The sequence below is a fragment of the Lautropia mirabilis genome (genome assembly GCF_900637555.1).
GTDB lineage: Bacteria > Pseudomonadota > Gammaproteobacteria > Burkholderiales > Burkholderiaceae_E > Lautropia > Lautropia mirabilis.
The window spans coordinates 1622104-1678874 of the sequence record NZ_LR134378.1 but is presented as its reverse complement, the minus strand read 5'-3'; the positions used below and the strand labels follow the sequence as shown (position 1 = coordinate 1678874).

The window sequence follows — 56771 nt, the reverse complement described above, 5'->3', positions numbered from 1 at the left end:
GGCCAGCCAGCCGGAGTTCAGTCCGACCTGTCAGTGGATTGCACCCGCCTTGCGTGCCTTGCCCGCACGGGCCGGCGGCTCACACAATCCGCATACGAAGCGGTCTTCCAGCTCATAAGGATGGTTGATGAACTGGCCCTTGCAGCGCCGACACTGCATGGCCGTCACCAGGCCGCTGTCGATGAAGCGCACCAGTCGCCAGGCGCGGGTGAGACTGAGCATGGGTTCCACCCCATAGCTCTTCACTTCAGCGGTATACAGCTCATACGCCTTGACGATCGCGTCCGAGTCATCGATGGGCGCGCTTTTCATCAGATACGTGTGAATGTTGTAGAACAGGGATGCGTGGATGTTGGGCTGCCACGTCATGAACCAGTCGGTCGAGAACGGCAACTGCCCCTTGGAAGGCGACTTGCCCGCCACTTCCTTGTACAGCTTCAGAAGCCGCTCATAAGGCAGGTTCGTTTCCGACTGCAGCATCTGCAGCCGTGCCCCCAGCTCGATCATCCGGATCGCCTTGACGATCTGGCGACTGTCTTCCAGAAGGCTACGCGCGCTCATCGAGCGTCTCCTCGAATCGACCCGAACGCAGGATGGCAGCATGCAGGCGCGACGCACTGCGCTCGCCCCCCTCTTCCTGCACACCTTCACCGTGGTCAGCCAGCAGCGACCACAGCATGGCGTCATCGAAGCGGAAGCGGCACAGCAGCATGTTGCCCTGGGCAATGCGCATCATCTGCGCCGGCGACAACTGGTCAAGCAGATCGGCCACCTCTTCGGACAACCCCAGACGGTAAAGCGCCTGAACCCGATCCGTCCGGATCAGCGATTGTGCAAGGATCAGATAGGAAAGGTTCGTCTCTCTGATCTCTGCAAGGATTCGATCTTCGTTCATACCTGCTCTTTCCTGAATGTCGGCGTTTCAGAAGTGGCTGGGTGGCTGCGCACCCGGCATGGAGCAGACTATGAACCCGGGCCCGGGCCATCGCCCACCGCAGGCCGACCAGCGGAACGAGCGGCTCCCGACCCGTTCGGGCCACATCCGGACAGACAAAAACGCCACCAAGCGCACTCATCGGGCGCGGCTGTCCGTTGGCCCCGGCTGCCCGATGCAAGCCTGCCACAGCCCAGGACGATCGGCACGAGTCGTCGCATGAATGGCTGCCCGGCCACCCACGGAGCAAGAGTGTCCGGCAAGCAACAGGGCGTTGCAGCCTGCCGACAGCCACAGAAAGAAGGAGACACGGTCATTCTGACCAGCCCTCACCCCACCCGAAGCACCGAAAAGCGGGACTTCATGCCGGACACAACACCCAAAGCGACACACGCGAGCACACGGACCGGCGTGCAAAAACGCACACGGCTCTCCCGGCTGCGGATCGACGGTTTCCTTCGGGGTTCGAACGGCCTGTTTTGGTCTTAAAGCAACACTTTTCGGGGTCGATATTCATGGCAACGGGAACGCTTCCCGCCGTCCAAACCGAATGCGGGAAAAGGACAAACCCTCTCCTCACCTCATGGAGTCTGAATCATGGCAGTCATCAACACCAACATCATGTCGCTCAACGCTCAGCGCAACCTGAGCGCCACGCAAAGCGCCTTGGCCACCTCGGTCCAGCGCCTGTCCACTGGCCTGCGCGTCAACAGCGCCAAGGATGACGCCGCCGGCCTGGCCATCGCCGAGCGCATGAACACCCAGGTGCGCGGCATGAACGTCGCCATCCGCAACGCCAACGACGCCATCTCCCTGTCCCAGACCGCCGAAGGCGCCCTGTCCAAGATCAACGACATGGGTCAGCGCATGCGTGAGCTGGCTGTGCAGTCGGCCAACGCCACCAACAGCGACTCCGACCGCAAGAACCTGGACGCCGAGTACCAGGCGCTGGCCGAAGAGATCAAGCGCAACCTGGCCGGCGCCGCCTTCAACGGCACCAAGCTGTTTGCTGCGGCCGCTGCCCTGACCTTCCAGGTGGGTGCCAACGCTGCCAGCACCGACCAGATCACGATCAATACCGAGAACCTGGTTGGCGAAAACAAGATTACCGCCGTGATCGGCAACAATGCCAAACCCGAAGGCATCGCCACCGCAACCACGGCCAGCGCGGCCCTGGGCAAACTGGACGAGATGCTGTCGCTGGTCAACTCCAAGCGCGCCGAGTTCGGTGCCACGCAGAACCGCTTCGAGGCCGTCATCCAGACCCTGCAGGTCAGCGCCGAGAACCAGACTGCTGCCCGCAGCCGGATCATGGACGCCGACTTCGCCTCCGAGACCGCCAGCCTGACCCGCTCGCAGGTTCTGCAGCAGGCCGGTACCGCGATGCTGTCGCAGGCCAACTCCCTGCCCAACAACGTGCTGTCGCTGCTGCGCTGATCGACAAGGCACCCAGGCGGCTCCGGCCGCCTGCCCTTCCCCGGCCGGGAAGCCCTTCATCGGGTTTCCCGGCCGGTTTCAGTTTCACGGTCGGTTTCATCATGACGCTGCATCGGCATCCATCACGCACCGATGCCCCAGCGTGATCAAACCGGTATGGCTGGCCCCCGCCTGGCATCCAGTCCGCCCTTGAGTCCCTCCCACCACAGGCCATGCCCGATCAGAGGCGGTCCTGAAAGCATGACCGGCTGCCTCTCCTCTTAAAGCGCTGCCAGCGACGGTCGATATTCATGGCAACGGGAACGTTTCCCGCCGTCCGAGCCGAAACAGAGCGGGAACAGGACAACCAACCCACTGCATACACAAGGGAGCAGCACCATGGCACAGATCATCAACACCAACATCATGTCGCTCAATGCTCAGCGCAACCTGAGCGCCACCCAAAGCGCCCTGGCCACCTCGGTCCAGCGTCTGTCCACCGGCCTGCGTGTCAACAGCGCCAAGGATGACGCGGCTGGCCTGGCCATCGCCGAGCGGATGAACACCCAGGTGCGCGGCATGAACGTCGCCATCCGCAACGCCAACGACGCCATCTCCCTGTCGCAGACCGCCGAAGGCTCGCTGTCCAAGATCAACGACATGGGCCAGCGCATGCGTGAACTGGCCGTGCAGTCGGCCAACGCCACCAACAGCGATTCCGACCGCCAGAACCTGGATGCCGAGTACCAGGCCCTGGCCGAAGAGATCAAGCGCAACCTGGCGGGCGCCGCCTTCAACGGCACCAAGCTGTTCGCCACCGCTGCCGCCCTGACCTTCCAGGTGGGTGCCAACGCTGCCACCACCGACCAGATCACGATCAACACCGAAAACCTGGCAGGTGATGCCAAGTTCACCGCCGTCATCGGCAACAACGCGAAGCCGGACGGTATCGCCACCGTCACCGCGGCCAGCGCAGCCCTGGGCAAGCTGGACGACATGCTGGCACTGGTCAACGCCAAGCGTGCCGAGTTCGGTGCCACGCAGAACCGCTTCGAGGCCGTCATCCAGACCCTGCAGGTCAGCGCCGAGAACCAGACCGCTGCCCGCAGCCGGATCATGGACGCCGACTTCGCCTCCGAAACCGCTGCCCTGACCCGTGCGCAGGTCCTGCAGCAGGCCGGCACCTCGATGCTGTCGCAGGCCAACTCCCTGCCCAACAACGTGCTGTCGCTGCTGCGCTGATCGACAAGGCACCCAGGCGGCTCCGGCCGCCTGCCCTTCCCCGGCCGGGAAGCCCTTCATCGGGTTTCCCGGCCGTTTTCAGTTTCACGGTCGGTTTCATCATGACGCTGCACCGGCATCCATCACACGCCAATGTCCAGCATCAGTCATGACGGCATGTTGCCCCCAACCTGGCATCCAGTCCGTCCCGAGCCATACAAACACCCCAGAGGCCAGGCCCGATCGGAGGCGGCCCTGAAAGCATGACCGGCTGTCTCCCTTCTTAAAGCACCCCGTACACAGGTCGATATTCATGGCAACGGGAACGTTTCCCGCCGTCCGAACCTGAACAGAGCGGGAAAAGGACAACCAACCTTCTGCAAACAAGGGAGCAGAACCATGGCACAGATCATCAACACCAACATCATGTCGCTCAACGCTCAGCGCAACCTGAGCGCCACCCAAAGCGCCCTGGCCACCTCGGTCCAGCGTCTGTCCACCGGCCTGCGTGTCAACAGCGCCAAGGATGACGCGGCTGGCCTGGCCATCGCCGAGCGGATGAACACCCAGGTGCGCGGCATGAACGTCGCCATCCGCAACGCCAACGACGCCATCTCCCTGTCGCAGACCGCCGAAGGCTCGCTGTCCAAGATCAACGACATGGGCCAGCGCATGCGTGAACTGGCCGTGCAGTCGGCCAACGCCACCAACAGCGACTCCGACCGCAAGAACCTGGATGCCGAGTACCAGGCCCTGGCTCAGGAAATCAAGCGTAACCTGGCGGGCGCCGCCTTCAACGGCACCAAGCTGTTCGCCACCGCTGCCGCCCTGACCTTCCAGGTGGGTGCCAACGCTGCCACCACCGACCAGATCACGATCAACACCGAAAACCTGACGGGCGAGAACAGCATCGTCGAAGTGATCGGTGCCGCCAACGCCAACGCGGCCAGTATCGGTACCGCAGCCGGCGCCAGCGCCGCTCTGGGCAAGCTGGACACGATGCTGGCTACGGTCAACGCCAAGCGTGCCGAGTTCGGCGCAATCCAGAACCGCTTCGAGGCCGTCATCCAGACCCTGCAGGTCAGCGCCGAGAACCAGACCGCTGCCCGCAGCCGGATCATGGACGCCGACTTCGCCTCCGAAACCGCTGCCCTGACCCGTGCGCAGGTCCTGCAGCAGGCCGGCACTTCGATGCTGTCGCAGGCCAACTCCCTGCCCAACAACGTGCTGTCGCTGCTGCGCTGATCGACAAGACCCTCAGGCGGCTTCGGCCGCCTTCCCTTCCCCGGCCGGGAAGCCCCTCATCGGGCTTTCCGGCCGGCGGCGTTTTAGCCCGGGTTTTACCCAGCTTTTCCAAAAGCCGCTCCGACCGACGGGCATGGCCCCTGCCCCGCCGGTCGGCATGGGGCTTATGAAGGCTGTTCCGGCGCCGATATGATGAGCATCGAAAACCGTCAATGACCTACTGGAGGTCCCTATGGCTGGAAAGATCACGGCAATGGGCGGCTCCCTCGATGTCAACAGCATCGTTTCGCAGCTGATGAACGTCGAGCGTGCGCCGCTGGCCAAGCTGCAGAAGGAACAGGCCGGCATCAACACCAAGCTCTCGGCCTGGGGCACGGTGAAGTCTGCGCTTTCCGAGCTGCAGACGGCCGCAGAAAAGCTGATCAAGCAGGACACTTGGAACGCCACCACGGCCAGCAGCAGCAACGAGGACCAGGTTCAGGCAACGGGCGGCAACAGCAAGGGTGGCGCCACGGGCAACCATTCGCTGGTGGTGAAGCAGCTGGCGCAGAGCCAGACGGTGACAACCCGCAGCTTTGCCAACGCCGATGCTGTGGTGGGCGGTGGCACGCTGCGCATCCAGATGGGCACCGTGAACGAGGACGGCACGAGCTTCACGGCTGACGGCGAGCGCAAGGCACTGGAGATCACGATTCCCGAGAACGCGACCGTCAAGGACATCCGCGACATCATCAACCGCAGCAACAGCGGCGTGAGCGCCAACCTGATCAACGACGGCAACGGCGTGCGTCTGATGCTGACCGGCTCGCAGAGCGGTGCAAAGAACGCCTTCGAGATCTCGGCCGCGGGCAACGGGCTGGATGCCCTGAACGTCTCGGCCACCGCCCAGGCCGGTGCCAACGGCAGCCAGCGCACCCAGGTGGCGCACGATGCGAAGATGCAGCTCAATGGTCTGGACGTGAGCTCGGCATCCAACAAGGTCACCGACATGATCGAGGGGGTGACCTTCAACCTGAAGAAGGCCGACAACGCGCCGGTGAACATCACGGTGGAGACCAACAAGGAAAGCCTGAAGGAAGATGTCGAGAACTTCGTGAAGGCCTACAACAAGGTCAACAGCCTGATTGCCGAGCAGACGAAGTATGACCCTGCCACCAAGAAGGCCGGTACCCTGCAGGGCAATGGCACGCTGGTCCGGATCCAGCAGCAGGTTCGCAGCCTGGTTCGTGCCCAGGATGACGGCAGCGGCCTGGCCAGCGCCGGCTTCGAGCTGGATCGCAACGGCGCTCTCAGCATCAAGGACGCCAAGCTGAAGGACCTGCTGAACAACCCCGAGAAGATGCGCACCGTGTTTGCCGGCGCGCAGAAGGCTTCGGGTGCAGCTTCCGCAGGCGGTGCAGGTGCCACGGGTGCTGCAGGTGCAGCGGCTTCGCCGGGCGCAGGCACGGGCACCATGAGCGCTGCCACGGCCGCCCTGCTCTCGGGCTCTGCCGGCAGCGGATCCGGCGTGGCCGGGATGCTCAGCGCCCGTCTGAAGGAGATCCTGGATGACGATGGCAGCCTGAGCGGCACCACCAAGGCCCTGCGTCGAAGCCTGGACGCCAGCACGTCGCGCGCCGACCGCCTCAACGAACAGCTGGAACGCACCGAAGAGCGCCTGCTGAAGCAGTACGCAGCGCTGGACAAGAACATCAGCAACATCACGAACTCGTTCTCGTCGATCGCATCGCTGCTGCGCTGATCATGCGCATCACACGCGGCCGACGCATCGGCCGCGTCACGGAAATGCCCCTGTTCCAGGGCGTCATCACCGGCACCATGCCCGGACGGGAAGGTTTTGATGACGACGCCCTTGCCAGGGGCATTCGTGTTTGCAGCTCTTTCAGGTGGCGGGCAGGAATAGCGGCACCAAAGCCATCCACTTCGGCTGGCATCTAAAGTCCGGCGTCCATGCGTCGATAAGAAGGGGTAGACACCGCCGGACCTGACGACCGGCTATCGCCGACGGATGGCAGCATGATGTCCTCTCGTCACGCGACGCCTCGTCGAAACCTTGACCGGCTTCTGCCCTCTTCCCAGGAAAGCCCATGTTTGCTCGCATGCACCGACCGTCTGCCGCCGCCTACCACGCCGTGGAAATCGAGAGCGCCGTACACCACACTGACCCGCACCGTCTGGTGGAGATGCTGTTCGATGGCGCCGTGACCGCCGTGATGAAGGCCGGCATGGCCTTGAAGCAGGGCAATTTCGCAGCCAAGGGGGAATCCACCTCGAAGGCCATCCGAATCATCGACGAAGGCCTGAAAGCCTCGCTGGACCCTTCGGTGGGCAGCATTTCCACCAATCTGGGCATGCTGTACGACTACATGACGCAGACGCTGCTGCAGGCCAACCTGCACAACGAGCTGGAGAAGTATGAGGAAGTGGAGCGCCTACTGAAGGATCTGCGTGATGCCTGGCAGGCGATCCGCCCGCAGGTGGTGAAATCGCCGCTTTACGCCTGAGCGGGTGACGACATGACGACCGACATCGCATCCGACATTGTGCTGCCCCCCCAGTACGGGCAGGCCCTGCAGCTCGCCGAGGCCATGCTGGGTGCAGCACGGGATGGCGACTGGGACGAGGTCCGGCGGCTTCGCGGCTCGTTGCCCCGGATGGCCCGGGACCTGGAAATCGCCTGGCAGGAACTGCGGTCCGTGTATCCGGACGCCTGTGCCCTGCTGGAGGGGAAGCGGGCGAGAATGATCCGCGAAATCCTGCGCGTGGATGAACAGATCCGCCAGCTGGGCACCCCGGCCTACCGTCGCATGCTGCCCTGGCTGGCTACCCGCCCGATGGTGCGTCCCGCCTCCCCCGAACCCTGCGTGTCCCGAGTGTGATCATGAATACGCCGAACCAACAACCAGGTACCCACCACGGCCTCGTGCCGGGTTTCCTGCCCATGTCCCCGCAGGATGGCCTGGACCAGTTCCGGGTGTCCGGCACCATGGCGGTACGTTCGCTGCTGCGCGAGCTGCAGGGCGCCCGCGAGCATGTGGTGCTCTATGCCCACGCCGATGATGAGCTGCACCTGGTCACGCGCATCGAGGGGCTGGAGGCCAACGACTTCCGGCTGGGCTTCCCGGGTGATGAAGAGTCTCTGGAAGCACTGCTGGAAGCTCGCAGCCTAACCCTGGTGGGTCTGACCAACGCCGTGAAGATCCAGCTGGACATCCCGGCCGTATCGCTGCGCGAGGACGAGGGACGACGGCAGCTGATTGCCGCCATCCCCTCCCATGGGTGGCGCATCCAGCGCCGCGAGGCCTTCCGCGTGGAGCCACCTGCTGCCGACGGTGCCGAAGTGGCCGTACGGGTGGTGGGACACCGCGAGGCGCGCGGTCGGCTGCATGACATCTCGGCGGGTGGACTGTGCTTCCAGTGGCCAGCCGGCCACGACCTGCCTCAGGTGGGGCAGCCGCTGCTGCATTGCCGCATCGAACGCTTCCGGGCCTCTCCCCTGCCCTGCGATCTGAAGGTGATCCGCATCGCCCCTTCCGAACGGGGTGACGGCATGCTGGTGAGCTGCCGGTTCCAGTCCCTGCCCGAAAGCGTGGGCCGTCAGGTCCAGGTGTACGTGATGGATGTGGAGCGCCGGATGCGCAGTGCACGGCTAGATGCCTGAAACAGATCAGCCTGATGGATTCGAAAGGCCCCGGGAGGCATCGCCTCGCCGGGGCCTTGTCGTTTCATCAGACCTGCATGCCCATGATGTCCGAGTAGGCCTGCACCAGGCGGTTGCGCACCGTCACGGCCGACTGGAAGCCGATCTGGGCCTTCTGCATGGCCAGCATCGTGCTCTCCAGTGTTGCACCGGCGTCACCCACCTCGAAGGCGCGCTGCTGTTTGTCTGCAACGTTCTGGGCGCTGCTGACACTGCGCAGCGCATCCATCAGCAGGCTGCCGAACGAGCCGCTGGCTGCACCCTCCACCTGGCCAGCCATCATGCCGGCGCCCAGCCTTTCCATGCCTCCCGGACGGGCGGCAGCCGCAGCCGCATCGGCGGCAGCTTTCAGGGCAGAACCGGGAAATTCCACTTGCATATCCCTTCTCCATCAGTCGGCAAACCATTTGCCGGTTGCCGTCATCGTACCCGCGTGACCCCGGCGTCTTCGGCGAAATAGCAGGTATCCAGCCCGGTATTTGGCGAATTTCCATGGCGTGCACTGCCGAATAATGTGCCGCATGAGCACATCCAATCCTGCCATGGCCACGAACACTCTGCCTGCATCCGTCAGCCCCTTCGCCCAGATGCCTGCCGCCACCAAGATCAAGGCCGGTGCGGGTGTGATTGCCCTGGGCGCCGTTGCCGTCTCGGCATGGCTCTGGTCCCAGCAGCCGGACTGGAAGGTGCTCTACAACAACCTGCCTGACCGGGAAGGTGGTGCAGTCATCGCCCAGCTGGTGCAGATGAACGTGCCCTACAAGTACACCGAAGGGGGCGGTGCCATCATGGTGCCCGCCAACATGGTCAACGACGCCCGGCTTCGTCTGGCTGCCCAGGGACTGCCCGCCAGCGACACCACTGGCTACGAGCTGCTGGAGAAGCAGCGCTTCGGAACGACGCAGTTCCAGGAACGTCTGAACTTCCAGCGGGGTCTGGAAGGCGAACTGGCCCGCTCGATCCAGTCGCTGGCTGCCGTGAAGCAGGCGCGCGTCCATCTGGCCATGCCGGTCCAGAGCGGCTTCCTGCGCGAACAGCAGAAGCCTTCGGCCTCGGTGATGCTGACGCTCTACCCCGGCCGCACGCTGGAGCGTGGACAGGTGCAGGGCATCCTGGCGCTGGTGGCCTCGTCGGTGCCCGACATGAGCCCGAAACAGGTTTCGGTCGTGGACCAGTACGGAAAGCTGCTGTCGGACCTGGACGGTGACGGTAGCGAGATGAACACGGCGCAGATCAATTACCGCAACCGGATCGAGAGCACGCTGACCCGCCGCATCGACGACCTGCTGGCGCCGATCGTGGGTGACGGCAACATCCGGGCCCAGGTGGCCGCCGACATCGACTTCACGCAGAGCGAAGCCACGGCCGAAACCTACGCACCGAACCAGAACCCGGGTGCCGCCGCCATGCGCAGCCAGCAGACGATGGCCAGCCGTGACGGCTCGGGCGCGAGCGATGCCGCCGGCGGCGTTCCGGGCGCCCTGTCCAACCAGCCCCCTGCCACCGTGTCGGCCCCCATCAACGGGGCGGCACAGGCTACGCGGGCGGCTGGCAGCGCATCGTCTGCCGATGGCGGCACCGGCGTTTCCACCCGGCAGGAATCGGTCACCAATTACGAGGTGGACCGCACGGTGAAGGTGACTCGCAACCAGACAGGCACCATCCGTCGCCTGTCGGTGGCCGTGCTGGTGAACCAGAAGCAGACTAAGGGCGACGACGGCAAGGAGGTCTCCACCCCGCTGACCCCGCTGGAGATGCAGAGCATCGAGGCACTGGTGAAGCAGGCCGTGGGCTTCTCGGCCGAGCGTGGCGATTCGGTGCAGGTGGTCAACGCTGCCTTCACCAAGCGTCCCGAAGTGGTCGACCCCGAAGTGCCGCTCTGGAAGGACCCCGAGACCGTTTCGCTTGCCAAGGATCTGGGCAAGCAGTTCGGCTTCGTGCTGCTGGCGCTCATCATCCTGATGATGTTCATCCGCCCTGCCCTGCAGGCGATGAAGAAGCCCGCACCGGCCGCCGGCAACAACCTGGACGCAAAAGTCGACGAGCAGCTGGAACTGCCCAGCCCTGAAGGGAGCACCAAGGGCGGCGTCCAGCGTCTTGAAGTCAATCCCGAACAAGGGATGGGCATGACGATTGCGCAACACAACGCCCTTCAACTGGCCCGCACCGACCCGACGGCAGTCGCCACCGTGGTCCGCAACTGGGTCAATGGCACCAACCCGGACAATCCAGCATGAGTGGTTTCGATGAAGCCGGCACCCGTGATGCCGCCGTACTGCTGCTCGCCCTGGGCGAGGAAACGGCAGCCGAAGTCTTCAAGCACCTGACACCGAAGGAGGTACAGGGACTGGGCGAAGTGATGGCCCGGACCCAGTACACGACCAAGGACCATATCGAGCAGGTTCTGGAACGTTTTCATCAGCAGGCCTCGAAGCAGAGCACGCTGGTGCATGATCCCAACGCCTACGTGCGCGGCGTGCTGAAACGTGCGCTGGGCGACGACAAGGCCGGCATGCTGATCGACCGCATCGTGCAGGGCAGCGACGTCTCGGGCATCGAGAGTCTGCGCTGGATGGATGCGGCCTCGGTGGCCGAGCTGATCCGCCATGAGCACCCGCAGATCATCGCCTCCATCCTGGTGCACCTGGAGCGTGACCATGCTTCCAGCATCCTGCAGCAGCTGTCGGCCGAGACCCGTTCGGACGTGATGCTGCGCATTGCCACGCTGGACAGCATCCAGCCCAGTGCGCTGAAGGAACTCAACGAGGTGCTGTCGCGCGTGCTGACCGGTGGCGACAAGGTCAAGCGCCCTCGCCTGGGTGGCAGCAAGGCAGCCGCCGAGATCCTGAACTTCCTGGGCGGTGGCGAAGAGGCCACGCTGCTGGAGACGCTGCGCGCCGAGAACGCCGAGCTGGCGCAGGAGATCGAGGATCTGATGTTCACCTTCGACGACCTGCTGAGTCTGGACGACCGCGCCGTGCAGACGGTGCTGCGCGAGGTGCAGAACGATCAGCTGATCATCGCGCTGAAGGGTGCCGAGCCCGCACTGCGCGAGAAGATCTTCAAGAACATGAGCTCGCGCGCGGCCGAGTCGCTGAAGGAAGACCTGGAGTCGCGCGGTCCGGTGCGACTGTCCGAGGTGGAGGCCCAGCAGAAGGAGATCCTGAAGACCGTGAAGCGCCTGGCCGACGAAGGCACCATCGTGGTGAGCAGCGGAGGCGCCGATGCGCTGGTCTGATTCCCTGACCCCTGCCTCGCCCCGCCCTGCCCGCATCAGTCGGCAGGATGCCTGGCAGCCAATGGCGGTCATGTCCTTCGACGACCCCGCCACGCACAAGAGCCCGGCGCAACGGGCCGAGGAAGCCGCACGCCAGGCCGAACAGGAACTGACGCGCCAGCTGGAGGCCTCGTGGCAGAGCGGCCATCAGGCCGGTCTGGCCGAAGCCACCGAGCGGCAGCGCCAGGAAGAGGCGCAGCACGGCATGACGGTTCGCGCCCGTGCCGGTTCGCTGCTGGCCGACTTTTCGTCCGGACTGGATGCGCTGAAGGAAGGGCTGGCCCACGAGGTGATGACCCTGGCCATGCAGCTGGCCGAACGCATCGCCTGCGAACAGATCCGGATCTCGAAGGACGCTCTGGCTCCGGTACTGGCCGAATCGATGAAGCATATCAGCGAACGGTACCGCCACCTGGAAGCAAGCGTGCATCCGGACGATGTGGAGACCGCACAACAGTGGTTTGCCGCCAATCACCCGGAAATCGCCGTCAAGGTGCTGGCATCTGGCAAGTTGGCGCGCGGCGGCTGCACACTGGCCGCAGGCAGTACCCGGGTGGACAGTCAGCTGGAAACCCGCGTGGCCCGGACCTTTGCCGCCCTGGGCCTGGATGATGAACGAAACGGTGCGCGCCGGGAAAACGCCCGTGCCGATGACGCATCCCCTGCCCGACCGACGGAACCGTCTCCCATGGACGGAACCGCTTCCGAATCCCTTATGGCCGATGCCGTGGACACTCATGTCGAGGAAGCTGCCCTGCCCGCGCAGGATGCTGCCCCGATCGTGTCCGCGACCGGCTGAACCTTTCTGCCATGCGCCTTGCCGACCAGCTTTCTGCCTTCCTGGGCAATTGCCAGCAACTGGCTGCCCATGTGGACCCGGTGGCCACCGAAGGCCGCCTGGTGAAGGTATCGGGCATGCTGGTCGAAGCCGCCGGCATTGCACTGCCCGTGGGCGCCCTGTGCCTGCTGAAGCAGCCCGACGGCCATGCCGTCGAGGCCGAGGTGGTGGGCTTCGGTCATGGCCACGTCTTCCTGATGCCTTCGGGCGACACGAGCGGGCTTTCTCCCGAGACGCGCGTCTGTCCGCTGGAGCCGGCCGTGGTCACCCCCACCCTGGCCCGCGCCAGCCATCCGTGGCGGCGCCAGTCCGACCGGATGCGTCATCTGCCGATCGGACATGGCCTTCTGGGCCGCGTGGTGGACGCCGATGGCCGGCCGATGGACCGTTTCGGCCCGCTGCGCAACGTGGAAAGCCGCCCCATTCACGGCCGAGCCATCAACGCGATGGACCGCGAGCCGATCCGTGAGGCCCTGGATACCGGGGTACGGGCGATCAACGGCCTTCTGACCATCGGTCGTGGCCAGCGCATCGGCCTGTTTGCCGGCGCCGGTCTGGGCAAGAGCGTGCTGCTGGGCATGATGGCCCGCTATACCAACGCCGACGTGATCGTGGTGGGTCTGGTGGGTGAGCGCGGCCGCGAGATCAAGGAATTCCTGGAAGACATCCTGGGCGAAGAGGATCGCCATCGTGCCGTGATCGTGGCCGCCCCTTCCGATCTGCCGCCGATTGCACGGATGCAGGGGGCGCACTACGCCACCGCCATTGCCGAGTACTTCCGCGACCAGGACATGAACGTTTTGCTGCTGATGGACTCGCTGACCCGCTACGCCATGGCGGCGCGGGAAATTGCACTGTCCATCGGCGAATCCCCGGCCACCAAGGGCTATCCGCCCTCGGTGTTCGCCCGCCTTCCGGCCCTGCTGGAACGCACCGGCATGGGCGCACGCGGCCAGGGCTCGATCACCGCCTTCTACACCGTGCTGGCTGAAGGCGATGATCAGAACGACCCGGTAGCCGATTCAAGCCGTTCCTTCCTGGACGGGCATATCGTGCTTTCCCGGGAGCTGGCCGATGCCGGCCATTACCCGGCCATCGACATCGAGAAATCGATTTCGCGGGTGATGTCGGCCGTGACCCCTGCCGAGCAGCAGCAGCTGGCCCGGCAACTGAAATCCCTGTGGTCGGCCTACCGGCGCAGCCGCGAGCTGATCACCATTGGCGCCTATACCGAGGGCAGTGACGCACGCATTGACCGGGCCATCGAGCTGATGCCCATGATCGAGGCGTTCCTGTGCCAGGAGGTGCACGATCCGAGCAGCCTGCAGGCATCCGTGAACGCGATGCGCGATCTGCTGGCCTCTTCCCCGAACAGAACAACTGAAACCGAATCTGCATGAAACCCGCCCTGGAACTGGCCGTCGAGAACTATCAGCGCCTGCGTGACGAAGCCGCAGCCGCCATGGCACACGCACAGAAGGAACTGTCGTCGCTGCGCAATACGCTGGCCACGCTGGAAAGCTATCGCAGCACGCTGCAGGACCGTCGCCGCGAGACGGACGACAAGAGTCATTCCGCCACGTCGCTGCAACTGGACACGCACCTGGCTGGCCGCATCGACAGTGCCGTCAAGCAGCAGGAACGCTTCATCGAGCAGGCCATGCGGCGTGCCGAACTGAAGCGCCTTGCACTTCTGGATTGCCAGAAGCGCCTGAAGGCCGTGGAAACCATCCTGAAGCAGCGTGCCGAGCAACAGGCCGCTGCCGCGTCGCGCCGTGAACGTCTGGAAGCCGACGAACAGGCCGCCATCCGTTATCTGAACCAGTCCAGCCTTCCGGACATCGGTACGACCCGGATTCCGGTTCCGCTGGATCAGGAAGAGCTCTACATCGCATGAAGACCGAATCCTCTCTGGGCACCCGCTCGCCGGTTTCCTCCGGAAAGTCGGTGCTGGAACAACTGAGCGCATCCAGGACGCCCGCCAAGGCGGGCCGGGATGCCGCATCGTCGCTGTCCTTCCGGACGCTGATGGCCGATATCCGGCCTGGCGGATTCGAGGAGATGACGCAGCGCATGGCCGAACGACGTGCCGAGCAGCAGCGCCTGGAGAAGGAACGCCAGCGCGAGCGGCCGCGTGCCGAGGATCTGCACGGCAGCGCCCAGGTCATGCAACGCCCTGCTGCCGAGCCCCAGCGTTCTCGCCAGGCCGACGAGATGCGCCAGGCCGAGCGCGTGACCAAGGCTTCGCGCCAGGCGGAACGTGCCACGACGACCCGCAGCCGTGATGCTGACAATGCATCGGCACGCGACGCATCGACCACGGAGGCACGTCCGGCATCTGCCCGTGCAGAGGAAGCCCGTCCTGCCGACCCTTCGGCCACACAGGCAGCCCCCCGGACGGCAGCTTCGGAATCCGGGTCGACCAGCGCCCCGGGTGATAAGGTGGATGCCGACAGCACGGCTGCCACAGCCACGGCCAACCAGACGACTGCCGCATCCGATGCTACAGCAGCGGGTTCTGCTTCTGCACAGGCGGCGAAAACCGTTGACCGCCAGACATCCTCGGGCAGCAGCAAGCCTGCAGAGCTGGCTGCCGCTGATGTACCTGCAAAATCGTCGAGCGCAGCATCCCCGGATGATGCACTGGCTGATCAGGTACGCCAGGGTGCCCAGGTACAGATGGAGGCCTCTCCAGTCAGCGAGACCGAACTGCAGCAGCTGGCCCGCCAGATGGGACTGGATGAATCCGCCACCCAGGACGCGAACGCACCGACCGACGCACAGGGCACATCTGCCGACACAGCCGCGGTCGCGAAGGAGATCACGGCCGATACCAACGAGAACCCGCTCGCAGGCGGCGAAGGAACAGCCACAGTGCACCCCACCATGGCCATGGCTCCCTCGCGGCGTGCACAGGCAGCATCGGCCAGTGCGACTCAACCCGCACAGGATGGACGCGTGGCGGCCGCAGGACGCCCGAGCACGCCTGCCCTGCCCCAGACCAGCTCGGCATCCGATGCTGCGTCTGCGTCTCGTCCGGCCACCACGGACACAAGTCCCACGCCGCTGCCGACGGCGGCTGTGGCGACGGGACGAGCAGAAGGTGGTTCGTTCAGCCTGGGCATGGCAATGCCCACGTCGGGCGCCCATTCTCCGGTTCGCACGGACGGCAGCCCGCTGCTGTCCAGCCGCATCGAGAGTCCGATACACAGTGCCGAGTTCAAGGAACAGTTCGCCCGCCAGGTGGCCGGCGTGGTCGTGCAGGGACAGGACCGCGCCGAGATCCGTCTGACGCCGGCCGAGCTGGGACCGATCCGGATCCGGGTGTCGCTGAACGCCGAAGATGCAGCGCTGGACATCTCTGCTGCACACGCTGCCACACGTGCCGCTATCGAATCGTCGATGTCGACGCTGAAGCAGATGCTGGCCGATCACGGCCTGCGTCTGTCCGACTACCGGATGGATCAGGGCAACAATGCGGCCTTCCTGTCGCAGCAGCGCCAGTCCGGCCAGGAGAACGGGGCAGGAATGCAACAGTCCGGCACCGCCTTCGGTCAGAACGGGGGTCAATCCGGCGGCCAGCAGGCCGATGGCGGCTCCGACACGGGGCGGGTCGGCCGCACGATGGGCAGTCGCCCGACGGCGGTTTCCGGCAGCACCAGTGGTGGCGCCCGTGTGGGCAATACCCCATCGAACGGCCGTCTCGACCTGTTTGCATGAAGCACCTGGGCCGACACACGACGGCGGTGATCCCGCCGTCGGTCGGCCCATGAGTACAAAGGGGGTTCAACGCCCCTTCTTGGCCGATCGGAACGCCCCGCAGACATGGAGAATATCGGCATCTCTCCTGAATCAACTGGATTTATCTCATGTCAGGCAATACGAGCGAGAAAGCCGAAGAAGGCAAGAAGAAAGGTGGCAAGGGCCTGTTGATCGGCATCCTGGCCGTGGTGCTGGCGGGCGGCGGTGGTGCGGGATGGTTCTTCCTGAAGCCCCCGCATGATCCCGATGCCGAGAAACTGGCGCTGTACAAGCCCTCGCCCGAGCCGGTGTTCGTGACACTGGAGCCATTCACGGTGAACCTGGCCGATGAAGGCGGTGACCGCATGGCTCAGGTGGCCGTGGTCCTTCAGATGCAGAACGCCTACGCCGAGAGTGAACTGAAGAAGGTGATGCCGGTGGTACGCAGCAAGCTTCTGAAGCTGCTGTCATCGCAGAAATCCGAGCAGCTGCTGACCGAGAAGGGCAAGGAAGCCTTGGCCGAGGCCATCAAGCAGCGCACCATCGAGGCCATTCATTGGGACAAGTCCTCTGCCCCTGCCCAGGGTGCAGAGCACAAGGATGCTGCTGCGGCAGCACCGGCAGGCAAGCCGCTGATCATGGTTCCTGACTCGGTGGTTGCCGTGCATTTCAACCAGATGCTGGTGCAGTGACATGAGCGAGCAGTACCTGTCGCAGGACGAGATCGACGCGCTGCTGGATGCGCCCGAAGGCAGCGCCACGGATGCGCCTGCCGACGCAGCGCCCGGGGCGGAGGCCGTCGGCGACAGCGGGGCAGACACCGCCGCAGCCAAGGTGGCGGCCGACGATCGTTCTGCCCCTCAGCCCTACGACCTGGCCCGCCAGGAGCGGATCATCCGGGGGCGGATGCCGGCGCTGGAACTGATCCACGAGCGCTTTGCGCGCAGTCTGGGGCTGGCGATGTTCACCTTCATGCAGCGCAACCCGGAAATCACCCACTCTGATCCGGTCGTGGGTCGCTACAGCGACTTTCTGGGCACGATCCAGCTGCCAGCCAGCATCAACATCATGCAGACCCGGCCGCTGGCCGGCTCTGCCCTGCTGGTTCTGGACGGACAGCTGGTGAGCACGATCGTGGACCTGATGTTCGGGGGCACGGGCCGTCCGATGCGCAAGAGCGAGGGGCGCGAGTTCTCGATGACGGAACAGCGTCTGATCAAGAAGCTGATCGATCTGAGCAGCAGCGAGTACGGGCGCGCATGGGAAAGCATCCACCCGATGGAGCTGGTGTTCACGCGGTCTGAAAGCCAGCCGCAGTTTGCCAACATTGCCATTCCGGCCGAGATGGTGGTGAGCACCACGTTCACGCTGGATTTCAACGGCCAGTCGGGCACGATCCAGATCTGCATTCCCTATTCCGTTCTGGAGCCGATCCGCGACACGCTGTCATCGTCGCTGAACACGAACAGTGGCGAGGAAAAGCGCAGCTGGCTGGGCCAGATGTCGAAGGAGATCAAGCCTGCCGGGGTGGAGCTTGTGGCCGAGCTGACGACGGCGACACTGACGCTGGGCGAGCTTATGAAGCTGCGCACCGGCGACGTGATCGAGATCGAGACCGGCCCGGGCGCCATGCTGAAGATTGGCCAGGTTCCGATTTTCAATGGTCGTTATGGCGAGCACAACGGCCGTTATGCGGTGCGCATCGACACCGTGCATTCCTATACCGATTCCCACCAGGATTGATCCATGTCTGAACAGAATACCGTGAACCCGGAAAGCGGGGAGATCGTGCAATCGGCCGACGCCCCGGCGTCCTCTGCGGTCGATCCATCCGTGACGGGAGCACTGCCTGGCGTGATGGCAAGGCTGGGCCAGGGCACCGAGGGCGGTGCCGACATCGAGCGCATTCTGGACATTCCGGTTCAGCTGTCGGTGGAGATCGGACGAACCCGCACGACCATCAACAACGTGCTTCAGCTGGCGCCGGGTTCGGTGGTGGAGCTGGATGCTCAGGCCGGTGCACCGATGGACGTTCTGATCAACGGCTATCTGATTGCGCAGGGCGAGGTGGTGGTGGTCAACGACCGCTTCGGCATCCGCCTGACGGACATCGTGACGCCTGCCGAGCGCATGCGCCGCCTGAACCGCGGCTGACGGATGTCATCGATGTCTGCCGCACTCACCTCCTTCGGCGTGCTGCTGCTGGTGGTGCTGTCCATTCCGCTGGTGCTGTGGCTGGTGAAACGCCTTTCGCAGCTACCGGCCGGCCGCGCCAACGGCCTGATGTCGATTGCCGCCACGCTGTCGGTGGGTCCCCGCGAACAGATTGCGGTGGTGAGGGTGGGCGAACGGGCCATGCTGGTGGGCATCACCAGCCAGTCCATTCAGCTGCTGACCGAGCTGGATGCCAGGGACCTACCTGCACCATCCGACCTGCCCCAAGCGGCACCCCAGGGATTCGGCTCGCTGCTGGCGGGCCTGCAGAAGAAGAATACCCCATGAAGCCACGAATGCTGTGGGGCGCGCTACTGGCTGGCGCGCCGCTGGACGTATGGGCCCAGGCCACGTTGAGTCTGCAGAGCACGGCTGCTGCCGATGGCGGCACCACGTGGTCGGTTCCGGTACAGACGCTGCTGTTCTTCTCGGCACTGTCGTTCATTCCGGCCGTGCTGCTGCTGATGACGAGCTTCACGCGGATCATCATCGTGCTGTCGCTGCTTCGCCAGGCGCTGGGTCTTCAGGCTTCGCCGCCCAATCAGGTGCTGGTGGGCATCTCGCTGTTCCTGACGGCATTCATCATGTCGCCGACGCTGGACCGCATCTACACGGAAGCGTATCAACCCCTGGCCGAGAAGCGCATCGATTTCGAGACGGCCCTGCAGAAGGGTAGCGTGCCGCTGCGCGACTTCATGCTGAAGCAGACGCGTGCCTCGGACCTGGAGCTTTTTGCTCGTCTTGCGCGGGTGAAGGCTCCGGACGACAAGCCGCTGTCGGCGCAGGACATGCCGTTCAAGGCCATCGTGCCGGCCTTCGTGATCAGCGAGCTGAAGACGGCCTTCCAGATCGGCTTCATGATCTTCATTCCGTTCATCCTGATCGACCTGATCTGCGCCAGCGTGCTGATGTCGCTGGGCATGATGATGGTGTCGCCCGTGCTGGTGGCCCTGCCCTTCAAGCTGGTGCTGTTCGTGCTGGCTGACGGCTGGAACCTGCTGGTGGGCTCCCTGGTAGCGAGCTTTGCGACATGACCCCCGAGACCGTACTGACCATTGGCCGCCAGGCCCTGGAAACGCTGATGACCACGGCGTCGCCGATCCTGCTGGTGATTCTGGTGACGGGCCTGCTGATCAGCATCCTGCAGGCGCTCACGCAGATCAACGAGGCCACGCTGTCCTTCGTTCCCAAGCTGGTTCTGTCGTCGCTGGTGCTGGTGCTGGCTGGCCCCTGGATGCTGTCCAATCTCACCGATTTCATCTCGCGGATGATCCTGTCGATTCCGGCGGTGATCAATGGGCAGCCCGGGTTCTAGCACCATGCCGGCACACACCATCCGTACAAGCAACGGGTCGGCAAAAGGAGGAGCGTGTGCCCTCCACCCATGATCATCGCGCGGATGTTCTTCCATGATCACCTTTGACGAAGCGCAGATTCTGGGCTGGCTGTCGGCACTGCTGATGCCGCTCTTCCGGCTGCTGGGGCTGTTCAGCTCGGCGCCGCTGCTGTCGTCACGCAACATTCCCGTGCGCTACCGCGTGACGGCTGCGCTGTCACTGGCCGTGCTGGCGGCACCGCTGGTGCATGGCAAGACCCCTTCCTTCGATGATCCAGCCTTCTTCGTGCTGATGGCCAGCGAGGTGATGATCGGGCTGGCCATCGGGCTGGTGTGCCGCATGCTGCTGGCCTCGGTGGAAATGGCTGGCGAGATCATCGGCCTGCAGATGGGTTTCTCGTTTGCGGCCTTCTTCGATCCCAGCACGGGCAGCAACTCCAATGCCATCGGCCGATTGTTCAACACGATGTCGCTGACGAGCTTTGCCGTGATCAACGGCCCCCTGCTGCTGGTGGCTGCCACCATGAACAGCCTGGAACGGATGCCGGCCAACATGGGCACGCAGCAGTTCCTGGGGCGGCTGGACATCGGTGCGGTCATCAGCCAGGTGTTCGAGCTGGGGCTGTTGATGGCCCTGCCCTACATGGCGCTCCTGCTGTTCGTGAACCTGAGCCTGGGCCTGATCTCGCGCGTGGCACCTCAGCTGAACGTGTTTGCCATCGGCTTCCCGATCACGATCGGATCCGGCCTGATGCTGCTGACGCTGGGCATGCCGATGCTGTATGCGCCGCTGGCGCAGATGCACCAGGCCATCTTCTCGCTGCTGGGGTTCTGACGCCGATCAGCGGGGGGCAAGCCCTGGCGTGAAGCGCGCCTTGGCAGGCATGCGTGCCGTGATGCGTTCCCGGTTGAGTGCCAGGGCCTGTTCGGTCGGCTGGTAGTCCCGCCAGAGCGACGGGGTGTCGGGAAGATCCTGCGGCCAGATGTTCTGCACCCTGAAACCGCGCGCCAGGCATTCTTCATGCAGGGCTGCATAACGTCGCTGCAGGAAGGCCAGCTTGTCGAAGAAGAAACGGACGTGCCCTTCTCCCAGCTTGTAGTCGGCAGGTTGGCCGACCAGGTTGAAGCGCCCTCGGGCCACCGCGTTGGGGATGCGGGTCAGCTCACGGTGTTCGGCCAGGAGGTGCTGATCGCAGAGTTCCGAGGGATCGACCAGATTGATGCGGGTCATGGTGCGTGCAGCCGCTTCAGGCCGTGGCCGGCTGCCGTTGCCCGGATGATGTTCCCTTGTAGGCGCAGACGCGATTGCGGCCCGCCAGCTTGGCTTCGTAGAGGGCGTCGTCGGCACGATGCACGACCTCTTCCAGCGGCATGCCGGGCTCGGCCACGGCCACACCGGCCGAGAAGCTGAGGTTGATTTCGCCTTCATTGTAGACGAGCGTGCGCTCGACCACGACACGCTGAAGACGCTTGAGGATGTCCAGCGCCGTCTCGGCGGAAACGCCCGGCAGCAGCAGAACGAACTCGTCGCCGTCATAGCGGCTGCAGCGGTCGCTGGGACGCAGCTGTCCGCGGATGGCGGCGGCGAAGTAGTGAAGCGCTTCGTCTCCTGCATGAGCCCCCTGGGCATCGTTGAGCGAGTGGAAGTGGTCCAGATCCAGCAGCACCACGGCCAGCGGCTTCTGCTTCAGCGTGCATTCGGCCAGCAGCTCCTGGTAGGCCACCCCCAGCCCCCGGCGATTGAGCATGGCCGTCACCTGGTCGGTCATCTCGAGGCCCCGGGTCTCGTTCAGTTCGTTCGACAGTTCGCTGACACTGCGCTCCAGATCGTCGGCACGCCGGCAGGTCTGCTCGAATTCGGTGCGGGTCTGGGCCAGGTGCCCCCGCATGGCCACGGTGCGCCCCACGATGTCCCCCAGCACCTGCGCCAGGTCATCGATGTCGGACACGCCCTCGATGCGCTCAACAAAGCCGTCGAGCGACTCGGAATAGGAAGCGCTGGAATCCATCAGCTCGGACAGATTGCCGACCCACTGTGTGAGCAGCTGTTTCAGTTCGGCCAGTGCCGTCCGGCGCATGGTCAGCAGGTTGCCATGCTCCTTCAGGTTGTGCCGCACGTTCTGTCTCACCTGCTCCAGCTCACCCCGGTCGACACCTTCGGGCTCTGCCCCGATGGCACGACGGATGGCCGAGAACTGCTCGATGATCCAGGCTTCTTCCCCGGCCAGGATGGGTACCACGTCGCAGATGGTGTCCAGCAGCGCAGTCAGCGAGACGATGAGGCGCTGACGGCGTTCGGCCAGACGACGGGCGCTGGCCAGTTCGCTGTCTTCGTAGGATTCGACAATGCCGTCCGGGAAGCGCCGGCCGGGGCGGACCATCGGGATGGTGGCAGGCTCGAACTGCTGCTCGACCTCTTTCCAGGCGATGGCGTAGTTCTCGGGCGTGGGCGACAGGCGCTGCTGCGACAGATGCAGGAGGGTGGCCTTGGCCAGACTGACGTTCCGCCTGCGTTCGCTTTCAGTCTCCAAGATCAGGCTCCCTTCGCTGCTCCGACATGCACCATGCGACACAATGACAACGCCCCGTGCGCGGACGGGGCCTTGGTGAAAAGACGGCAAAAGACGCAGCCGGTCTTTTCTTCAGCCTGTCATTAGAGCCGGGCCGCAGACAAATGAACAGCCCTGGCGCTACCGGTCAGACGGGCGAAGTGCGCTGCCGTCTGCCGGGCTGGCGGAACGGCGCTTCTGTGCGGATGAACGGCAAGCGGCCCCCGGGTAAACCCGGCTTCCACAAGGGGGCGTGTGTTTGCATGAAACAACATGAAACCCCTGCGGAAGCCCTCTGCCCTGCACCGGGCAAGCCGCCATGCAGCCCGCGGCGCGTGCATGGCGGGACACTGGCCTGTCCCGCCCCGGTTCAGCGCCCGTCCCGCTGATCCAGCACCTTGGTGAGTCGCTTGACCGAGACCGGCATGGGCGTTCGCAGGCTCTGGGCAAACAGCGAGACACGCAGCTCTTCGAGCATCCAGCGGAAGGATTCGGCCTCACGGTCGAGCTGCATACCGATGTCGCGCTGCCACTGACGCCAGCGTTGCAGCAGCGGCACCATGGAGGCCTGCAGCGCCTTGTCGCGGGCGGGATCTTCACGCAGCTTGTCCAGCCGCATGACGACGGCCTTCAGGTAGCGCGGATAGTGCTGGAGATGCTCGTAGCCGACCTGATGCAGGAAACCCGGTGGGAACAGCGCGGCCAGCTGCGCCTCGATGTCGTCGAGCGCGGACCGGTCGGCACGCAGGCCGGTGAGCTTGCGGCGGATCTGGCCATGTTCGGTGACGATGGACTGAAGCAGGCGGGCCAGCTCCTGGGCGGTGAGCAGCATGCGGGGCCGGCCGTCAGCCAGCGCCTTCTGGAACTGGGCGTCATCCTGGGGCAGGCCATCCTGCAGGAAGCTACGAATGATGGCGGCCTGCGCCAGCTGCTCGGCCAGCGGGGCGGACTTGCCGCCGCTGCCCGGCAACGCGTTGAAGCCCAGTTCCAGGCTGGCGTTCTTCTTCACGTCGCGCGCCAGCGATTTCAGGGCCTCGTTCATGGCGAGAGCAAAGAGCCGCACTACGCCCTGTCGGTGGTGACGCTCGGCCACGGCCGGATCGTCGTAGACGGTGATCTCGACGGCATCGCCCTTGTCCAGCAGCGCCGGAAAGCCCACCAGCCGCTCGCCACCGGTGGTCTGCAGCTCCAGCAGTTCGGGCAGCGTTCCGAAGTCCCAGCGGGTGTGGCGCTGGCCAGCACGCATGACGGTGTCGGCACCAGCCGCCCTGCTGCCCTCGGCACGGCCGGCCGGTGCCCCCTCGGATGCCTTTCCGGGGGATGCATTGCCTGCCTTCGGGGACGACGCGGGTTCCTTGGCAGCACGCCCGCGCATCTGCGCGGCAATGCGCGAGAACTCGTTCTGGAAGGCGGACTGGGCCTGCGAGCCATAGGCGGCCTGCAGCTCGGACAGGTGGCGCGAGACGGCCAGCACCCGGCCGTGCTCATTGACCAGCCGGAAGTTCATCTGCAGGTGGGCGGGAATGTTCTCCAGCCGGAAATCGGTGGCTGCCAGCCGCCAGCCGCCCTTGACGCGCAGGAATTCCAGAAGCGCATCGATGAGCGGCGTTCCGGACGGGATGACGATGTCGCGGTGGCCGGCTCCGGTTTCCGCCGGCGCGGAATCGGTTTCGCCGGCCGATGCCTTGCCGGTGCTCAGGCTGTCGAGGAATTCGGCGGCCGTGCCATCGAGCGGCAGCAGGTGGCGGCGCCAGCGCTGTGGCAGCGACTTGAAGAGCAGCGAGACCTTCTGGGCCAGCATGCCGGGCACCAGCCATTCGCAGCGATCGGCATCGACCTGGTTGAGCGCATGCAGCGGCACGGTGAGCGTGACGCCATCATCGGCCGCACCGGGCTCGAAGTGATAGGACAGCGTGAAGTCGACACCCCGCATGCGCAGCAGGCGCGGAAAGCGCGCCTCGTCCACACCGTCGGCGTCCTTCTTCAGCAGTGCCTCACGAGAGAGCTTCAGCAGTCCAGGATCAGCCTTGACAGCCTCGCGGTACCACTGCTGCAGGTCCCGGGCATTGCAGATCCCGGCGGGCACCTGGGCGTCGAACCAGGCTGCCAGCGATTCCTCGTCGACCAGCAGGTCGGGACGGCGGATCTTGTGCTCCAGCCGCTCGACATCGGCGATGACCTTGCGGTTGTGGCGGATGAAGTCGGCATCGACGGGCCATTCGCCGGTGACCAGGCCGTCGCGGATCATCAGTCGTCGGGATTCGGCCGGATCGACCTTTTCATAGGGCACGCGCCGGGCGGTGTAGAGCACGAGGCCGTAGAGCACGCCCCGCTCGTGTGCCATGGCCTTGCCACTGTTCTTTTCCCAGTGTGGGTTGCTCCACGAACGCTGGATCAGGTCGCCAGCAGCGGATTCGACCCATTCCGGGCGGATGGCGGCGGCGGTGCGCGCCTGCAGGCGGCCGGTATCGACCAGTTCGGCCGCCATCAACCAGCGGGCGCCCTTGGCATTCTGCGGGGCAGCAGGCTTTCCACCCTCGGCCTTTGGCTGGCGACGGTTGAGGATGGACGACGGATGCAGCACGAATTTCTGCTGGTGCGTGCCCTGCCAGCCCGGCCCTTCGGGCAGGCGGTGGGCGACGTTGCCCAGCAGACCGGTGAGCAGTGCGCGATGGATGACGTCAGGCGCGGCTTCGTCGGTGTTGATCTGCCAATTGAGTCCGCGCACCAGCTCGGTGAGCTGACCGATGACATCGGCCCATTCACGCAGTTTGCGGATGGACAGGAACTCACGCCCGATGCGGTTGGCCAGCGCACGGTGCGATTCGCCGCGCTGCTTGCGGCCGGCCTGCTGCTCCTGCCAGTAGCGCCACAGCCGGATCCAGGACAGGAAGTCGGACTGCGGCACGTTGAAGCGGGCGTGCGCCTGGTCGGCTGCCTGCTGGGCCGTGGGTGGGCGTTCACGCGGGTCCTGCACGGACAGGGCGGCCGTGATGATCAGGACCTCGGCCAGGCAGCCGGTGCGATGGCCGGCCAGCAGCATGCGTGCCAGGCGCGGGTCGACCGGCAGGCGTGCCAGCTGGCGACCGATGGGGGTGAGCCGCTGGCGATCGTCGATGGCGCCCAGTTCGTTGAGCAGGGCATAGCCATCAGCGATGGCCTTGGGCGAGGGCCGGTCCAGGAACGGGAAGGCCGAGACTTCGGACAGGCCCAGCGCGTTCATGCGCAGAATGACCGAGGCCAGCGACGAGCGCAGGATCTCGGGGTCGGTGAAGGCGGGGCGGTTCTGGAAGTCGTCTTCGCCAAACAGGCGGATGCAGACGCCTTCGGCCACCCGGCCGCAGCGTCCGGCACGCTGGTTGGCGGCGGCGCGCGAGACGGGCTCGATGAGGAGCTGGTCGACCTTGCCGCGGATGCGGTAGCGCAGCATGCGCGCCAGGCCCGAATCGATGACGTAGCGGATGCGCGGGACCGTCAGCGAGGTCTCGGCCACGTTGGTGGCCAGCACGATGCGCGGGGCGTTGCCGGGGTTGAAGACGCGCTGCTGGTCGGCAGCAGGCAGACGGGCATAGAGGGACACGATCTCGGCACTGGCCAGCAGCAGATCGGCCCGGCTGCGGCCGCCCTGCCCCCGGCCTGCGCCGCCGCGCGCCACGGCACGCTGCAGGTGCTCGGCCGTCTCGCGGATCTCGCGCTCGCCGGGCAGGAACACCAGCACGTCGCCGGGCTTCTCGTTCCACAGCTCGCGCACGGCGGTCTCGATGGCCGACGGCAGGTCGGTCTCGTCGTCCTCGTCTTCGGCCTGCATGTCTTCCGGCGGCCGATAGCGGACCTCGACCGGATACAGGCGCCCCGAGACCTCGATGACGGGTGCGGGCCGTCCGGGTTCACCGAAGTGCTCGGCAAAGCGGGCGGCGTCGATGGTGGCGGAGGTGATGATGAGCTTGAGGTCATCGCGGCGCGGGCCATCGATGAGCTGCTTGAGGTAGCCCAGCAGGAAGTCGATGTTGAGACTGCGCTCGTGCGCCTCGTCGATGATGAGGGTGTCGTAGGCCGAGAGCAGGCGGTCACGCTGGCTTTCGGCCAGCAGGATGCCGTCGGTCATCAGCTTGATGCGGGTGCCCGGCGAGACCTTCTCGTTGAAGCGTATCTTGTAGCCGACATCGGTGCCCAGCGGCGTGCCCATTTCTTCGGCAATACGGGTGGCGACACTGCTGGCGGCAATGCGGCGCGGCTGGGTATGGCCGATGAGTCCGCCCCGGCGGGTGCGGTCGTTGCGCACGCCCTGGCCGGCCTCCAGGCAGAACTTGGGCAGCTGGGTGGTCTTGCCCGACCCGGTCTCGCCGGAGACGATGACCACGCGGTGGTTGCGGATGGCTTCGACAATGCGGGCCCGGTGCTCGGTGACGGGCAAGGCGTCGATGACGGACCGGATGGCAGCGGGGACCCGGGAATCGGGCATGGACGGGGCTTTGGGGGTATTCACGGCGGGATTATAGAAGGCACGGGACCGGGGCGGCGGAGCGTGCCGCACCCCGGATACGCGGGATTCCGCGGCTTTGCGACCCTGGGTACGATGGGTATGATGGGGCCCCCGACCGGTATTTCGATGGGTGACCCGATGTCCTTTCCACCCCCTTCCCCCCCCAGCCTGCCTGCCCCCGAACGGCTGCCCGAACAGCACCGGCAGTTCGTGGACTGGCTGCGACAGGTAGCCCCCTACATCCACAAGTTCCGGGGACAGACCTTCGTGGTGGGCATTCCAGGCGAGATGGCGGCCACCGGCGGCGCGCTCAATGCGCTGATCCAGGATCTGAGCCTGCTGCACTCGATCGGCATCCACATCGTGATCGTCAATGGCTGCCGGCCACAGATCAACGAGCAGCTGCGGCTGCGCGGGCAGGCACCGCAATACCACAACGGTCTGCGCATCACCGACGCGGTGGCACTGGAATGCGCGAAGGAAGCGGCCGGCGCGATCCGCTACGACATGGAGGCGGGGTTCTCGCAGGGGTTGCCCAACACGCCGATGGCCAATGCCGGGATCCGGGTGGTGTCGGGCAATTTCACGCTGGCACGGCCGGTGGGCATCGTGGACGGGGTGGACCATGTCTACAGCGGGGTGGTTCGCAAGGTGGATGCGGTGTCCATCCAGCGAGCGCTGGACAATCAGCAGATCGTGCTGCTGTCCAACATTGGCCACTCGGCCACGGGCGAGGCCTTCAACCTGGCTATGGAAGAGGTGGCAGCGGCCACGGCCATGGCACTGGATGCCGACAAGCTGGTGTTCCTGGCCGAGGTGCCGGGTGTGCACGGTGACGACGGCCGCATCCAGACAGAGATCTCGGAGGCGCGGGCCCGGGCGCTGCTGGCCCGTGACGACCTGACACTGCCACTGCGCATCTATCTTTCGGCGGCGCTGAAGGCCTGCGAGGGCGGCGTGGCGCGTTCACACATTGTGCCCTTTGCGGTGGACGGGTCGGTGCTGCTGGAGTTCTTCCTGCACGACGGCGTGGGCACGATGGTGGTGGAGGAAACGCTGGAGGCGCTGCGCGAAGCCACCATCGACGACGTGGGCGGCATTCTGGCGCTGATCCAGCCGCTGGAGGCCGACGGCACGCTGGTCAAGCGCGATCGGGCGCTGATCGAGGCCGAGATCGGCAACTTCACGGTGATCGAGCACGATCAGGTGATCTTCGGCTGTGCGGCGATGTATGCGTTTCCCGAGGAGCGGATGGCCGAGATGGCCTGTCTGGCCGTCAACCCGACGGTGCAGAGCCAGGGCGATGGCGAGCGGCTGCTGCAGCGCATCGAGCAGCGGGCCCGCGAGGCCGGCATCACGCGGCTGTTCGTGCTGACCACGCGCACGGCGCACTGGTTCCTGAAGCGGGGCTTCGTGATGGGGTCGGTGGACGACCTGCCGGGCAGCCGTCGCAATCTGTACAACTGGCAGCGGCGTTCCCAGGTGCTGCTGAAGACGCTGTAGGCCGGGTACGACGAACGCGGTACCATTCGGCGGTTCTCAGCCCTTATCTGGAGTCATTGCCATGGCACGTATGGTCAACTGCATCAAGCTGAAGAAGGAAGCCGAAGGCCTGGACCGTCCGCCCTACCCCGGCGAACTGGGCCAGCGCATCTGGGAGAACGTCTCGAAGGAAGCGTGGGCCGGCTGGATCTCGCACCAGACGATGCTGGTGAACGAGAACCGGCTGAACCTGGCCGACATCCGTGCGCGCAAGTACCTGGCGCAGCAGATGGAGAACTATTTCTTCGGGGACGGCGCCGACCGGCCGGCGGGTTACGTACCGCAACAGTGATGCCGGCCTGAATCCGGTCATGCTGGAACTTTCCGGCATGACCGGATGGGCCGCTGGCGGACCACCGGCATGAACCGACCCGCCACTTTGTGGTGCCGTTGCACCGCACGATCCCGTCCAGGGCCGCAACCGCGGCCCTGTGTCGTTTCAGACCGCAGGCCGGCTTCAGGCCGCGGGCTGGCCCAGCACCTGCACGCCGTCCATGGTGGCCAGCAGCACGGTCTCGGGACGACGGCGGGCAAACAGCCCCACCGTGACGACGCCCGGCCACTGGTTGATGGTCTCTTCGAGGGCGACCGGATCGTGGATCTGCAGGCCCGAGACGTCCAGGATGGGGTTGCCGTTGTCGGTGATGTAGCCGTTGCGCTCGCGCACGGTGCCCCCCAGCGCCTCGAGCTGGCGGCCAACGAGATGCAGCGCCATGGGCACCACCTCCACCGGCAGCGGGAACTGGCCCAGAACGGGCACGTACTTGGTCTCGTCGACGATGCAGACGAAGTGGCGCGAAGCCTGAGCAACGATCTTCTCGCGGGTGAGCGCGCCACCGCCCCCCTTGATGAGGGCGAAGCCGGGGTCCACTTCATCGGCGCCATCGACATAGCAGCCGATCTCGTCGATCTGGTTGAGATCCAGCACCTCGATGCCGGCCTCGCGCAGCAGCTCGGTGCTGCGCAGCGAACTGGAGACGGCCTGCGGGAAGTCCTGCCGGTGCCGTCCCAGCGCCTCGATGAAGAAGCCCACGGTGGAGCCGCTGCCGACGCCCACCACCTGGCCCGGCGTGAGCCATTCGAGGGCCTTCTCGGCCGCCGCTTTCTTCAACTCGTCCTGTCGCGCCTTTCTTTCTGCCGCGTCCATGCGTGTACCGCCTCTGTGCGTATTGTGACAGGCGGTATCGTAACGCTTTGCGGTTTCATGCGCGACTTTGACACATCCGGATCAGCCCGGCACGGCGCTGCTCTCGGGAACCCGGCCCAGACCGTGCAGTGACGGGTTCTCCATGAGCCAGCGCTCAAGCTGGGCGGCCGTCATGGGCTTGCTGAAGAGATAGCCCTGCAGGTCTTGGCAACCCAGCTTCTGCAGGGTGGTCATCTCTTCGGTGCGCTCGACGCCCTCGCCGATGATCTGCAGGTCCAGGGCACCGGCCAGCGCGATGATGCTGCGCACGACCTTGAGCTGACCGACGTCGTTTTCCAGCTCGCTGATGAAGACGCGATCGATCTTGAGGGTGTCGACCGGCATGCGGGTCAGGTAAGAGACCGAGGAGAAGCCCGAGCCGAAGTCGTCCAGCGCGATGCGGATGCCGGCCTTCTTCAGTTCCCACAAGGTAGGCAGGACGTTCTCGATGTCGCGCATCACGTCGATTTCGGTCAGCTCCAGCGTGAGCGCCGAAGCGGGTATCTCGGTGGCTTCCAGGGCCTGCTGTGCCGAACGCAGCAGCGTGGGCTGGCGCAGATGGCGGACACTGACGTTGACCGAGACGCCCGGGATGGGCACGCCGGCCAGCTGCCAGCGTCGCAGCTGCTGCAGGGCCTCGGAGATGGCCCATTCGCCCATGCGGAAGTCCAGGCCACTGTCCTCGGCCAGCGGGATGAACTTGCCGGGCGAGAGCATCTGCGAGCCGCGCATCCAGCGCATCAGCGCCTCGACGCCGACGACGCGGTTGTAGCGGGTGTCGATGATGGGCTGGTAGTGGAGCACCAGCTCGTTGCGGTCCAGCACGGTGGCCAGGGCCGACTGCAGCTCGAAGTCGCCGCGCAGCTGTTCGCCATAGGCGTCGTCGTAGACCAGCAGGCGGTTGCCCCCCTGCTGACGCGCCACGCTCATGGCCACGTCGGCCTTGGCCAGCAGCATCTCGAAATTGCGGCCGTGGCGCGGGAACCAGGCGGTGCCGATGGAGGTGCGCAGCATCAGGTCCAGCCCGTCGATCTGGAAGGCGCGACGCAGGTGGGCCTGGATGATCTCGGCGGCCTTGCGGGCGGTATCCTCGTTGGGCAGGTTGGAGAAGACCAGCGCGTATTCATCGCCCGTCAGCCGGCTGATCAGCAGGTCGGGCATGTCCAGGTCGTCGCCAGCCTTGGCAGGGTCGGCCTGGGTGAGGTTGCGGAAGGCATGGCGCAGGCTGTCGGCCACGTGCTGCAGCACGCGGTCGCCGGCACGCTGGCCGAAGGCCTCGTTGATGCGGCGGAACCGGTCGATGTCGAGCATCATGATGGCGGCGACGTGGCCGGCAGGGCGGCGGCGGCGCAGCAACATCTGGCCCTTCTGCATGAAGGCGGCCCGGCTGAACAGGCCGGTGAGCGGATCACGGTTGGCCTGTTCGCGCTGGCTGCGGAAGGCATCGAGCGATTCGGAGAGCGAATCGCGTCCGCCCCCCTCGCCTTCTGCAGCCGGACTGTCGGGACTTGCTGCCTGGGCCTTGGCAAGATTGATACCATGCAGCAGGCGCTCGGCCAGCTGGGTCCACTGTTGGGACTTCTGGCAGTAATCGGTGGCGCCGGCCGCCAGGGCCTTGCCGAAGCCCGTGTCGTTGTCATGGTTGGACAACACGATGATCGGGATCTGGCGGCTGCCGATGGCCTCGCGCAGGTGCCGGACCGAAGCGACGCTATCCGTGTCGGAGAGGGAGTCATCGACCATGACGGCATCGGGCATGATCCGCTCCAGCAGCGGGATGGCCTTGGACAGCTGATCGGTCACCTGGACGTCGATACCCCGCTCGCCCAGCCCTACCGAGATCATGTGCTGCCAGGCAGGATCGTCCTCCACCAGCAGTACACGCAGTTCGCCCAATGCTGTTTTCAACACCATGACATACCCAAAAGCGACTTTGCAGGAAAAATGGCGGCCCCATCGCAGGCGGACCCCGCCTTGCCCGGGTGGCCCGGCTGTCCGGGCTGCTGCGGTGAGCCGTCCGTCTGCCGCAAACGGCGCTTGCACCGAAACGGTTTCAGACTGTGCCGCACCCCTACGCCACCCGCTGGACGCCACCATGACTCTCGCCCCGAAACATAGCCTCAAACCCCTGCCCCTGTCTGGCCGGCTGCTGCTGATCGGTCTGTTATGCGCTACCGCCGGTCCGGCGATGTCGCAAGGACAGCAGACCCCCGCGCAGCAGGCCACCCGGGCGGCAACGCGGGCCGACGACACCATGAGGCGTCCTGGCGAGGACGACGATCGCGTGCACCTGGTCATCGGGCTGGTGAGCAACTATTCGCCCGAGTACAGCGGATCGGACAAGATGGGGCACGCCTTTGCCCCGGCCGCACGGATCGACTGGCGTGGCTATTCGATCAGCCGCTCCAGCGTGACGCGCGCCAGCGTGCGGGGCAACCGGGTCTCGGAAACGGGGCTGGCCGGGCCGCTCTGGCACTTGGACCGCTTCAGCTTCGGCCTGGGGCTGTCGATCAACCGGGGCCGTGACGTGGACGAGGACGATCTGGCCAAGGGCCTCAAGCCGCTACGCGGCACGCTGATCGGGCGGTTGCGGCTGCGATACGACCTGACCCGCTCGATCCAGCTGCAGGCGCGGCTGGTGGGCGACATCCTGGGTCGCCAGGGCGGCTTCGAGATTCCGTTCGGCATCGGCTGGCAGCGCCCGCTGAGCAAGCGGCTTCTGTTGAGTGCCGACGCAGGCGTGACCTGGGCCAACAGCAACTCGCTGCGCAACAGCTACGGCATCGGCGAGCGCGAACATGCCGCCAGCGGCCTGCCGCTGTACGACCCGGGTTCGGGCCTGCGGGAGTTCGGGGTTTCCGTGGGTCTGACGGGCGAGCCCAGCAAGCACTGGATCTGGGTGGCACGTGCCAGTGCCACGCGGCTGACGGGGCCGGCCGCACGCAGCCCGATCGTCAAGCGCCACCTGATGCCTTCCCTGCTGGTGGGCGCTGCGTACCGGTTCTCGCTGTAAGCGCCGGTCAGAGCCAGACAGGTTCGGAAGACGTCTCGGGGGTGCCTTCCGGCGCGGATGGCGAAGGAGGCAGGCTCTTGGGGGTGGGCGTGCTGCGCGATCCGGGTGTGCTGCGCGATCCGGGCGTGCTTCCGCTGCCCTGCCCCGGCGAGGGCATCTCGTCGGCCGGATCGTCCTCCAGGGGTTCGTCATCATCGCCCAGCGTGACGACCAGCGCCCCTTGCTGCACGGTCACGCTGCGCAGTGACAGGCGCGCCATGGCCTGTCGGGGATCGGACTCGTCCAGCACCCAGAGCGGCTGCTCGCTGAAGAATTCGTCGGCCAGCATGCCGGAGATGACATTGGCGACCATGCGGGCCTGATCGGGCGGCACGCCTTCCATGGAGAAATCCAGCAGCTGCGGGCGCTTCAGGTAGAAGGCGCCGGCCTGCGGGTCATAGGCGGGTTGACCGGCCACGCGGGCGCTGCCGCTCTGACTGGCCTGTCCTGGCACGGGCTGAAAGCCCACGTCCACCGAGACGAAGATGCGCGGGTCATTGGCCTGCATGCGGACGACGGGCCGGGTGAGCCGGACGCAGGCCAGCTCACCGAACAGGCAGCGACGCAACGGGAACGATGGCGCCAGCTGACGGGTGATCTGCGGGCCAGTGAAACGCAACTCGCGCCGCTCGGCCTGTGCCGGCGACGGGACCGAGAGCACCCCGATGGCCACACACACGACCAGCGCTGCCAGCCTGGGGGCGAAGGACCGGATGACAGGATTCATGGGGCGCATCATAGCAGCCCGCAGTGGTGATGATCAGCCCAGTGCGCGGATGAGCAACGAAGGCGAGCCCCAGCGATGCTCGACCACATCAACCCGCAGCGGCAGCGTGCTGGAGAGCCAGTGGAAGACACCCTTCACGTCGGCCAGCGAGAAGCGGCCCGAGACCAGCAGATTGGCGACACGGGTGTCATAGCGCAGCCGTTCGGGGCTGTAGCGCTGCAGTTCGTCGATGAAGTCGGCCAGCTTCATGTGGTCGGCCACGATCTGGCCATTGATCCAGGCCACTTCAGCTTCCTGCACGGGTTGCAGCGGGGCCAGGCTGCCCGTGCCGAGCACGACCCGCCGAGCAGCCTGGAGCGAACGCTCGCCACCCGCGTCGAAGACCTGCGCCTGTCCGTTCAGCAGGTTGAGCGTGGTGCTGAGTTCCAGCCGGCGGACGACCAGACGGCCGTCCTGACTGCGGATGCGGCCTTCGGCCGTCTCGACGACCAGGGGGCGTGCCCCCGGAGCCTGTTGCACCAGCAGCTCACCGGAGAGCAGGCGAACATGGCGGCCGTCTTCCCGATCGGCCACGTTGATGGCAGTCCGGGTGTTGAGCAGCAGCCGGGTGTGGGCATCAAGCACCACCTCTCGGCGCTGGCCGATGTCGGTGCGATAGTCGGCGATCCAGCGACGCCATGCCGTGCCATGATCGACCAGCCCTGCCGAAGCCACTGCCACCCCAAGCATGCCCATCTGGCGGACGAAGCGTCGTCGTGAGGCGCTGTCGGCCGAGGCCAGAGGAACGGAGGGGGAAGGCGCGCGACCGATTTCACGGCTGGCAGGCGCGACAGGAAAGGATGCTGATCTGAACTTGATCATGGGAATGAAAAGCGGCTGCCCGCAGGGCAGTACCCGAGTCTTGCGTACCACGTTCCCGGCAAGGAGATGGTGCGCAACCCCGGTGTTTTCCGGGAAATGAAAGCAGGGATAAGAGGAAGCGCCGGGCCATGGGCATCCGCCTCAGGGCCATTCATCATCTGAATCTGGCGACATTATCCGGCAGTCACGTGTGATTTTGCCTGTCAATGCCAATGACTCGTCAATGATTTACCTGACTGTTACGCAGGATCGCAACAGCCCGTGTTGCGTGATCAATTGTTTCAAGAACGTAATTCGCGGAATCGCCACGCTCCGGCAGGATTGCTGCCCCTCGCGTCTTTCAGGTCACCATGGATGGGAGGCCGAGCAAGTCCGACGTGCAACCCGATCGAGGCCAACATGACCTCCGACCCCCCCCATGAACATTCCCCTGGACTGGCCCGATGTGTCGGCCATTCACGGGATTCCGGAATCTGGCGCATGATGCGATGTTGTATCATCGCTGCCGGCGGCCCGTGCCTGGGTCGGCCAGACCATGAGACCCGAGGATGTCGCGGCCTGCGGGCCCGCTTCCGGCATCCGATCGTTCCGGTAGACTCTCGGAAACCCATGGCACGACCCTGGAAGCCAGGAGGAAGACTCATGAACGACACCCTATCTGTCCTGAACCTTCGGCGTCCCACGCCTCACCCGGAACTGTCCTACTGGAGCGTCTGTCGGGTGGAGGCCCTGTTCGAGCGTCCCTTTCTGGATCTGGTCTTCGAGGCGGCGTCGGTTCACCGCCAGCATTTCGATGCGCAGCGCATCCAGCTCTCCACCCTGCTGTCGGTGAAGACGGGCGGATGCCCGGAGGACTGCGCGTACTGTCCGCAGTCGGCCCGCTATGACACGGGCGTGAAGGCCCAGAAGCTGCTGGATGTGGAGACGGTACTGGCCAGTGCCCGGGTGGCCAAGTCACGCGGGGCCAGCCGCTTCTGCATGGGTGCTGCCTGGCGCGGTCCCAAGCCACGCGACATCGAGAAGCTGCAGGAGCTGATCCGCGCCGTGAAGGATCTGGGGCTGGAGACCTGCGGCACCTTCGGTCTGCTGGAAGAAGGCATGGCCGAAGATCTGAAGGAAGCGGGCCTGGACTATTACAACCACAACCTGGATACGGCGCCCGAGCACTACGGCGACGTGATCGGCACGCGCCAGTTCGACGACCGGCTGAACACGCTGGGCAAGGTGCGCGCCGCGGGGCTGAAGATATGCTGCGGCGGCATCGTGGGGATGAACGAGACCCGCAAGGATCGGGCGGGGCTGATTGCCAGCCTGGCCAACCTGGACCCGCAGCCCGAGTCGGTGCCGATCAACCAGCTGGTGCGGCTGCCCGGCACCCCGCTGGCCGATGCAGAGCCGCTGGACTGGACCGAGTTCGTGCGCACCATTGCGGTGGCGCGCATCACGATGCCCACGAGCCTGGTGCGCCTGTCGGCCGGCCGGCAGGAAATGCCGGAGAGCATGCAGGCGCTGTGCTTCATGGCCGGCGCCAATTCGATCTTCTATGGCGACAAGCTGCTGACCACGGAAAACCCGGAAGAGGACACCGACCGGCAGCTGATGCAGAAGCTGGACCTGCTGCCGATGCAGTCAGAACAGGATGGCGAGCAGCCCGGTGAGCAGCAGCAGGACGTTGGCGACCATGGCAATGATGAAGCCCGGTCCGCGTGACGCAGGATCCCGCACGTAGGCACGGCCGTACAGCATGCGTCCCACCAGGTAGGCAACGCCCAGCGCCGAGACCCAGAGGCCCGGGACGTAGTGGCCGGCGATGAGCAGGGCGGGCAGGAAGATGATGAGCTGTTCCAGGGTGTTCATCTGCACCCGGTAGGCGCGCTCGAAGTTCTCGTCGCCGGTGACGGCTGGCGCCTTGACGTGGTAGCGCAGGCGGGCGCGCCCCACCAGGACGCCAAAATACAGGTACTGCAGCACCGCCAGCAGAGCGAGAAAATGGATGAAAGCCATGGCTGTAGCGTTCTCCGACGATCGGTGAGGAACAATTGCCTCCAGGGGGTGGCAACATCTCCCGAATGTTGCAAGGGAGACTAATTATCGTCAACAATCGCGGCCAGCGCATCCGGTGCTGCATCCGCAGTGCCACGTGCCGGCTGCGCCCCCCTTCCTGTCTTACCGCTATCTGATCAATCCATCGATCCCTTCCGGATCCCTCTGGAGAGTCCCGCCGTGTCCCCTACCCGACGCAATTGCCTGGCCGGGATGGCCGCCCTGTGCCTGGGAGCCTGTCTGGCGACGCCTGGTACCGCACGGGCCGTCGCCATCCATGACGACCAGGGCGAGCTGACGATCGAGACGCCGCCCGCCCGCATCGTGGCACTGGAGTATTCCTTCGTCGATGCACTGGCCAATGTGGGCATCTCGCCGGTGGGCATTGCCGATGACGGACAGCCCGACCGGATCCAGGAGCCGATGCGCAGCCTGATCAAGCCATGGACCTCGGTGGGCACGCGCTCGCAGCCCAGCATGGAGGTCATCGCCGGGCTGAAGCCCGACCTGATCATCGCCGACACCAGCCGGCATCGCGCGGTCTACGGCCAGCTGCGCAAGATTGCCCCCGTGCTGCTGCTGAACTCGCGCTACGGCACCTACGCCGAGCTGCTGGCCCAGGCGCAGACCATCGCTGACGCGGTGGGCCGGTCGCAGCCGATGAAGGAACGGATCGGCCAGCTGCAGGCCGAGATGAAAGCCATTGCCCGGATCGTCCCCCAGGGACAGAGCGCCATGTTCGGCACCTCGCGCGAGAATGCGCTCAACGTGCATTCCCAGGCTTCCTTTGCCGGCAGCCTGCTGATGGAACTGGGCTTTCGGGTGCCTCCCTCCCAGAACGGCAAGGAGATCTACGACATCAGCCTGGAGAGCCTGCTGGCCATGAATCCGGACTGGATGTTCATTGCCCACTACCGACAGGAAAGCGTGCTGCGCAAGTGGGAGAAGCAGCCCCTGTGGCAGGCACTGGCGGCACCGCGCAAGCAGCAGGTCACGGCGGTCGATTCACAGCTGTGGGCCCGGTCGCGCGGGCTGTTTGCTGCCCAGCGAATGGCCGAGCAGGTGAAGGCGGCTGTCGAGAAGCATCGCTGAGGCCCGCCCGGATCGCCGACCACGGCACGACATCCGCCTTCGACCGGCGCCATGGGCATGGTCGACGATGGATCCGCGGGCTGGACTGGCACGACATGCAACAGGAATACCCCTGCGACGCATTATTGTCATTCTTGCCACACACACGGAACATCATCGACAATCCGCTACTGTCATGCCGGTGGTGCCTGACGGCAGGCACATGACGACACCGCCCTTCCTCTTCTGCCCGACCTTTCATGGGGCGGGCCACCACAGGAAAACCACACGATGTCCCTCAATCGACGCAAATACCTGACTGGAATGCTCGCTCTCGGTCTTGGTCTGAGCCTGGCTTCGGCAGCACACGCCATCACGGTCAAGGACGACCAGGGCGAGCTGACGCTCGACAAGGTGCCGACCCGCATCGTGGCGCTGGAATTCTCCTTCGTCGATGCGCTGGCCAACGTGGGCGTCTCGCCGGTGGGCGTGGCCGACGACAACCAGCCCAGCCGCGTCATCCAGCCGGTACGTGACCTGATCAGGCCGTGGACCTCGGTCGGCACACGATCGCAGCCCAACATGGAATCCATCGCCGCGCTAAAGCCGGACCTGATCATCGCCGATTCCAGCCGTCACCGCGCCGCCTATGGTCAGCTGAGCAAGATCGCGCCGGTGTTGCTCCTGAATTCGCGTTATGGAAGCTATAACGACATCCTGAAGCAGGACCAGACCATTGGCGACGTGGTGGGCAAGTCCACGGAAATGCAGGCCCGGATCAGCCAGCTGCAGGCCAAGGTGAAGGACATCGCCAAGGAGATTCCCGACGGTCAGACCGCCATGTACGGGTCCTCACGCGAGAACACGCTGGACGTGCATACCCAGGACACGTTCGCAGGCAGCCTGCTGGCGGCCCTGGGCTTCAAGGTTCCCCAGGCCGATGGCGGCAAGGATATCTACGACATTGATCTGGAACACGTGCTGGCCATGAACCCGGACTGGATGTTCATCGCCCACTACCGCGAGGAAAGCGTGGTGCGCAAGTGGGCGCAGCAACCCCTGTGGAAGGCGCTGACGGTCACGAAGAAGGATCAGCTGATCAGCGTGGATCCGGAGCTCTGGGCCCGGTCGCGCGGTCTGACTGCAGCGGCCCTGATGGTCGAGCAGGTGAAGGCCGCCGTGGAGAAGAAGCGCTGAGAATCGCCCAGAACATGCTCCTGGGCGTTCGCCCACACCAGGATTCCGCTTTCCGACCCTTCCATCCCACCCTCTCATGACCCTGCTGCCTGCCTGGCTGCGCTGGGTGCTGCCGCTCATTGCACTGGCGGTGCTCGGCTTCCTGTCGGCCTATCTGTATTCCCCCGGGGCGCTGGCCATCACGCCGTCTGACGTGCTGGCGGCGCTGAAGGCGCCCAACAGCACCGATCTCAGCATTCCGCAGATGCTGGTGGTGGAAACGCGGCTGCCGCGCATCGTGGTGGCCCTGCTGTGCGGCGCCGTGCTGGCCGTCAGTGGGCTGCTGCTGCAGACAATGACCCGCAATCCGCTGGCCTCCCCGTCGCTGCTGTCGATCAATGCCGGCGCGGGTCTGGGCGTGATCCTGGCCGGGGTCTTCATGACGGGCGCAGGTGCCCTCACCCAGTCCACGGCGGCCGCCATCGGGGGCGCCCTGTCGTGGACGCTGGTGATGTGGATCAGCTACCGCGACGGACGACTGCAGAAAAGCCGTCTGATCCTGGCCGGTATCGCGGTCAGCGCCTTCTGTGCGGCGCTGGGCAAGGCCTCGCTGATTCTGGACGAGAACCAGGCGTCGGCGGTGATCAGCTGGCTGGCCGGCGGCGTGAGCAACATGAGCTGGAAGCAGGTTCACGAGTACTGGCCGCTGGTGGTGGTTCCGGCCATCCCGCTGGTGTGGCTGGTGCCCCGGCTCAACATCCTGAGCCTCTCGGACGAGGCGGCCCAGTCGCTGGGTGTGTCGGTGCGGCAGCTGCGCTTCTGGCTGACCACGGTGGTCCTGATCTGGGTGGGTGCCAGCGTGGCCACGACCGGGCCGATTGCCTTCATCGGCCTGCTGGTGCCGCACCTGGCGCGCCACTGGATCGGCTATGACCTGCGCCGCACGGTACCAATGTGCGCGTTGCTGGGCGGGCTGCTATTCGTGGCAGCCGACCTGCTGGCGCGGGCACTGGCCCACCCGGCCGACCTGCCAGCTGGGGCGGTACTGGCCCTCATCGGCGCCCCATGCTTCGTTCTGCTGGCCAAGAGCCGGAGTGATCAATGAACGATCCGAAGAAATACCTGTCGATCCTGGGCGTCCTGGCCATCGTCTGCTTTGCGCTGGCGCTGATGCTGGGCGCGACCTTCAAGTCGCCGGCCGCCGTGCTGCAGGGCCTGCTGACCCACGATTTCGACATCTGGCAGTACCGGATGCCGCGGGCCATTCTGGCCGTGCTGGTGGGCGCCGCACTGGCACTGTCGGGAACCATCATCCAGGGCATCATCCACAACCCGCTGGCCTCGCCCGATATCCTCAGCATCAACCATGGGGCCAGCCTGGCAGCGGTCGCCACGCTGATGATGATGCCGGGCACACCCGTCTGGGCGCTGCCGGTGGCCGCCTGCGTGGGCGCCGCCGTGGCCTACCTGGTGCTGATGCTGGTGGCCGGACGCCAGGCCGGCCCGTTGCAGATGGCCCTGATCGGGGTGGCCCTGTCGGCGTTCTATGCAGCGATGACCGATTACCTGATGCTGTCGCACCCGCTGGAGGTCAACACAGCCATGGTCTGGCTGACCGGCAGCCTGTGGGGACGGACATGGTCCTTCGTCGAGATGGGGGCACCGTTGCTGGTCCTGCTGCTGCCACTGGCGCTGCTCTACAGCAAGTCCTTCGACCTGCTGACGCTGGGCGAGGCCAAGGCGGCGACGCTGGGGGTGAATGTCTCGCGGGACCGCTTCCTGCTGCTGGGACTGGCCGTGCTGCTGGCGGCCGTGGCGGTGGCCATTGCCGGGCCGATTGCCTTCCTGGGGCTGGTGGCGCCGCACCTGGCGCGCAAGCTGGTGGGTGGACGGCACCGGGTGCTGCTGCCGGCAGCCATGCTGACAGGCGCCATCATCCTGCAGGTCAGCGACATCGCGGTCCGTGCCATCAAGCCGCCGCTCGAACTGCCGGCCGGGATCTTCACGGCCCTGATCGGCGCCCCCTATTTCTTCTATCTGCTTCGCCGGAGCCTGTGAACCATGGCACTGTCCGTCAAGAACCTGAAAGCCGGCTATGGCGGCGCCGTGGCCATCCGGAACCTGACCACCACCATCCCGGAAGGCCGGATCACGGCCCTGATCGGCCCCAACGGCTCCTGCAAGTCCACCCTGCTGAAGACGCTGGCGCGGCTGCTCCCGCCCATGGCCGGTGAGGCGACGGTGGATGACCAGTCGATCTATGGCCTGAGCGCCCGCGCGTTCTCACGCAAGCTGTCACTGCTGCCCCAGCACCAGCTGGTGCCGGAGGGCATCACGGTACGTACCCTGGTAGGCTACGGGCGCAGTCCCTACCTGAATCTCTGGGGGAGCCTGGGCAAGGCAGACCGCGAGATCGTGGACCGGGTGATGGCAGCCACGCATACCGACATCATTGCGGATCGGCGGGTGGACCAGCTTTCGGGCGGTCAGCAGCAGCGTGCCTTCCTGGCGATGACGCTGGCGCAGGAGACTCCCTATCTGCTACTGGATGAACCCACGACCTATCTGGACCTGAATCACCAGGTGGCGCTGATGGAGATGATGGCGCAGCAGCGGGATCGGGGCGCCACGGTGGTGGCGGTGCTGCATGATCTGAACCAGGCAGCCCGCTATTGCGATCACCTGATCGTGTTGAAGGAAGGCGAGCTGATGGGTGAAGGTTCGCCGAAAGATGTTCTGACAGCCGAAATGCTGGCCAAGGTGTTCAAGGTGGACGCCGTGCAGCACGTCTGCCCGGAAAGCGGGCGGCCGATGGTGGTGGTGAAGGACAGCGGGCTGACGGAACAGGCGGTGATGCTGCCGGATCCGGGGTGGAAGAAGGAAGAAGCTGCCTGAAGTGCGGTGGTGTGCTGCGTCCTGACCTCGCTGAAGGATGCACCTCCGTCGGAAGGCGACTTTGCTGGAGAACGCCCCAAGGTCCTTCGAAGCTTACCCGTTGTCATCCTGGTAAGGTCAAGGAAAACATGGAAGCCGGAGCCTTACGGCTCCGGCGGACTCAGGCGAGGATTCCCTGATCAGCCGACCTTGCTGGCCTGTTCGACCATGACGGCTTCAAGGATGTCGAGCGCTTCGTCAAAGGTCTTCTGTTCGATGGTAAGCGGCGGCAGGAAGCGGATGGCATTGCCATAAACGCCGCAGGTAAGCAGGATGAGGCCCTTCTCCAGTGCGGCCAGGCGCACGGCATTGGCGTACTCGGGATTGGGCTCGGAAGTGCCGGGCTTGTTGAACTCCACGGCGATCATCAGGCCCAGGCCGCGCACATCGACGATCTGCGGAACCTTGGCACGCAGGCTTTCCAGGCGTGCCCGCAGCTGGTCACCCAGTTTCTGGGCGCGCTCGGGCAGCTTCTCTTCTTCCATCACGTCCAGCACGGCATTGCCGGCAGCCGTGGCCAGCGGGTTGCCGGCGAAGGTGCCGCCCAGGCCACCGGGCACAGGGGCATCCATCAGGTCGGCACGACCGGTGACGGCAGCCAGCGGGAAGCCGCCCGCCAAACCCTTGGCCATGGTCATCAGGTCAGGCTTGACGTCGTAGTTCTGGATGGCAAAGAGCTTGCCCGTACGACCAAAGCCGGTCTGGATCTCGTCGACGATCAGCACGATGCCGTGCTCATCGGCCATCTTGCGCAGGGCACGCATCAGCTCGGGCGGTACGGGGTTGAAACCGCCCTCGCCCTGCACCGGCTCGACGATGATGGCCGCAACCCGCGACGGGGCGATGTCGGTCTTGAAGAGGCGATCCAGCTCCTTGAGGGTTTCCTCGACGCTGACGCCCTGTGAGGCCGCCGGGAACGGAATGCGCCAGACATCCCCCATGAGTGGGCCGAAACCGGTCTTGTAGGGCGCGGTCTTGCCGGTGAGCGCCATGGTCATGAAGGTGCGGCCATGGAAGGCACCGCTGAAGGCGATGACGCCACTGCGACCGGTGGCGGCGCGGGCGACCTTGACGGCGTTCTCGACGGCTTCTGCCCCCGTGGTGACGAAGATGGTCTTCCTGGGGCCTTCGATGGGCACGATCTCGTTGAGACGCTCGGCCAGGCGCACATAGCTGTCATAGGCGGCGACCTGATGGCACACGTGCGTGAACTTCTCGAGCTGCTCGCGCGCAGCCCCGATGACCTTGGGATGGCCATGACCAGTGTTGACGACCGCAATGCCGGCCGCAAAGTCGATATAGCGGCGGCCTTCGGTGTCCCAGAGTTCCGCGTTGCTGGCACGTTCTGCAAACAGGGGGGTCACCATGCCCACACCGCGGGCGATGGCGGCAGCCCGGCGCTCGGACAGGGATTTCTCGCTCATGATGGGTCTCCTCGTTGGGTGGATAAGGTCGTTGTTGGCATGGACGATACCCGAGGCAGGACCCAAGGACAACTCACGTTATCCTGCATCTCGGAAAGATGCCTTGGGCACGCAGCGCTCTGCCGTGCAGGGGCGCTACTGGCGCGCCTCTGGGCCCCTTTCAGGGAAACCGACATTGGTTTTCCCACAACAGACTGTCATGTTGCGCCTGCCGCGTTGGACGAACACGCACGAACGGCAAACACGCACGAACGGCAAACACGAACGAACGGCAAACACGAACGAACGAAGTGCAGGTCAGATGCCGCGACAACGGACAGAATCGGACGAAACGGGGGAGATGGATAAGAGATAGAAGGGAGGGATGGGGTGGCTGATGGGACTCGAACCCACGACAACCGGAATCACAATCCGGGACTCTACCAACTGAGCTACAGCCACCACTGATAAAACAACTACTGGCCTGCCCGACAGGATTCGAACCTGTGACCCTCAGCTTAGAAGGCTGATGCTCTATCCAGCTGAGCTACGGGCAGTTCTATCCGGCCGTTTAATCCCAGCGAACCGGGCAGACCGCCATTATACACGATTTGCCGAGTTGTGCTGGTCGGGGTGGAGAGATTCGAACTCCCGACATCCTGGTCCCAAACCAGGCGCGCTACCAGGCTACGCTACACCCCGAACGGCGCATTGTAGCGAGGATGTCGGGAGTTGCCAAGCCTTAACGGTTCAGGGAATTGGCCATCATCTGAGCCAGCTCGGTGGCCAGCGACACGGAACTGGCTTCGACCATCACCCGCAGCACGGGTTCGGTGCCCGACGGACGAATCAGCACCCTGCCCTCGTTGCCCAGACGGGCCTTGGCCTCGGCGATGCTGGCCTGCAGTGCCTCGTGGCCCTGCCAGTCGAAGCCCTTCTTGACGCGGACGTTGATCATCTTCTGCGGCAGCAGGTGCAGGTCGCCGATCAGCTCGCCCAGCGTGGAGCCCGTGCGCTGCACGGCCGCCAGCACCTGCAGGGCGCTGATGGTGCCGTCGCCGGTGCTGTGCGCGTCCAGCGCCAGCAGGTGGCCCGAGTTCTCGCCCCCCAGCAGCCAGCCGCGCTGCTGCAGCAGCTCCAGCACGTGCCGGTCGCCCACCTTGGCGCGCTCGAAGGGGATGCCCTTGTCGGCCATGGCGCGCTCGAAGGCGTAGTTGGTCATCAGCGTGCCCACGACACCGTCGACCTTGCCGCGAGCCAGCCGGTCCATCACCATGATGTAGAGCAGCTCGTCGCCGTCGAAGATGCGGCCGGACGCGTCACACATGATCAGGCGGTCGGCGTCACCGTCCAGCGAGATGCCCAGGTCGGCACCATGGCGCAGCACGGCAGCCGCCATGGCTTTCGGGTGCACGGCGCCCACGCCGTCGTTGATGTTGACGCCGTTGGGCTCGGTGCCGATGGCAATGACCTCGGCGCCCAGCTCATGGAAGACGTGCGGAGCGGTGTGATAGGCGGCACCGTTGGCGCAGTCCACCACAAGCTTCAGCCCCTTCAGGTCCAGGCTGTAGGGGAAGGTGCTCTTGCAGAACTCGATGTAGCGGCCAGCGGCCCCATCGACGCGGTGGGCCTTACCCAGCTGGTTGGAATCGACACAGACGATGGGCTCGTCCAGCAGCGCCTCGATGGCCTCTTCCATCTCGTCGGGCAGCTTGTTGCCATCGGCCGAGAAGAACTTGATGCCGTTGTCCTCATAGGGATTGTGCGAGGCGCTGAGCACCACACCGGCGTTCAGGCGCAGGCCGCGCGTGAGGTAGGCAATGGCGGGCGTCGGGATGGGGCCGGTGACGTGCACGTCCACGCCGGCTGCGGTGAAGCCGGCCGTCAGCGCGGCCTCCAGCAGGTAGCCGGAGATGCGGGTGTCCTTGCCCAGCAGGACGGCGGGCTTGCCACGGGCGCCCTTGGAAAAGATCCGGCCGGCAGCATAGCCCAGGTGCATGACGAATTCCGGCGTGATGGGCGATTCACCCACCTTGCCCCGCACACCATCCGTCCCGAAATAACGACGTCCCATGATCTGTTTTTACTCCTTGGCAGGACGGCCCGAATGGCCATCCCCGATGTGAACGCTTCCGGCCGCTGCCGGAAGTCCTATGGCGGTCCAGACGGCCAGCGCCTGGACGGTTTCCGGTACATCATGCACCCGCACGATGGTGGCACCCATCTGCACTCCGGCCAGTGCGCCCGCCAGGCTGGCCGCCAGGCGACGCTCGACCGGCTGGCCCGTGATGGTCCCCAGCATGGACTTGCGCGACACGCCCACCAGCACCGGGGCAACCGATGCCCAGGCGGGAATGCCGCGGTACAGCGCCAGGTTGTGCGCCAGCGTCTTGCCGAAGCCGAACCCCGGGTCCAGGCAGATGCGCTCGGGCGCCACACCGGCATCCAGCAGCGCCTGGCGGCTGTCCATCAGGAAGCGCCCGACCTCGGCCACCACGTCGGCATAGACGGGGTTGGCCTGCATGGTGGCAGGTGAATCACCCAGCATGTGCATGGTGACGAGGCCCACGTCGCAGCCCGCCACGGCTGCCCTCGCCTCCAGGGTGCGAAAGCCGCTGATGTCGTTGATGATGCTGGCCCCGGCGGCAATGACGCGGGCCATCGTGCCCGGATGACGGGTATCGATGGACAGGGGCACGTCCAATCCGGCCAGCGCCTCGACCACCGGGGCGAGCCTGGCCCATTCCTCGTCCGGCGGCACGGCCTGCGCACCGGGCCGGGTGGATTCGGCGCCAATGTCGATGATGTCGGCACCTTCGTCGATCATCCGGCGTGCCGCGGCGACAGCCACGGTCGGGTCACGATGACGCCCGCCGTCGGAGAACGAGTCGTCAGTGACGTTGAGGATGCCCATGACCAGCGGCCGTTCCAGCGACAGCCGAAAGCGACCGCACTGCCAGAGGGCGGGTCGTGCGGTGTTGGCGACGGAATCGGACGGGGTCGGCGAGGACATCAGACGAAGGATGGACAAGAAAAAGCCGGTTAACGACGGCCGGCACGGACTGCTTCAGCGCCCTTCCTGGACCGAAGGGAGCGGCTGGACCGGGCCTGTGCGCTGGCTGCGGTCGATATCTTAACGGTTTCGCAGAAAAGCGACGGTGAACAACGCCCGCCCGACAAGGATTTGCCTGCTCTGAAAAAGCGAACCGGCCCTTGCGGGCCGGTGGCGAGCCAGACAGCGTTGCTATCCGGCCAGTGCGGGATCCCGTCCAGGGTGGCGGTGCCACCCCGGCGGAAGATCAGGCCGAAGCAGCCGGGTTGGGCTCCGACTCGACCGCAGGCGGCTGGGCCGGCGGAGTGCGCGGACCGTTGTCGGACTTGGGCGTCCAGTCCTTCGGCGGCTGCGGCGGCCGACCGGCCATGATGTCGTCGATCTGCTCGATGCCGATGGTTTCCCACTCCAGCAGGGCCTTGGCCATGGCGTGCATCTTGTCGGCGTTTTCCTCGATCAGGCGGCGGGCCAGCGAGTACTGCTCGTCGATGATGCGGCGGATCTCCTCGTCGACCTTACGCATGGTCTCTTCGGAAACGTTGGTCGTCTTGGTGACGGAGCGTCCCAGGAAGACCTCGCTCTCGTTCTCGGCGTAGACCATGGGGCCCAGCCGATCGCTCATGCCGTAGCGCGTGACCATGTCGCGCGCCAAGTGGGTGGCCCGCTCGAAGTCATTGGATGCGCCGGTGGTCATCTCGTTCATGAACACCTCTTCGGCAATGCGGCCACCAAAGAGCATGGAAATCTGGCTGAGCATGTAGACCCGGTCATAGCTGTAGCGGTCACGCTCGGGCAGCGACATGGTGACGCCCAGCGCCCGGCCACGCGGGATGATGGTGACCTTGTGGACCGGATCGGCCTTGGGCAGCAGGCGGCCCAGGATGGCGTGGCCGGACTCGTGGTAGGCCGTGCTGCGGCGCTCGTCCTCGGTCATGACCATGGAGCGGCGCTCGGTACCCATCAGGATCTTGTCCTTGGCACGCTCGAAGTCGATCATCTCGACCAGACGGCCATTGCGACGGGCGGCAAAGAGCGCAGCCTCGTTGACCAGGTTAGCCAGATCGGCGCCGGACATGCCGGGAGTGCCACGGGCCAGCACGTCAGCCTGCACATCGGGACCCACGGGCACCTTGCGCATGTGGACGTTGAGGATCTGCTCGCGACCACGGATGTCGGGCAGCGACACCACCACCTGGCGGTCGAAACGGCCCGGACGCAGCAGCGCGGGATCCAGCACGTCAGGACGGTTGGTGGCCGCGATGAGAATGATGCCCTGGCCGGTCTCGAAGCCGTCCATCTCGACCAGCAGCTGGTTCAGCGTCTGCTCGCGCTCGTCGTTGCCGCCGCCCAGACCGGCGCCCCGCTGACGACCCACCGCATCGATCTCGTCGATGAAGATGATGCAGGGGGCGTGCTTCTTGGCGTTCTCGAACATGTCGCGGACGCGGGCTGCACCCACACCGACGAACATCTCGACGAAATCGGAACCCGAGATGGAGAAGAACGGCACCTTGGCTTCACCGGCGATGGCACGCGCCAGCAGCGTCTTGCCGGTCCCCGGAGGACCGACCATCAGGACGCCACGCGGAATGCGGCCACCCAGCTTCTGGAAGCGGGAGGGATCGCGCAGGAAGTCGACCATTTCCTGGACTTCTTCCTTGGCCTCGTCGGCACCGGCCACATCGGCAAAGGTGACGGGGTTGTTGTTCTCATCCAGCATGCGCGCGCGGCTCTTGCCGAACGAGAAGGCCCCTCCCCGGCCACCGCCCTGCATCTGGCGCATGAAGAAGATCCAGACGCCGATGAGCAGCAGCATGGGGAACCACGAGATGAAGATCTGCATCAGCACCGATTGCTCTTCCTCGGGCTTGGCATTGACCTGAACGCCATACTTCATCAGGTCGCTGACCATCCAGATGTCGCCGGTGGACGGGACATACGTGGACAGAGTGCGCCCATCGCGGGTGCGCACACGCACGGCGCGACCATCGATCTGCACGCTGTCGACCTGGCCGTTCTCGGCCTCTTTCATGAATTGGGAATACGGAATGTCCCCGACACGCCCCTGCCGTGTCTCGAACTGTCGGAACACGGTAAACAGGACCAGGGCGATGATCACCCAGACGGCTGCTTTGGAAAACGCGTTATTCACCTGCTCTTCCTCATTGGGCATGCAGACCAAGCGCCTGCAGCCGGTTGATTCTACGCTGTTGCGTCGGATTTTCCGTGCTTTTGTACCGGACGGCACGAAGCCGTCCGTCAACAGCCCGTTTCGGCCACGATAGCCGCAGAAGCCGCCAGGATGGCGGCACAAACATGGTTTTAACCACGATTCGCGCCGCTACCCGCCGACTTCAGCCGGCGACCCAGCAGATAGGTTTCCGCCGAGCGGTCACGCGAGGCCTTGGGCTTGCGTGGTTGCACGACGGCGAAATGGTCCTTGAAAAGCCGCACCAGCTGGCTGTAGCCGCTGCCATGGAACACCTTGATGAGCAGCGCGCCGTCGGGCTTGAGCCAGCGGCTGGCGAAATCCACCGACAGCTCGGCCAGGTCCTGCATGCGCGCGGTGTCGGCGACCCCCACTCCGCTCAAGTTGGGGGCCATGTCCGACAAAACAAGATCGACCTTGCCGCCATCCAGCAGCGCCTCCAGCCGATCAAGCACGTCCTGCTCGCGAAAATCGCCCTGCAGGTAGTTCACGTCCGGGATGGGCTCCATGGGCAGCAGGTCCAGCGCAACGATCCGCCCCTGAATGGGCACCTGCGGGGCCTCGCCACGCAGGTCGTCGGCCTTGCGCACATCCTCGGCCAGATTTGGCGCCGCCAGACGCCGCCGGACGACCTGCGACCAGCTGCCCGGGGCCGAACCCAGGTCCACCACGGTCATGCCGGGACGGATGAGGTGGTCCTGCTCGTCGATGCCGATGAGCTTGAAGGCGGCCCGCGCCCGATAGTGGTGGCGCTGCGCCAGCTTCACGTAAGGGTCGTTCAGGTGGTCGTGAAGCCAGGCCCGGTTCACCTTCTTGCTGCGACTGCTCTGCATGGATGGGTCAAGTGAATGATATGGCACCCCGAAGGGAGGGACACGCTCTAGAATGAAGGGTCATGCGTGGGCACGGTGCCTACGACAGAAGATCATTCGACACGAGAAACATGCCTTCTTTGTTGCTGGAAAAGGCCGAGCGCAAGGCGCTGGCGGCCCAGGCCCATCCTCTGAATCCGGTCGTGCTGCTGGGCGCTGCCGGGCTCACGCCCGCAGTGCTGCAGGAAATCGACCGCGCCCTGGCGGCCCATGAGCTGATCAAGGTGCGGCTGGCCGGCATGGACCGGGATGCCCGGCAGGCGGCCAGCGAGCAGATCAGCGACAGCACGTCCAGCGCAGCGGTGCAGCTGATCGGCAACGTGCTGGTGCTTTACCGGCCGAAACCGGACGAGGACGATCCGGCCTGATGATAGCGTGGCCGACGCCGGCCACGCCTTGATATTTTCAAATCGGGGCCATTGGAATTTCCTCTGGCCCCTTTCCTGTGCAGCTCTGGCTGCTACGGTGGCTCAGCGATAGAGGACGTCCAGGATCTCGTACTCGCGCTCGCCGCCCGGTGCCTGGAAAGAGGCGACATCCCCGGCGTACTTGCCGATGAGGGCGCGGGCCAGCGGGCTGGCCACCGAGATCTTGGACAGCTTCAGGTCGGCTTCGTCCTCGCCGACGATCTGGTAGGTGACCTTGTCACCCGAATCGATGTCCTCAAGCTGCACGGTGGCGCCAAACACGACGCGACCGTCGGCGTCCAGTGCCGCCGGATCGATGATCTGGGCAGCCGACAGCTTGCCTTCCAGCTCGGCAATGCGCCCCTCGATGAAGCTCTGCCGCTCCTTGGCCGACTCGTATTCGGCGTTCTCGGACAGGTCGCCCTGGGCACGCGCCTCGGCAATGGCGTTGATCACGTTCGGCCGCTCGACCGACTTGAGGCGCTGCAGTTCGTCCTTCAGAAGCTGGGCGCCATGCTTGGTCAACGGAAAGGAGGTGGCCATGATGGAAGAGTCTCCAAAAAGACAAGACCCCGGGGCAGCGGGGAAGGCCTGAGCGGATACTGCAATCCAGACCTTCGCCGGTGCCTCGGGGCCCGGGTAGGGGTTGATGCCGGCCAGTTTACACGATTTAGCCGCATTGGGGCACGACTTCCATGATACAGAAGCCCCCTCGTCGGCGACGAAACGCGCCAATCAGACTCCGTATCTGTACATGGGGCCTACTGTCTGAAGCGATCCGGAGACACCGTCCCTGCCTGTCGTGGAAGAAGGCCATTGCTGGGTCAGAGAATCACCGCCCCCCTGTTCCAAGGCCCCATGCCAGGACGGCCCTGACCTACGCCATGGCAAGCCGACTTCCCTCAAGTTCAGAAATCAGCCTCTCATTGGAATTTCCTTTTTGGGACATTTATCCAACCTGCACACGCCCATCCCCTTCGAGATGGACTCAATATACACAACAACCATCCGAAAGAACTTCTTCCCATGACCTGGAACACGCATGAGCGCGATGAAAACAAGAAAGTTCATCATCATGACGAATATCAGCAGCCAGTCATGAAATTCCCGTTCAGGATATTCAAAACACCATTCTGCGAAGATCGACCTGAAAGCATCACCACCCCACAACTTAACGTAGCTTCCTTGTGATTAAAGGCATTAATAGCATGAAAAACAGTCGAGCCACACCAACCAAAGAGGAGGTAGCCATGAATCGACTGTTCTCCCTGCTGATTTCCTTCCTCATGCTGTTTTCCTTCAGTACAGCGTACGCGCAGCCAATAATCGTCGGAGAAGACTCTGCCCCCACATATCCAGAAAACCTTGTGGACGGGGGAGACCCTGCCGTCGCCATCGAAGAGGCCAGAAACGCCAATCCCGAGGAGTTTGCGTGGAAGGTCGATCAACTTCGGCAGAGCAAGGCACTCATGGCCCTCTTCAAGGGAGCTCCCGATGAAGAAACTGTCAAGTTCTATCTGGAGTTCTTTGCAATGCAAAGCTCCGTCGAACAGGTCAAGACATTTGTCGCCAATACGGAAGGAAAGCACTTTGAGGTATCTGGCACAGCAGACCGCCCCATCATCCAGCTGAAGGATGGAACGCCATCTGACAAGAACATTGCCACAAAAAGCTGTTGTGCCTGCTGGCAAGCCTATGTTGCTGCCTATTCGTACCACGCCGCTACTGGCGCATTGTGCGGTGGCGCTGGAGGTGCACTAGCCATTGCTACAGGCGGCACAGGCGCGGCCGCTGCCGTGACTTGCGGTCTGACAATGTGGCACATAGGATTCCTTCCAAACTTCGACAACGCATGCAACTGAAATGCAATGCATTGATAATGAATAGAACCCACTGACGGGCACGGCCGCTCCGGCTGCCTGGCCCAGCAGCAAAAAGGGGCTGGTCATGGACCAGCCCCTTTTCCTGTTCATCAACTGTCAGACACATCTCCGCTGCGTCTTCAGTAATGACGCACTTGCCGGCCGCGAGCCCGTATCAGACCCGGCCTGGCCGGCGTGCCATCAGCCCCTGCCCTGCCGGCGCTCCTTCAGATGCCCATGCAGCTGCTGCAGGGAATAGACATCGTGGGCAGCCTGGGATTCGAGGTGCATGCCCTCGACGGCAGCCAGAGCGCTGGCGATGGTCGTGTAGAAGGTGACGCGCTGCGCCAGCGCGGTGGTGCGGATGGCGCGGGAGTCCTGGATGGCGCTGCGCCGTTCTTCCACCGAGTTGATGAGCAGAGAGATCTCGCCGTTCTTCAGCATGTCGACCACGTGGGGGCGGCCTTCCTGCACCTTGTTGACCGGCGTGACCGGGATGCCGGCCTCGGCAATGGCGCCGGCCGTGCCCTTGGTGGCCACCAGCGAGAAGCCCATCTCGTGCAGGGTCTTCGCCACGCGGATGGCCCGGGGGCGGTCGATCTGCTTGACCGAGATGAAGGCCGTGCCTTCGGTGGGCATGCGCACGCCGCCCCCCACCTGCGACTTGATGAAGGCGGAGCCGAACGAGTAGTCGACCCCCATCACCTCGCCGGTGGACTTCATTTCGGGCCCCAGGATGGTGTCCACACCCGGGAACTTGTTGAAGGGGAAGACGGCTTCCTTGATGCAGAAGTAGTCGGGGATGACCTCTTCGGTGACGCCCTGCTCGGCCAGCGTCTTGCCGACCATGCAGCGTGCCGCCACCTTGGCCAGCTGCACGCCGGTGGCCTTGGAGACGAAGGGCACGGTACGCGAGGCACGCGGGTTCACTTCCAGCACGTAGACCCGTTCGGTGGGCGGCTGGCCTTCCTGTTCGGCCGGTTCGCGCTGGATGGCGAACTGCACGTTCATCAGGCCGCGCACCTTCAGCGCCTTGGCCATCAGCACGGTCTGACGCTTGATTTCCTCGACCAGGACCGGCGACAGCGAGTACGGCGGCAGCGAGCAGGCCGAATCGCCCGAGTGCACGCCCGCCTGTTCGATGTGCTCCATCACGCCGCCGATGACGACGCGCTCGCCGTCGCACAGGCAGTCCACGTCGACCTCGATGGCGTCGTTCAGGAAGCGGTCGAGCAGCACCGGGGAGTCGTTGCTGACCTTGACGGCCTCGCGCATGTAGCGCTCCAGGTCGCGCTGGTCATGGACAATTTCCATGGCCCGGCCACCCAGCACGTAGCTGGGCCGCACCACCAGCGGGTAGCCGATCTCGTTGGCCAGCTGGATGGCCTCACCTTCGGTACGCGCCGTGCGGTTGGGCGGCTGCAGCAGGCCCAGGCGGGTCAGCAGCTTCTGGAAGCGCTCGCGGTCCTCCGCAACGTCGATGGAGTCGGGCGAAGTGCCGATGATGGGCACACCGGCCGCTTCCAGCGCACGGGCAAGCTTCAGCGGCGTCTGGCCGCCGTACTGGACGATGACGCCGACCGGTTTTTCCAGCTCGACGATCTCCAGCACGTCTTCCAGCGTGACGGGCTCGAAGTACAGGCGATCGGAGGTGTCGTAGTCGGTGGAGACGGTCTCGGGGTTGCAGTTGACCATGATGGTCTCGAACCCGTCTTCACGCAGCGCGAACGACGCATGCACGCAGCAGTAGTCGAACTCGATGCCCTGCCCGATGCGGTTCGGGCCACCACCCAGCACGATGATCTTCTTGCGATCGGAGGGCTGCGCCTCGCACTCGTCCTCATAGGTGGAGTACAGGTAGGCGGTCTGCGTGGCGAACTCGGCCGCGCAGGTGTCCACCCGCTTGTAGACCGGCCGCACGCCCAGGCTGTGACGTAGCTTGCGGATCTCGTGCTCGGTGGTTTCCAGCAGGTAGCCCAGCCGGCGGTCGGAGTAACCCTTTTCCTTCAGCGTGCGCAGCGTCTCGGCATCCAGGTCGCCCAGCGTCATGGTGTCGAGCTGCAGCTCGATATCGACGATCTCCTTGACCTGCGCGAGGAACCACGGGTCGATCTTCGTGAGCGCATGGACTTCCTCGATGGTGAAGCCCTGGGCGAAGGCATCGCCCACGTACCAGATGCGCTCGGAACCAGGCTCGCCCAGCTCCTTCTCGATGACCTCGCGGTCGGTGGTCATCTGGTTGAGGCCGTCGACGCCGACCTCCAGGCCACGCATGGCCTTCTGCAGCGCCTGCTGGAAGGTGCGGCCGATGGCCATGACCTCGCCCACCGACTTCATCTGGGTCGTGAGACGGTTGTCAGCCTGCGGGAATTTCTCGAAGGCAAAGCGCGGGATCTTGACGACCACGTAGTCGATGGCGGGCTCGAACGACGCCGGGGTGGCACCACCGGTGATCTCGTTCTTCAGCTCGTCCAGCGTGTAGCCCACGGCCAGCTTGGCCGCCACCTTGGCGATGGGGAAGCCCGTGGCCTTGGAGGCCAGCGCCGAGGAGCGCGAGACGCGCGGGTTCATCTCGATGACGATCATCCGCCCGGTCTCGGGATGGATGGCGAACTGAACGTTGGAGCCACCCGTGTCGACGCCGATTTCACGCAGCACCGCGATCGAGGCGTTGCGCATCAGCTGGTATTCCTTGTCGGTCAGCGTCTGCGCCGGCGCCACGGTGATGGAGTCGCCGGTGTGCACGCCCATCGGATCCAGGTTCTCGATGGAGCAGACGATGATGCAGTTGTCCTCGCGGTCACGCACCACCTCCATCTCGAACTCTTTCCAGCCGATGAGGCTTTCCTCGATCAGCAGCTCGTTGGTGGGCGAGAGTTCCAGACCGGTCTTGCAAATGGTCTCGAATTCCTCGGCGTTGTAGGCGATGCCGCCGCCGGTGCCCCCCAGCGTGAAGCTGGGACGGATGATGACGGGGAAACCGATGTCGCGCTGGGCCTCCCAGGCCTCGTCCATGGAATGGGCAATGGCTGAACGCGCCGAACCCAGGCCGATGGATTCCATGGCCTGCTTGAACTTCTGGCGGTCTTCAGCCTTCTCGATGGCCTCGGGACGTGCGCCGATCAGCTCGACCCCGTACTTGTCCAGCACGCCGTGGCGGTGCAGGTCGAGGGCGCAGTTGAGCGCGGTCTGACCACCCATGGTGGGCAGGATGGCGCTGGGGCGCTCTTTCTCGATGATGCGTTCGAGGACCTGCCAGGTGATGGGCTCGATGTAGGTGACATCGGCCATGTCCGGGTCGGTCATGATGGTGGCCGGGTTGCTGTTGACCAGCACGACCCGGTACCCCTCCTGGCGCAGTGCCTTGCAGGCCTGGGCTCCGGAGTAGTCGAATTCGCAGGCCTGGCCGATGACGATCGGGCCGGCGCCGATGATCAGGATGCTTTCGAGGTCTGTACGCTTGGGCATGGCAGGATCACAGGCTGCGGTGCTCGGCCATCAGCCGGGCGAACCGTTCGAAGAGAGGAATGACGTCGTGGGGGCCGGGGCTGGCCTCGGGGTGGCCCTGGAAGCTGAAGGCCGGCGCGTCGGTGAGCTCGATGCCCTGCAGCGAGCCGTCGAACAGCGACACGTGGGTGACGCGCACCCGGGCGGGCAGCGAGTCGGCATCCACCGCAAAGCCATGGTTCTGACTGGTGATGCTGACGCGGCCAGTGTCGAGGTCCTTGACCGGGTGGTTGGCGCCGTGGTGGCCGAACTTCATCTTGACGGTGCGTCCACCGACAGCGAGGCCCAGCAGCTGGTGCCCCAGGCAGATGCCGAAGAACGGCACCTTGCGATCGAGGAAGGTGCGCAGCGCGTCAATGGCGTAGGTGCAGGGTTCCGGATCACCAGGACCGTTGGAGAAGAAGACGCCGTCGGGTTTCATGGCCAGCACGTCGGCCGCCGGCGTGGTGGCCGGCACGACGGTCACGTCGCAGCCCTGGTCGGCCAGCAGGCGCAGGATGTTGCGCTTGGTGCCGAAGTCGTAGGCGACGACGCGCAGGCGTCGGCCGTCCGGACCCGGTGCCTTTTCGTGCGGCTGGGCGCGATGACCGTCGGTGAGCGACCAGCTGCCCTCTTCCCAGACATAGGGCTTCTGCACGCTGACTTCCTTGGCCAGATCCATGCCGGCCAGGCCGGGGAAGGCACGTGCTGCAGCCAGGGCGGCATCGATGTCGAGCGGCGCATCGATATCGGCAGCGGCCACCAGACAGCCGCTCTGGGCGCCGCGCTCGCGCAGCAGCCGGGTGAGCCGGCGGGTGTCGATGCCGACCAGGCCGATCTTGCCGTGTTCCTTGAGAAGGTCAGGCAGCGATTGCTGGGCTCGCCAGCTGGAGACCTGCTGTGGCAGCGCCCGGATGACGAGACCAGCGACGTGCAGCGCCACCGATTCCATGTCTTCGGTGTTGGCGCCGGTGTTGCCGATCTGGGAGGCGGTGAGCGTGACGATCTGTCGTGCGTAGCTTGGGTCCGACAGAATTTCCTGGTAGCCGGTCATGGAGGTGTTGAAGACCACCTCTCCGGCGGAAAGCCCCGCCGCACCGAAGGAATATCCAGAAAACACGGTCCCGTCCGCAAGAACGAGAGCCGCACGGGGCAGCTTCGGAGCAAATGGATTCGGCATATCCCACCCGGTAGATAAACTGCTCGATTATGCCACAGCGAAAAAAGGCTTGCTGCAGCGCAACCCCGGCATCAACCTGCTTCGGCTTCGGCAATCAGGCGATCGACCAGCGGCGGCACGCCCTCGGCCGCGCGGGCTGCGATGACTTCGACGCCGGCCACGGCGGGCGGGCGCGGATCGACCAGGTAGCAGCGTGTACCCGGCTGCGCACATTCCAGCAGACCCGCGGCCGGATAGACCTGCATCGAGGTACCCACCACCAGCACCGCATCGGCCTGAGACACCCATTCCGCCGCCAGATCGATGAGCGGCACGGCTTCGCCGAACCAGACGATATGGGGACGCATGGGGTAGCCGTTCGGATCCCGGTCGGCCAGCGTCTGGTCGCGGGTCCAGTCCACCACGTAGTCGTCGTCGACGCTGCTGCGCAGCTTCTTGAGTTCACCATGCAGGTGCAGCACCTGGCGGCTACCTGCACGCTCGTGCAGGTCATCGACGTTCTGGGTGACGATGCGCACGTCGTAGTGGCCGGCCAGCCGGGCCAGCGCGTGGTGCGCCGCGTTGGGCTGCGCCTCGAGCAGCTGGCGTCGGCGCGCGTTGTAGAAATCGATGACCAGCTGCGGGTTGCGGGCGAAGGCTTCCGGCGTGGCCACCTGATCCACCCGATGCCCTTCCCACAGGCCATCGCTGTCACGGAAGGTCTTCAGGCCACTGTCGGCGCTGATGCCTGCACCACTGAGGACGACGATGCGTC

52 protein-coding genes and 3 tRNA genes (1 of these 55 running past the window's edge) are annotated in these 56771 nt (G+C 65.1%); 32 read left to right on the top strand and 23 right to left on the bottom strand.

Annotation, left to right across the window (positions count from 1 at the left end; all coding sequences use genetic code 11):
- Positions 1–30: 30 nt before the first annotated feature.
- Complete coding sequence (gene flhC, locus EL249_RS06775; protein WP_005673535.1) at positions 31–561, bottom strand: flagellar transcriptional regulator FlhC; 531 nt, start codon at positions 559–561, stop codon at positions 31–33.
- Positions 548–895, bottom strand: coding sequence for a flagellar transcriptional regulator FlhD (flhD, locus tag EL249_RS06770; protein ID WP_005673536.1), 348 nt, complete (start codon positions 893–895; stop codon positions 548–550). The genes flhC and flhD overlap by 14 nt, the downstream gene beginning before the upstream one ends.
- Positions 896–1531: 636 nt before the next feature.
- Here flhD and EL249_RS06765 point away from each other — a divergent pair.
- From EL249_RS06765 to EL249_RS06735, 7 genes are all read left to right on the top strand, one after another.
- Entirely contained in the window at positions 1532–2371 is an 840-nt protein-coding gene (locus EL249_RS06765; protein ID WP_005673538.1) for a flagellin N-terminal helical domain-containing protein, read from the top strand.
- Between the two features lie 378 nt (positions 2372–2749).
- Complete coding sequence (locus tag EL249_RS06760) at positions 2750–3592, top strand: flagellin N-terminal helical domain-containing protein (protein ID WP_126348123.1); 843 nt, start codon at positions 2750–2752, stop codon at positions 3590–3592.
- A gap of 378 nt (positions 3593–3970) precedes the next feature.
- Positions 3971–4816: a flagellin N-terminal helical domain-containing protein gene (locus tag EL249_RS06755; protein WP_126348122.1), complete on the top strand. Its 846-nt coding sequence runs from the start codon at positions 3971–3973 to the stop codon at positions 4814–4816.
- Between the two features lie 253 nt (positions 4817–5069).
- A complete protein-coding gene (gene fliD, locus EL249_RS06750; RefSeq protein WP_050781874.1) occupies positions 5070–6557 on the top strand; it encodes a flagellar filament capping protein FliD in 1488 nt (495 codons plus the stop codon).
- A gap of 346 nt (positions 6558–6903) precedes the next feature.
- Complete coding sequence (gene fliS, locus EL249_RS06745; RefSeq protein WP_005673542.1) at positions 6904–7320, top strand: flagellar export chaperone FliS; 417 nt, start codon at positions 6904–6906, stop codon at positions 7318–7320.
- Positions 7321–7332: 12 nt separating this feature from the next.
- A complete protein-coding gene (gene fliT / locus EL249_RS06740; RefSeq protein WP_005673543.1) occupies positions 7333–7695 on the top strand; it encodes a flagellar protein FliT in 363 nt (120 codons plus the stop codon).
- A gap of 2 nt (positions 7696–7697) precedes the next feature.
- Complete coding sequence (locus EL249_RS06735) at positions 7698–8477, top strand: flagellar brake protein (RefSeq protein ID WP_083799491.1); 780 nt, start codon at positions 7698–7700, stop codon at positions 8475–8477.
- A gap of 67 nt (positions 8478–8544) precedes the next feature.
- Here the strand turns inward: EL249_RS06735 and fliE are convergent, their stop codons facing one another.
- The gene (gene fliE, locus EL249_RS06730; RefSeq protein WP_005673545.1) at positions 8545–8895 is read right to left on the bottom strand and encodes a flagellar hook-basal body complex protein FliE; all 351 of its coding nucleotides are present in this window, start codon (positions 8893–8895) and stop codon (positions 8545–8547) included.
- A gap of 142 nt (positions 8896–9037) precedes the next feature.
- On the opposite strand from fliE, the gene fliF reads away from it, so the two are divergent.
- From fliF to fliR, 13 genes are all read left to right on the top strand, one after another.
- On the top strand, positions 9038–10753 hold the full coding sequence (gene fliF, locus EL249_RS06725) for a flagellar basal-body MS-ring/collar protein FliF (protein ID WP_040529872.1): 1716 nt from the start codon (positions 9038–9040) through the stop codon (positions 10751–10753).
- Positions 10750–11754: a flagellar motor switch protein FliG gene (fliG, locus tag EL249_RS06720; RefSeq protein ID WP_005673547.1), complete on the top strand. Its 1005-nt coding sequence runs from the start codon at positions 10750–10752 to the stop codon at positions 11752–11754. The genes fliF and fliG overlap by 4 nt, the downstream gene beginning before the upstream one ends.
- The gene (locus EL249_RS06715) at positions 11741–12592 is read left to right on the top strand and encodes a FliH/SctL family protein (RefSeq protein WP_083799492.1); all 852 of its coding nucleotides are present in this window, start codon (positions 11741–11743) and stop codon (positions 12590–12592) included. The genes fliG and EL249_RS06715 overlap by 14 nt, the downstream gene beginning before the upstream one ends.
- A gap of 11 nt (positions 12593–12603) precedes the next feature.
- A complete protein-coding gene (locus tag EL249_RS06710; RefSeq protein WP_005673549.1) occupies positions 12604–14031 on the top strand; it encodes a FliI/YscN family ATPase in 1428 nt (475 codons plus the stop codon).
- On the top strand, positions 14028–14528 hold the full coding sequence (locus EL249_RS06705) for a flagellar export protein FliJ (RefSeq protein WP_005673550.1): 501 nt from the start codon (positions 14028–14030) through the stop codon (positions 14526–14528). Before EL249_RS06710 ends, EL249_RS06705 begins: the two co-directional genes overlap by 4 nt.
- Entirely contained in the window at positions 14525–16351 is a 1827-nt protein-coding gene (locus EL249_RS06700) for a flagellar hook-length control protein FliK (RefSeq protein WP_005673551.1), read from the top strand. The genes EL249_RS06705 and EL249_RS06700 overlap by 4 nt, the downstream gene beginning before the upstream one ends.
- A 149-nt stretch (positions 16352–16500) precedes the next feature.
- Positions 16501–17064, top strand: coding sequence for a flagellar basal body-associated FliL family protein (locus tag EL249_RS06695; protein WP_005673552.1), 564 nt, complete (start codon positions 16501–16503; stop codon positions 17062–17064).
- A gap of 1 nt (position 17065) precedes the next feature.
- The gene (gene fliM, locus EL249_RS06690; protein WP_005673553.1) at positions 17066–18115 is read left to right on the top strand and encodes a flagellar motor switch protein FliM; all 1050 of its coding nucleotides are present in this window, start codon (positions 17066–17068) and stop codon (positions 18113–18115) included.
- A 3-nt stretch (positions 18116–18118) separates the two neighbouring features.
- Positions 18119–18526, top strand: coding sequence for a flagellar motor switch protein FliN (gene fliN, locus EL249_RS06685; RefSeq protein ID WP_005673554.1), 408 nt, complete (start codon positions 18119–18121; stop codon positions 18524–18526).
- A gap of 12 nt (positions 18527–18538) precedes the next feature.
- Complete coding sequence (gene fliO, locus EL249_RS06680) at positions 18539–18874, top strand: flagellar biosynthetic protein FliO (protein WP_050781875.1); 336 nt, start codon at positions 18539–18541, stop codon at positions 18872–18874.
- Positions 18871–19620: a flagellar type III secretion system pore protein FliP gene (gene fliP, locus EL249_RS06675; RefSeq protein ID WP_040529877.1), complete on the top strand. Its 750-nt coding sequence runs from the start codon at positions 18871–18873 to the stop codon at positions 19618–19620. The genes fliO and fliP overlap by 4 nt, the downstream gene beginning before the upstream one ends.
- The gene (fliQ, locus tag EL249_RS06670) at positions 19617–19901 is read left to right on the top strand and encodes a flagellar biosynthesis protein FliQ (RefSeq protein ID WP_005673557.1); all 285 of its coding nucleotides are present in this window, start codon (positions 19617–19619) and stop codon (positions 19899–19901) included. The genes fliP and fliQ overlap by 4 nt, the downstream gene beginning before the upstream one ends.
- 94 nt (positions 19902–19995) lie before the next feature.
- The gene (gene fliR / locus EL249_RS06665; RefSeq protein ID WP_005673559.1) at positions 19996–20757 is read left to right on the top strand and encodes a flagellar biosynthetic protein FliR; all 762 of its coding nucleotides are present in this window, start codon (positions 19996–19998) and stop codon (positions 20755–20757) included.
- A gap of 6 nt (positions 20758–20763) precedes the next feature.
- On the opposite strand, the gene EL249_RS06660 is transcribed toward fliR, so the two are convergent.
- The 3 genes from EL249_RS06660 to hrpA all read right to left on the bottom strand — a co-directional run bounded on the left by EL249_RS06660 (position 20764) and on the right by hrpA (position 26957).
- Positions 20764–21153, bottom strand: a complete 390-nt coding sequence (locus EL249_RS06660; protein WP_005673560.1) for a pyrimidine dimer DNA glycosylase/endonuclease V — start codon at positions 21151–21153, stop codon at positions 20764–20766.
- A 16-nt stretch (positions 21154–21169) separates the two neighbouring features.
- Positions 21170–22453, bottom strand: a complete 1284-nt coding sequence (locus EL249_RS06655) for a GGDEF domain-containing protein (RefSeq protein WP_005673561.1) — start codon at positions 22451–22453, stop codon at positions 21170–21172.
- A 388-nt stretch (positions 22454–22841) separates the two neighbouring features.
- Positions 22842–26957, bottom strand: a complete 4116-nt coding sequence (gene hrpA, locus EL249_RS06650) for an ATP-dependent RNA helicase HrpA (RefSeq protein WP_126348120.1) — start codon at positions 26955–26957, stop codon at positions 22842–22844.
- Between the two features lie 135 nt (positions 26958–27092).
- On the opposite strand from hrpA, the gene argA reads away from it, so the two are divergent.
- A complete protein-coding gene (argA, locus tag EL249_RS06645) occupies positions 27093–28457 on the top strand; it encodes an amino-acid N-acetyltransferase (RefSeq protein ID WP_126348119.1) in 1365 nt (454 codons plus the stop codon).
- 61 nt (positions 28458–28518) lie between these two features.
- The gene (locus tag EL249_RS06640; protein WP_005673564.1) at positions 28519–28788 is read left to right on the top strand and encodes an oxidative damage protection protein; all 270 of its coding nucleotides are present in this window, start codon (positions 28519–28521) and stop codon (positions 28786–28788) included.
- 165 nt (positions 28789–28953) lie between these two features.
- On the opposite strand, the gene rpiA is transcribed toward EL249_RS06640, so the two are convergent.
- Together rpiA and EL249_RS06630 are read right to left on the bottom strand one after the other, a co-directional pair.
- Positions 28954–29643, bottom strand: a complete 690-nt coding sequence (rpiA, locus tag EL249_RS06635; protein ID WP_005673565.1) for a ribose-5-phosphate isomerase RpiA — start codon at positions 29641–29643, stop codon at positions 28954–28956.
- Between the two features lie 81 nt (positions 29644–29724).
- Positions 29725–31596: a putative bifunctional diguanylate cyclase/phosphodiesterase gene (locus EL249_RS06630; RefSeq protein WP_005673566.1), complete on the bottom strand. Its 1872-nt coding sequence runs from the start codon at positions 31594–31596 to the stop codon at positions 29725–29727.
- Positions 31597–31870: 274 nt separating this feature from the next.
- Between EL249_RS06630 and EL249_RS06625 the strand changes: the two genes are divergently transcribed.
- Positions 31871–32695: a MipA/OmpV family protein gene (locus tag EL249_RS06625; RefSeq protein ID WP_040529885.1), complete on the top strand. Its 825-nt coding sequence runs from the start codon at positions 31871–31873 to the stop codon at positions 32693–32695.
- A 7-nt stretch (positions 32696–32702) separates the two neighbouring features.
- On the opposite strand, the gene EL249_RS06620 is transcribed toward EL249_RS06625, so the two are convergent.
- Both EL249_RS06620 and EL249_RS06615 read right to left on the bottom strand, forming a co-directional pair.
- Positions 32703–33461 (bottom strand): DUF1439 domain-containing protein, encoded by a 759-nt coding sequence (locus tag EL249_RS06620; protein ID WP_169311676.1) that lies wholly within the window; start codon positions 33459–33461, stop codon positions 32703–32705.
- A gap of 33 nt (positions 33462–33494) precedes the next feature.
- Entirely contained in the window at positions 33495–34322 is an 828-nt protein-coding gene (locus tag EL249_RS06615; protein WP_083799494.1) for a FecR family protein, read from the bottom strand.
- Positions 34323–34964: 642 nt separating this feature from the next.
- Here EL249_RS06615 and bioB point away from each other — a divergent pair.
- Positions 34965–36032: a biotin synthase BioB gene (gene bioB, locus EL249_RS06610; protein ID WP_005673573.1), complete on the top strand. Its 1068-nt coding sequence runs from the start codon at positions 34965–34967 to the stop codon at positions 36030–36032.
- Here the strand turns inward: bioB and EL249_RS06605 are convergent.
- Positions 35952–36326 carry an MAPEG family protein gene (locus EL249_RS06605; protein ID WP_005673574.1) on the bottom strand — a complete coding sequence of 125 codons (375 nt, stop codon included), beginning with the start codon at positions 36324–36326 and terminating at the stop codon, positions 35952–35954. The two genes, bioB and EL249_RS06605, sit on opposite strands and share 81 nt — an antisense overlap.
- 219 nt (positions 36327–36545) lie before the next feature.
- Here EL249_RS06605 and EL249_RS06600 point away from each other — a divergent pair, with 219 nt between their 5' ends.
- The 5 genes from EL249_RS06600 to EL249_RS06580 all read left to right on the top strand — a co-directional run bounded on the left by EL249_RS06600 (position 36546) and on the right by EL249_RS06580 (position 41507).
- Positions 36546–37457 carry a Fe(3+) dicitrate ABC transporter substrate-binding protein gene (locus tag EL249_RS06600; RefSeq protein ID WP_197721578.1) on the top strand — a complete coding sequence of 304 codons (912 nt, stop codon included), beginning with the start codon at positions 36546–36548 and terminating at the stop codon, positions 37455–37457.
- Between the two features lie 270 nt (positions 37458–37727).
- A complete protein-coding gene (locus EL249_RS06595) occupies positions 37728–38633 on the top strand; it encodes a Fe(3+) dicitrate ABC transporter substrate-binding protein (RefSeq protein WP_005673576.1) in 906 nt (301 codons plus the stop codon).
- A gap of 76 nt (positions 38634–38709) precedes the next feature.
- Positions 38710–39717, top strand: coding sequence for an iron chelate uptake ABC transporter family permease subunit (locus EL249_RS06590; protein ID WP_005673577.1), 1008 nt, complete (start codon positions 38710–38712; stop codon positions 39715–39717).
- Entirely contained in the window at positions 39714–40670 is a 957-nt protein-coding gene (locus EL249_RS06585; protein WP_005673578.1) for an iron chelate uptake ABC transporter family permease subunit, read from the top strand. The genes EL249_RS06590 and EL249_RS06585 overlap by 4 nt, the downstream gene beginning before the upstream one ends.
- A gap of 3 nt (positions 40671–40673) precedes the next feature.
- A complete protein-coding gene (locus EL249_RS06580) occupies positions 40674–41507 on the top strand; it encodes an ATP-binding cassette domain-containing protein (RefSeq protein WP_005673579.1) in 834 nt (277 codons plus the stop codon).
- A gap of 179 nt (positions 41508–41686) precedes the next feature.
- Here the strand turns inward: EL249_RS06580 and EL249_RS06575 are convergent, their stop codons facing one another.
- The 8 genes from EL249_RS06575 to EL249_RS06540 all read right to left on the bottom strand — a co-directional run bounded on the left by EL249_RS06575 (position 41687) and on the right by EL249_RS06540 (position 49043).
- Positions 41687–42970: a 4-aminobutyrate--2-oxoglutarate transaminase gene (locus tag EL249_RS06575; protein ID WP_005673580.1), complete on the bottom strand. Its 1284-nt coding sequence runs from the start codon at positions 42968–42970 to the stop codon at positions 41687–41689.
- A gap of 365 nt (positions 42971–43335) precedes the next feature.
- Positions 43336–43411 (bottom strand) — tRNA-His (locus tag EL249_RS06570).
- Between the two features lie 18 nt (positions 43412–43429).
- A tRNA-Arg gene (locus EL249_RS06565) sits at positions 43430–43506 on the bottom strand.
- Between the two features lie 68 nt (positions 43507–43574).
- Positions 43575–43651, bottom strand: a tRNA-Pro gene (locus tag EL249_RS06560).
- A 40-nt stretch (positions 43652–43691) separates the two neighbouring features.
- Entirely contained in the window at positions 43692–45023 is a 1332-nt protein-coding gene (gene glmM / locus EL249_RS06555; RefSeq protein ID WP_005673581.1) for a phosphoglucosamine mutase, read from the bottom strand.
- A gap of 9 nt (positions 45024–45032) precedes the next feature.
- Positions 45033–45962 carry a dihydropteroate synthase gene (folP, locus tag EL249_RS06550; RefSeq protein WP_050781878.1) on the bottom strand — a complete coding sequence of 310 codons (930 nt, stop codon included), beginning with the start codon at positions 45960–45962 and terminating at the stop codon, positions 45033–45035.
- Positions 45963–46248: 286 nt separating this feature from the next.
- A complete protein-coding gene (ftsH, locus tag EL249_RS06545) occupies positions 46249–48153 on the bottom strand; it encodes an ATP-dependent zinc metalloprotease FtsH (protein WP_040531324.1) in 1905 nt (634 codons plus the stop codon).
- A gap of 170 nt (positions 48154–48323) precedes the next feature.
- Positions 48324–49043: an RlmE family RNA methyltransferase gene (locus EL249_RS06540; RefSeq protein ID WP_005673585.1), complete on the bottom strand. Its 720-nt coding sequence runs from the start codon at positions 49041–49043 to the stop codon at positions 48324–48326.
- Between the two features lie 110 nt (positions 49044–49153).
- Here EL249_RS06540 and yhbY point away from each other — a divergent pair, with 110 nt between their 5' ends.
- Complete coding sequence (gene yhbY / locus EL249_RS06535; RefSeq protein ID WP_005673586.1) at positions 49154–49450, top strand: ribosome assembly RNA-binding protein YhbY; 297 nt, start codon at positions 49154–49156, stop codon at positions 49448–49450.
- A gap of 102 nt (positions 49451–49552) precedes the next feature.
- On the opposite strand, the gene greA is transcribed toward yhbY, so the two are convergent.
- Positions 49553–50032 carry a transcription elongation factor GreA gene (greA, locus tag EL249_RS06530; RefSeq protein ID WP_005673587.1) on the bottom strand — a complete coding sequence of 160 codons (480 nt, stop codon included), beginning with the start codon at positions 50030–50032 and terminating at the stop codon, positions 49553–49555.
- 483 nt (positions 50033–50515) lie between these two features.
- Between greA and EL249_RS13180 the strand changes: the two genes are divergently transcribed.
- Positions 50516–50680 (top strand): hypothetical protein, encoded by a 165-nt coding sequence (locus EL249_RS13180; protein WP_005673588.1) that lies wholly within the window; start codon positions 50516–50518, stop codon positions 50678–50680.
- A gap of 59 nt (positions 50681–50739) precedes the next feature.
- Positions 50740–51351, top strand: a complete 612-nt coding sequence (locus EL249_RS06525; protein WP_005673589.1) for a hypothetical protein — start codon at positions 50740–50742, stop codon at positions 51349–51351.
- Between the two features lie 201 nt (positions 51352–51552).
- Here EL249_RS06525 and carB read toward each other — a convergent pair whose 3' ends face one another.
- The 3 genes from carB to EL249_RS06510 all read right to left on the bottom strand — a co-directional run.
- Positions 51553–54819 carry a carbamoyl-phosphate synthase large subunit gene (gene carB / locus EL249_RS06520; protein WP_005673590.1) on the bottom strand — a complete coding sequence of 1089 codons (3267 nt, stop codon included), beginning with the start codon at positions 54817–54819 and terminating at the stop codon, positions 51553–51555.
- Positions 54820–54826: 7 nt separating this feature from the next.
- Positions 54827–56017 carry a glutamine-hydrolyzing carbamoyl-phosphate synthase small subunit gene (gene carA, locus EL249_RS06515; protein ID WP_005673591.1) on the bottom strand — a complete coding sequence of 397 codons (1191 nt, stop codon included), beginning with the start codon at positions 56015–56017 and terminating at the stop codon, positions 54827–54829.
- Between the two features lie 71 nt (positions 56018–56088).
- Positions 56089–56771: the 3' portion of an SIR2 family NAD-dependent protein deacylase gene (locus tag EL249_RS06510; protein WP_040529892.1), read on the bottom strand. Its footprint extends 7 nt past the window's final position; 683 of the gene's 690 nt are visible here — the last part of the coding sequence; its start codon lies beyond the right edge, outside the window; its stop codon occupies positions 56089–56091.

Coding starts and splice junctions, on each gene's coding strand:
- flhC (WP_005673535.1), bottom strand. CDS start 561: ATGAGCGCGCGTAGCCTTCTGGAAGACAGTCGCCAGATCGTCAAGGCG.
- flhD (WP_005673536.1), bottom strand. CDS start 895: ATGAACGAAGATCGAATCCTTGCAGAGATCAGAGAGACGAACCTTTCC.
- EL249_RS06765 (WP_005673538.1), top strand. CDS start 1,532: ATGGCAGTCATCAACACCAACATCATGTCGCTCAACGCTCAGCGCAAC.
- EL249_RS06760 (WP_126348123.1), top strand. CDS start 2,750: ATGGCACAGATCATCAACACCAACATCATGTCGCTCAATGCTCAGCGC.
- EL249_RS06755 (WP_126348122.1), top strand. CDS start 3,971: ATGGCACAGATCATCAACACCAACATCATGTCGCTCAACGCTCAGCGC.
- fliD (WP_050781874.1), top strand. CDS start 5,070: ATGGGCGGCTCCCTCGATGTCAACAGCATCGTTTCGCAGCTGATGAAC.
- fliS (WP_005673542.1), top strand. CDS start 6,904: ATGTTTGCTCGCATGCACCGACCGTCTGCCGCCGCCTACCACGCCGTG.
- fliT (WP_005673543.1), top strand. CDS start 7,333: ATGACGACCGACATCGCATCCGACATTGTGCTGCCCCCCCAGTACGGG.
- EL249_RS06735 (WP_083799491.1), top strand. CDS start 7,698: ATGAATACGCCGAACCAACAACCAGGTACCCACCACGGCCTCGTGCCG.
- fliE (WP_005673545.1), bottom strand. CDS start 8,895: ATGCAAGTGGAATTTCCCGGTTCTGCCCTGAAAGCTGCCGCCGATGCG.
- fliF (WP_040529872.1), top strand. CDS start 9,038: ATGAGCACATCCAATCCTGCCATGGCCACGAACACTCTGCCTGCATCC.
- fliG (WP_005673547.1), top strand. CDS start 10,750: ATGAGTGGTTTCGATGAAGCCGGCACCCGTGATGCCGCCGTACTGCTG.
- EL249_RS06715 (WP_083799492.1), top strand. CDS start 11,741: ATGCGCTGGTCTGATTCCCTGACCCCTGCCTCGCCCCGCCCTGCCCGC.
- EL249_RS06710 (WP_005673549.1), top strand. CDS start 12,604: ATGCGCCTTGCCGACCAGCTTTCTGCCTTCCTGGGCAATTGCCAGCAA.
- EL249_RS06705 (WP_005673550.1), top strand. CDS start 14,028: ATGAAACCCGCCCTGGAACTGGCCGTCGAGAACTATCAGCGCCTGCGT.
- EL249_RS06700 (WP_005673551.1), top strand. CDS start 14,525: ATGAAGACCGAATCCTCTCTGGGCACCCGCTCGCCGGTTTCCTCCGGA.
- EL249_RS06695 (WP_005673552.1), top strand. CDS start 16,501: ATGTCAGGCAATACGAGCGAGAAAGCCGAAGAAGGCAAGAAGAAAGGT.
- fliM (WP_005673553.1), top strand. CDS start 17,066: ATGAGCGAGCAGTACCTGTCGCAGGACGAGATCGACGCGCTGCTGGAT.
- fliN (WP_005673554.1), top strand. CDS start 18,119: ATGTCTGAACAGAATACCGTGAACCCGGAAAGCGGGGAGATCGTGCAA.
- fliO (WP_050781875.1), top strand. CDS start 18,539: ATGTCTGCCGCACTCACCTCCTTCGGCGTGCTGCTGCTGGTGGTGCTG.
- fliP (WP_040529877.1), top strand. CDS start 18,871: ATGAAGCCACGAATGCTGTGGGGCGCGCTACTGGCTGGCGCGCCGCTG.
- fliQ (WP_005673557.1), top strand. CDS start 19,617: ATGACCCCCGAGACCGTACTGACCATTGGCCGCCAGGCCCTGGAAACG.
- fliR (WP_005673559.1), top strand. CDS start 19,996: ATGATCACCTTTGACGAAGCGCAGATTCTGGGCTGGCTGTCGGCACTG.
- EL249_RS06660 (WP_005673560.1), bottom strand. CDS start 21,153: ATGACCCGCATCAATCTGGTCGATCCCTCGGAACTCTGCGATCAGCAC.
- argA (WP_126348119.1), top strand. CDS start 27,093: ATGTCCTTTCCACCCCCTTCCCCCCCCAGCCTGCCTGCCCCCGAACGG.
- EL249_RS06640 (WP_005673564.1), top strand. CDS start 28,519: ATGGCACGTATGGTCAACTGCATCAAGCTGAAGAAGGAAGCCGAAGGC.
- rpiA (WP_005673565.1), bottom strand. CDS start 29,643: ATGGACGCGGCAGAAAGAAAGGCGCGACAGGACGAGTTGAAGAAAGCG.
- EL249_RS06630 (WP_005673566.1), bottom strand. CDS start 31,596: ATGGTGTTGAAAACAGCATTGGGCGAACTGCGTGTACTGCTGGTGGAG.
- EL249_RS06625 (WP_040529885.1), top strand. CDS start 31,871: ATGTCGCAAGGACAGCAGACCCCCGCGCAGCAGGCCACCCGGGCGGCA.
- EL249_RS06620 (WP_169311676.1), bottom strand. CDS start 33,461: ATGAATCCTGTCATCCGGTCCTTCGCCCCCAGGCTGGCAGCGCTGGTC.
- EL249_RS06615 (WP_083799494.1), bottom strand. CDS start 34,322: ATGATCAAGTTCAGATCAGCATCCTTTCCTGTCGCGCCTGCCAGCCGT.
- bioB (WP_005673573.1), top strand. CDS start 34,965: ATGAACGACACCCTATCTGTCCTGAACCTTCGGCGTCCCACGCCTCAC.
- EL249_RS06605 (WP_005673574.1), bottom strand. CDS start 36,326: ATGGCTTTCATCCATTTTCTCGCTCTGCTGGCGGTGCTGCAGTACCTG.
- EL249_RS06595 (WP_005673576.1), top strand. CDS start 37,728: ATGTCCCTCAATCGACGCAAATACCTGACTGGAATGCTCGCTCTCGGT.
- EL249_RS06590 (WP_005673577.1), top strand. CDS start 38,710: ATGACCCTGCTGCCTGCCTGGCTGCGCTGGGTGCTGCCGCTCATTGCA.
- EL249_RS06585 (WP_005673578.1), top strand. CDS start 39,714: ATGAACGATCCGAAGAAATACCTGTCGATCCTGGGCGTCCTGGCCATC.
- EL249_RS06580 (WP_005673579.1), top strand. CDS start 40,674: ATGGCACTGTCCGTCAAGAACCTGAAAGCCGGCTATGGCGGCGCCGTG.
- EL249_RS06575 (WP_005673580.1), bottom strand. CDS start 42,970: ATGAGCGAGAAATCCCTGTCCGAGCGCCGGGCTGCCGCCATCGCCCGC.
- glmM (WP_005673581.1), bottom strand. CDS start 45,023: ATGGGACGTCGTTATTTCGGGACGGATGGTGTGCGGGGCAAGGTGGGT.
- folP (WP_050781878.1), bottom strand. CDS start 45,962: ATGTCCTCGCCGACCCCGTCCGATTCCGTCGCCAACACCGCACGACCC.
- EL249_RS06540 (WP_005673585.1), bottom strand. CDS start 49,043: ATGCAGAGCAGTCGCAGCAAGAAGGTGAACCGGGCCTGGCTTCACGAC.
- yhbY (WP_005673586.1), top strand. CDS start 49,154: ATGCCTTCTTTGTTGCTGGAAAAGGCCGAGCGCAAGGCGCTGGCGGCC.
- greA (WP_005673587.1), bottom strand. CDS start 50,032: ATGGCCACCTCCTTTCCGTTGACCAAGCATGGCGCCCAGCTTCTGAAG.
- EL249_RS13180 (WP_005673588.1), top strand. CDS start 50,516: ATGACCTGGAACACGCATGAGCGCGATGAAAACAAGAAAGTTCATCAT.
- EL249_RS06525 (WP_005673589.1), top strand. CDS start 50,740: ATGAATCGACTGTTCTCCCTGCTGATTTCCTTCCTCATGCTGTTTTCC.
- carB (WP_005673590.1), bottom strand. CDS start 54,819: ATGCCCAAGCGTACAGACCTCGAAAGCATCCTGATCATCGGCGCCGGC.
- carA (WP_005673591.1), bottom strand. CDS start 56,017: ATGCCGAATCCATTTGCTCCGAAGCTGCCCCGTGCGGCTCTCGTTCTT.